We start from the raw sequence: 57671 nt of genomic DNA on the forward strand, positions 1-57671 counted from the left end.
GACTGGAAAAACCGCCACGCATCTGTTGCATAGCGATTTGATGCGAAGCCGCAGAGTTAGACGCAATCAAATCAGCTACCGCCTCGGCTTGGGAAAGATCTAAGCCACCGTTTAAGAACGCACGCAATGTAAACTCCCCCGCCTTTGCTGCACGCGCCCCCTTTTTTATCAACAGATTAATCACTCGTTCTATAATATACTTTGAATTGTGGGTGGAAATCTCCACTGAATTTTCTTTGGTATACGAATTAGGACCTACAAAAAGTGAAACCAATACCTCGTCAATAATATCGTCACCTTCTCGAATAGTTCCAAAATGAATGGTATGAGAAGCCTGTTGGGTTAAATTTTTACCTTTGAATATAGAATTAGTAATGCTTATTGCTTGAGATCCCGAAACACGTATCACGGCAATTGCCCCATTCGAACCAGAAGAAGTGGCTAATGCCACGATCGTATCTTGTGAAATTAATCCTGCTGTAGACATAATTGCAAAGGTACAGCTTTGCAGTGATTAGTATATTAGAATCGGAAAGATTATACCCAAAATTAACTTCAAGTTACACATACACGATAGAATTACGCCCGAAAAAATGAATTTCTTAATCTATGTTAAGTTTTATAGTGATTTTAATTTTGATCTTTGATTCTACCTTTAGCAAGGTAAGCTACTTAAGATAGTTAAATAAAAAATCACAAAAATAAAATTTACGACCATGACAACTTGGAATTTAGACAAAGCTCACAGTGAAATTGAATTTAAGGTAAGACACATGATGATATCAAGTGTTAAAGGACAATTTCATGATTTTGATATTACGGTAGACAGTGCTTCCGAAGATGTCGTGAATGCCGGAATTGAGGTAAACATTCAAACAGATTCTATCAATACTAAAAATGAACAACGCGATCAGCATTTGAAAAGTGCCGATTTTTTCGATGTTGAAACTTTTAAAACGATCACATTCAAATCTACTGATATTAAGAAAGTGGCTGATGATGAATTTAACTTAACGGGTAATCTTACGATTAGAAATGTTACGAAACCGGTAACATTCCAAGTTGAATTCGGTGGTACTGCAAAAGACCCTTGGGGAAACAAAAAGGTTGGTTATACCATAACAGGTAAAATAAACCGTGAAGAATTTGGATTAACATGGAATGCCGTATTGGAAACAGGCGGTGTAATGGTAAGTGAAGATGTGAAATTTCAGGCTGATATACAATTTGTAGTAAGCGAAGGATAATCCAAAAAAATATTCCAAACACAAGTATAAACTACTTCTTATAATTGAAACAAATAGAGCTTTCCCATTCGGAAGGCTCTATTTGTTTGCATTGAGATTGCCCCTATCTTATCCACTTAAACTGCTTATATGGAAAATTATTATATTTATCGTCACGCAACGTCTGCTCTCTATCACTTTTATATAGATTTATATAGAAAACAGGAGGAAGACAAAAAGCAATTTTGCTTTACACAAAAACTATTGGCTTACCCGATGCTTTCCAATCAGCAAAACTACCTAAATAGTTATAAACTTGTGTAAACCCATGGCTTTCCAAATACGAACTTGCGATAGTTGATCTATCACCTGACTGGCATTGAACAATGACCTTTCTATTCCGTAACTCGACTGGTAGAACTTTGGGTAAATGACCTATGAAATAATGTTGGGCGTTAGGAATATGACCTGCCTTATATTCTAACTTACGCCGTACATCTAACAGCGTCACGTCACTTTCGCCTTTCATCAACTCTACCTGGTCCGCATCTACCACTTTCGTAGATACCAATTCTGCATCATCGACATCAGTTAAGAACCCCACAATATTATCCATACCAATACGCATCAGCTTGCGTGTAATATCCTCTTGACTCCCCTCTTCGGCCACAATCAACAACTTTTCGTTATAATCCAGCATCCAACCCGCCCAATTAGGCAGTGTATTATTGTTCTGTATATTGATCGCACCCTTCAAATGCCCTTCTGCAAAATCACGTTTATGACGTGTATCTATTACTGTCCAACTTTCATCTTGATCTTTCAACGACAATGTAGGATGATTAGGTACCTCGGCCAGTAATTCGCGATCTATGCGGTTAAGTTTTTTCATCATCGCAAAATAAGTAGGCGCTTCCGGTTGATCACTCAGTAAATATGATTTGAACCCTTCAAAATCATTATTAAACTGGAATGCCCAATTTCGAATCTTCTCATATCCTACGGTACTACTGGGTATCGATCCCAACGCCTTTCCACAAGCCGAACCTGCACCATGACCAGGCCAGACCTGTACATAATCCGGTAATAATAGAAATTTTTTTAAAGATTCATACATCTGTCGAGCACCTATATCTTTGGTACCTACCATGCCGGCAGCTTCTTCCAACAGATCTGGCCGCCCAATGTCTCCCACAAAAACAAAGTCACCTGTAAATACCATTACCGGATCATCTGTAGCCGGATGATCGCGTAAGATAAAGCTTATACTTTCAGGTGTGTGCCCAGGTGTATGTATTACTTCCAATGACAGATTTCCAACAATAATTTTGTTCCCTTCCTTCAATCCTTCATGCGCAAACTCATATTGCCAATCTTCTCCGCCCTCGTTGGAGAGGTATATTTTGGCTCCCGTCACTTCAGCCAGTTCGCGAGATCCACACAAAAAATCCGCGTGAATATGTGTCTCTGTGATATGCGTAATCCGCATATTATTTTGTTTAGCAATAGCTAAATAAGTATCTATATCACGCTTAGCATCAATCACTATTGCCTCATTTTTTGCTTGACAACCAATGAAATAACTTGCCTGTGCAAGTGTCTTATCGTATACCTGCTGAAAAAACATATTTTTTATCCTTTATATTACAAAACCATTTATTCTACCTAACATTTTAGCACCTAAGTGACCGGGGTATTCTTTACGATCAATTTATTGTAAAAAAAATTCAACAATAAGTATATAGATACCGATAAACAAAACCAAATATCCAAAGATGACCTTTAATTTCGAACCATCCAACCCTTTTGATATAGAAAAGCCACCAAACATTCCTATAATAACGGCTGCAGTATAACTTAATAATACCCACCAGTCAAATCCGCGAAATTTCTCTATATCTCCAAGTAATCCAAAAAAGGAATTAACGGCGATAATAACCAAAGATGTACTTACGGCTCTTTTAATCGGCATTCGAAAAAAATGAACCAAGGCCGGAATAATTAAGAAACCTCCACCTGCACCTACTAACCCCGTTACCAACCCGATAGCGCCACCCTCTGCAATAATTTTACCAACAGGAACTTTCTTCTGCACATTATCGTATTCTAGACGTTCGTCACGTTTTTTTATCATCGCTATCGAAGACCCTAACATGACTAACGCAAATAACACCATCAAAGCATTGTTCTGATGTATCTTAAATGGTCCAATAATAAGCACATCTGGCACTAACGGTAAGATAAACATGCGTGTAATATAGACCATAAGCAAAGAAGGGATACCAAATGTCAATACCTTTTTGACATCAACTGTCCGTTTAATAAAACCACGCGCCCCACCTACAAAAGAAGTCACACCAATTGCAAATAAGGAATATGTAGTGGACAATACAGGATCTACTCCCATGATGTAGACAAAAATAGGTACAGTCAATATCGTTCCACCACTCCCCACTAATCCTAACGTAATACCTACCCCTATAGCCAACAATATCCCTAAGATAATCATCATCTACGGATATTAGTGAGGTAGTTTATCTTTCATTATCCCGTACAAATAAGTACCTAATAAAGAAAATACAATCACAATCAACATCGGCCACACCCCTGCTCCCAAAAGTACGAATATGGGGCCCGGACATGCACCTACTAAAGCCCACCCCAGACCAAATAATACACCTCCTATCAAATAACGTATTATTGATTTCTCTTTTGGTCTTACCTTAATTTTTTCACCTTTGATATCCTTCGCCTCGTATCTTTTAAGTAATTGCAAGCCTATTGCACCGATCAGTAAAGCTGTAGCAATAAAACCGTACATGTGAAAGGATTGAAAATTAAACATTTCATATATCCGAAACCAAGAAGCAGCTTCGGCTTTATACATCGCGATGCCAAATACTATACCTAAAAAAATATACACTAAATTTTTCATTTTTTTAAAATACTAAAGGAAATAATACATGAACCATGAATAAACCTCCAATAAAGAAGCCAAGTACTGCAATCAGGGAAGGCAACTGCAGATCACTCAATCCAGATATTGCATGTCCGGAAGTACATCCTCCTGCGTAACGTGTACCAAAACCAATCAACAAACCACCAATAGACAGGATCAGTATATTCTTCAAACTCAGTTCACCAAATATCTCCGAGGGTATATATTCTTTTCCCGCGCTTTCAAAACCCAGCTGATGCAATTGGGCTACAGTATTTTCGTTAATATCAGAAACCTGATTAACAGACAGATAGTTGACTGAAATAAAGCCCCCTATTATCGCCCCTACTAAAAACAGAAGATTCCACCGCTGTGCCTTCCAGTCAAATTTAAAAAAATCGCAACTATTGCCAGCGCCCAACGTCGAACAAAGGGTTCTGAAATTGGATGAGACCCCGAAGCTTTTACCTAAAATAATCAACATTAACATGATAATTGCAACCAAAGCACCTCCAACATACCACGGCCAAGGGCCTAATATTACATCCATAACATCTTCTCATTTTAATTTATACAAATGTAGGATTCTAAAGTTATAAGGTATTAATAAATTATAAATTGTAATAAAAAAAGGATTAGTTTTTATACAAACTAATCCTTTTTACGATAGAAGTGAAATAATTTATTCGCCACCCTCTTTTGCTGCCAAATAGCGCTCAGCTTCCAAAGCAGCCATACAACCCGTTCCGGCAGCGGTAATTGCTTGACGGTATACATGATCTTGCACATCCCCACAAGCAAATACACCTGGGATATTTGTCGCCGTAACGTTAGGTTTCGTAATCAAATATCCCGTTTCATCCATATCTAAGATACCTTTAAACAGATCGGTATTCGGTTTATGTCCAATAGCCACAAAGAATCCCGTAATATTCAGATCCTTTACTTCCTGGGTTTGATTATTCTTAACACGCAATCCAGTCACCACCTGTCCATCACCAAGTACTTCTTCTGTTTCGGTATTATAGTGAATTTCAATATTCGGTGTGTTCAATACGCGATGTACCATAGCCTTAGAGGCACGGAATTCGCCGCGACGTACTAACATGTGCACCTTATTACACAGCTTAGCTAAGTAGGTAGCTTCTTCTGCGGCAGTATCACCGGCACCTACAATGGCGACATCCTGTCCTTTAAAGAAAAAACCGTCACAAACAGCACAAGCTGAGACACCAAAACCATTGTACTTTTCTTCCGAGTCTAATCCCAGCCATTTTGCAGTTGCTCCTGTTGCAATAATCACCGTGTCTGCAGTTACCGTTTTAACATTATCAATCTCCACCTTGTGTACACCACCATTCATCGAAAAATCTACTTTCGTTGCATACCCAAAACGTACACTTGTACCGAACCGCTCGGCTTGAACACGTAAATCTTCCATCATTACTGGCCCGGTAATACCGTTTGGATATCCAGGAAAATTGTCCACTTCCGTTGTTTGCGTTAATTGCCCTCCCGGTACCAGACCGGTATAAATCACAGGTTTCATATCAGCTCGGGCAGCATAAATTGCAGCAGTATACCCTGCAGGACCTGAACCAATAATCAAACATTGTATGTGCTCTATTTGTTCTTGTGTATTCATTTTATAATTTACAATATACTTTATTTATTTAACTCTATTATTTACCAAATTTATTTTTTAGATCATCCAACATATCCAAGGTAATGGGTTTAGGCTTTTCCTTGCTTGACGCATGCTGAAAGTTCTTTTTAACGTCTTTCTTGTTGTCTTTCTCTACTTCTAGCTGCGCTACTTTTGCTTCACGTTTTACCTGTCTATGTGCATTCCAAAGATGTTCAAGAACTTTTTTAGTGTACAATGGAAAATCACCATTTTGCATCCATGCATAATAACTTGGCTCTATATCGAACACATCTGTGACCACCCGACCTTTATGCTTTCCAAAATTAATGATTACCTGATTATCATCATTGTACACCAATCTTCCGGCAAAATCAACAGGCTTAGACATATTGGTAAAGGCATGCAATGCATCCACATCATTAACGACAGGTACACTCACCTTACCATGCTTGTCTTCAAATTCGACACCTTCGTATTTGACCAACTGTGCTTGTAGTACTTCATAAGTGGCTCTCACATCCGCTTCTGCCTGATGCGCATTTTCCAAACTCTTACCACAATAGAATTTGTACGCTGCCTTTAATGTACGCTGCTCCATTTGATGGAATATATTTTGTACGTCAACAAATGACCTACCTTCCAATGTAAATTCAACGCGTGCACGTAAAAATTCTTCCATCAACATTGGTACATCAAATTTATTGGAGTTATAACCCGCTAAATCCGAATCGCCAATAAATTCAGCTACTTCTACCGCTAATTCTTTAAATGTAGGAAGATCTTTTACATCTTCGTCATAAATACCATGAAACATTGAGGAAGCTAACGGAATAGGCATCTCGGGATTCACCCGTCTGGTCAATACCTGCTCACTGCCATCGGTCATCACCTTTAATATAGCTATTTCAACGATTTTATCTGCTGAAACATTGACCCCAGTAGTCTCTAAATCGAAGAATGCCAATGGTCTTTTTAATTTCAATTCCATGCCCTAAAGATATAGCTAAATGCGAACAAACAAAAATACAATTAACATTTTACCCTTTCATCAAGAGAAAGTAATTTCATAAGTCTATAATCCGCTTTTTTATACCAGATAAATATTTCATATTTTTTCTTTTTTATAAAATCAATGCATTAATTTCGTAGCGATCATGAAAAGATGTCTGTTATATCTATTAATACCGATCATGTTATTACAAAGTAACATGACACTATTGATATGTACATCTTTTTATTACAATCAGAACTATATCGAAAAGTACCTATGTGTACAACGCAGCATAGTCAATAATACCTGTCACGGGCAGTGTTTCCTGATGAAAAAAATTAAGGCACAGCAGGAAAAAGAACAATCCAATTTTAAAGTGAATTTTAACGAATCCAACGCTATAGCCACTTTCGATTTCGATTTCACATCTCTGTGTCAACCCCTCTGCTCTGATATTATCTATTCCATCTATACGACCGATCTTCGTCCCAAAGACTATAATGCTTCGGTATTCCGACCTCCCGTATTAGGATAATTACCCTTTCATCTTATTTTATCGAGAAGCTATGGTATACAATAGCTTATTTGTTCATGTATTGATGAACATTTTCTGTATATGATATATCTACAGAGAGATTCTATGCAAATGCGGATTAGTTAAATCATCAAACCTATATGATAGACTATGCAACTGCCTTGCACCGTAAATAGATACAGATGAAATGTTCATCTCCTGTTAGGACAAAGACAATACATTAGCATAAACTAAACTCAGGCAAACTCATGAGCGTCTGTAAAAAAGACAAGGAACAGAACTAGTACCTTTAAAAGAACGTCATAAAGAAACAATTACTAAACGAATACCCCCCTGAGCCTTACGAGCTCAGGAATTAAATGCAAAACTATATACACATGAAATTTCAACATTTATTACTATGCATGCTATCTGCGTGTATATCATTTTCTTGTACAAAGGATGAGCCTACTCCCGATGTTACCAAAAACGGACAATTGAAAATTAAGTTCGATCAGATTGTAGGCAACAAAAAATTAGTCCTCAATGAAACGACTTACACCAACGACAGCGAAGAGCAGTTTACACTAAGTACCGCAAAATATTATGTCAGCAATATCATATTAACCAATCATAACGGTCAATCTTATACTGTTCCCAAATCCGAATCTTTTTTTCTCATCAATGCAGCTAACTCCGAATCCCTTACGCCATCCGTATTAGTACCGGAAGGCCAATACACTACGTTACAATTCAATTTAGGAGTAGATAGCATAACCAATACACTGCCCGTTTCAGAGCGAACAGGAGTATTGGACGTAGCTGGTAACGACATGTATTGGAGTTGGAACAGTGGATATATTTTCTTCAAACTGGAGGGTTCGTCTACTTCCGCTACAACAGCGGATCAGAAGTTTAGATACCATATTGGTCTCTTTGGCGGATACGACACGAAAACAGTTAACAACAATAAAACTGTTGTCCTCGATCTATCTAAAGCCGGAACTGCTATCGTACAGGAAAACCTAAGTTCTAGCATTCATCTTATGGTAGATCTGGGAAAAATATTTGACGGTAAAAATAAGATTAGCATAGCTACTTATCCAACGGTGATGACCAGTGGTCCACATCAATTGATAGCAGAAAACTACGCACAGATGTTTACCCATGATCATACGCACAATTATCAAAAGATAAGTAATGAGTAAACTTCAAATTTTGTTTTTTATTGGTATAATCGGTGTAGTGATAGCTTGTCAAAAAACAGATGATAAACTAGATACATTGCTATTTGAATTTGTACAACCGGAGCATTTCCCTGCTCCGGTATACAACCTGGCGAGCAATCCGATCAGTAAAGAAGGTTTCGAATTAGGCAGAAAATTATTCTACGATCCTATCCTATCCCGAAACAATACAATATCTTGTGGAAGCTGCCACATTAGTCAGCATGCCTTTACACATCACGGTCACGATGTGAGCCATGGCATAGATGATCGATTGGGTGTACGTAACAGCATGCCGTTGATGAATCTTGCCTGGTCGAAGGGCTTTTTTTGGGACGGTGGCGTATTTCATCTGGATCTTGCTCCAATAGCACCTATTGAAAATGAAGCAGAAATGGATGAACAATTTGTTACAGTCCTAGAGAAGTTAAGAAATTCTAAAGATTACCCCACTTTATTTCAAAAAGCATTCGGTTCGTCAGAAATAAATTCTGTAAACACACTTCAGGCACTCTCACAGTTTATGCTCTTACTAATATCCGACAACAGCAAGTACGACCAAGTAATTCGTAAGGAGACAAATTTTAGTGCAGCAGAGCAACGAGGATATACTCTCTATCAACAAAAATGTAGTACATGTCATCAAGAACCCCTATTTACCGACTATTCGTATAGAGACAATGGACTGGGTATCAATCCCACACAGGATCAGGGAAGGTATGAGATAACCGGATTAGAATCTGATAAACTAAAATTTAAAGTTCCTTCACTACGCAATCTTGCATATACATCTCCCTATATGCACGATGGTAGTTTTATCACTTTGGAAGCAGTCATTAATCATTATCGAAGGGAAATCAAACAGACCGACAACCTAGATCCGCTCCTGCGTGACGGTATCACTTTATCCAATATAGAAATCAGCGATCTAACTGCGTTTCTGAATACACTTAATGATGAAAAATTTATTAGAAACACGCTATTTTCTGAACAACCATGAGACTATCTAACAATCTAATGATGGGAACAGGATAGTTTCTTAGGTGATTAGATCGTATAAAAATAATTCAAACATGAAAAAAAAATTGATTCTTATCGTATTAAGCTCATTCCTCACCTATGCAAACGCCTGTGATATTTGTGGGTGTGGTGCTGGCAGCTATTACATTGGTATTCTTCCGGATTTTAACAAACGTTTTGTAGGTCTACGGTATCAATTCAACAAGTTAACCACCCAACTCGATGTCAATGGTAACCGGACCACCCTTACCTCTGATGAGCAGTATCAGAACGTAGAGCTTTGGGGCGCATGGAATTTTGGATCGCGCTGGCGTATAATGGCGATCGTGCCTTATAACCTGATCGAGAAATACAACAACGCATCCGAGACATTGCGTCGTAAAGATGGCTTAGGAGATGTAGTACTAAATGGTTATTTCAACATTCTGAACAAAACCGGTCAAAGTGACAATAAATTGATTGTCCACTCCTTGTGGGGTGGATTGGGATTAAAATTACCCACCGGAAATTACAGCGTTCAAGAAGTCAACAATAATCTTAATTCACCTAACATCTTCCAACTAGGAACCGGTAGCACTGATGTGTTGGCCAATATCATGTATGATATACGCATACATGATATCGGTATCAATACCAATTTCAGTTACAAACTAAACACCGAAAATGCGGATGATTACCGATACGGAGACAAAATATCGGCTAACGTATCAGCTTATTATAAAATCAATTTGGGGATAGATAAAAGGTTAGCACCAAATATTGGTGTAGCCTATGAACACCAACAAAAAGATCACACGTTGGGTTATCGCCTCACAGAAACTGGTGGAAGTCTCGTGAACAGTATCCTGGGACTAGAAACGAATTTCAAGCAACTATCTCTGGGAATTAATTACCAACTTCCGTTACAACAAGATCTGGGAAAAAGAAGAATTGAATCCGGAAATAAATTTTTAACACATATTTCCTACTCTTTTTAGTAAAAAAGACCAACAAAAAAAGCAATCCACATGTGGATTGCTTTTTTGTTGTTTTATAAATATTTTATCCCAACACCTCTTTAACTCGTCTTATTTGATGATCGACTAATTTCTGTAAGGGGCCGGAAGCCATCATCTTCATCATCATATTCAATTGCGCTTCAATCACAAAGGTAGCTTTGGTTTCCAATGGAGAGATTTCTTCTACTTGCCAAGATAATTTAACTTCAAAAGGCGCTTCTTCTAAAGGCACACAGATGATTTCTTTATTTTCGACACGCTGGTTGATCTTAAGCGACAACTTAGCCATATTTTTGATTGTAAATCGCGCTTCATCCGCAGTCGAAGTCCAGTCATATATATTATCTGGCATCAATTGCTCATGATTATTCAAATCTGCTAAAAAAGAATACACTTCAGAAACAGTTTTGTTAATTACAATATGATTTTGAATGACTGTCATGATTCTTTTATGTTATACGCTTGGCTCCCAATTCGCCGGATCCTTACGCCACTGCTCTAACATCTCCACATCACTTTCCAGCACATAGCTTTTATCTACAGCTACTTTGATTAATGAATCATAAGTACAAAGGCTGAATAAAGGACATTTTGCTTCTGCAAAATTTTCAGTAGCCTCATCAAACCCATAGGTAAAGATAGAAATCAGGCCAACGACATTGCAACCTGCTTCACGCAGTGCCTTCACAGCGATCAGAGAACTTTTACCCGTAGATACCAAATCCTCTATCACCACTACACGTTGTCCGCTTACCACCTCTCCTTCTATTAGGTTTTGGCGTCCATGACCTTTGGCGCTACTACGTACATAGGTAAACGGCAGACCTAAATCCTGAGCAACTAATACTCCTTGCGGTATACCAGCGGTAGCTACTCCAGAAATCATTTCTACGCTTCCAAATTCTTCCTGAATACGCTGAGATAGCTTTTGGCGGATGTAAGTACGAATGGCGGGATGCGATAGTGTGATGCGGTTATCACAGTAAATTGGAGACTGCCAACCCGAAGCCCATGTAAAAGGACTTTTAGGTTGCAATTTTATTGCTTTAATTTGCAATAAGGATTCAGCAACTTTTTGTTCAACCTCATTAAAATTATTCATGGCGCAAATTTATAAAATTTATATGAACCAAAGCCTGCTTATTTTAGCAGATTTTACACCTAAAATTAAGAACGACATCCAAACTATTGGATTACAAGAGATTGACTTGGAAAAACTTTTCAACAACAGTACAAAGAACAGTAGTGTCACTTATTTGTATATACATCCAGAAGTGGAAAAAGTTTTTAAAATGGTCTCTAGCAAGCTCAGAATCATTAAGGCTGCGGGTGGTATTGTAAAAAATGGTGACGGTCATTACCTGTTCATTCACCGTCTCGGAAAATGGGATTTACCTAAAGGAAAGGTAGAAGATAATGAAAAAATGCGTGATGCGGCCGTACGTGAAGTGGAGGAAGAGTGTGGGATTAAAATTCACTATCTTGGAAAAAAAAAGGTTACAACATACCATACCTATCTAATACGCGGCAAGCTGGTTTTAAAACAGACCAATTGGTATGAAATGGGGGTCAATAAAATTCCCAAATTAATCCCTCAACTTGAAGAAGACATTGATCGGGCGGAATGGTTATCAAAAAAAGATCTAACTCAAGTGAAAGAAAATACCTATCCACTCATTCTGGAAATAGTAAACGAAAAAATTCTAAAATAGAAAAAGCCCTGAATTAAACCTTCAGGGCTTTCATCTAAAACATATAACCACTAACTATTAGAACTTTCTCCTTTGAAACCTGAAGATTTTTCAATCTTTTTGCGCATAGGGCTCCCATCTTTACGACTCTTAAAATGTTGCCCACGTTTGTGTACACGATCACCGTCACGTTTCACTATGCGTTCTTTCATTATTTTTTGTTGATCTTCTGTCAATAAATTCTTAAATCTATCACGATCAACTTTCATTTCGTTTTGTATCGCTGCATGTTCTTTTTTTCGTATTTCCGAACGTTGTTTTAGTTTTTTTGCTTTATCGAGGTTATACGCATATACCTCCTCACGCTGCTTATCCGTAAATTTTAATTCCTTATCCAAACGCGCTGTGCGGATCTTTGCGATATCTTCAGGTGATTTATTCACCATATACTCTTTCTTGGGTGATTTACGATCTGGACGCTTGTTATCTGATTTATCCTGTGCAAAGGATACAACACTCAATCCTGTAAACAATACCACTAATGTGAATATCTTTTTCATAGTCATCTTAATTAAATTGTAAATAATATTTTAATACGCTTGTTCTATTTATAGATACAATTCGAACGAAACAGTTTAATATTGCTATTGTTAAATTTAGTTAAGGCTTTGGACAAGATATTTGACTTGGATGGAAATGACTATTTTAAGCTACTACAGGAGCTTAAAATACAAAAAATGCTTTAGTTTCAAAAAGCATATCTAAATGGTTTTAAATTTTCTGAGAAAGAGACCGTAGATATAAGTGAAACATCTAAACGGATTGGAGTATAAAGCAAAAGACCGAATTATAAAATCCGGTCTTTTGCTTATTTATGGGTGGGTTCGTATTACACGACAATATTAATAATCTTACCCTTCACGAAAATTAGCTTTTTCACAGCTTTGCCATCCAAATAACGTTGAACATCAGTGTTACCGATAACGATCTCTTCAACAGCTTTAGCATCTAAATCCAACGCCAAGGGTAGGTTCATTTTCATTTTACCATTTATCGACACAGGATATGCAAACTCAGATTCCACTAAATATTCGGGATTGAATATAGGATAGGTAGCATAAGAAATCGCTCCTGCTTCGTTACCTAGCAATGTCCAGAGTTCTTCCGTTATATGTGGTGCATAAGGTTCTAACACGATAATCAAATCTTGCAAGATCTGACGTTTATTGCATCTTAGCTCCGTAAGTTCATTTACGCAGATCATGAAGGCTGAGACAGAAGTATTGAAAGAGAATCGTTCGATATCATCTTCCACTTTTTTAATAATCTTGTGTAATGCCTTATATTCGGCCTTCGTAGGTTCTTCTTCTGAAACATTGAAATTACCTTCTGCATCATGAAACAACCGCCATACTTTACGCAAGAATTTATATACGCCTTCAATACCATTTGTATTCCAGGGCTTTGCCTGCTCTAAAGGACCTAAGAACATTTCGTACAAACGTAATGTATCCGCACCGTATGTCTCGATAATATCATCTGGATTAACGACGTTGAATTTAGATTTAGACATCTTCTCCACCTCGGTTCCACAGATATATTTGCCGTTCTCCAGAATAAATTCTGCATCCGCGAAATCAGGACGGAATGTTTTGAATTTTTCGGTATCCAACACATCATTGTAAACAATATTTACATCTACATGCAACGGAATGCAATTGTATTGGTCTTTCAATCCCAATGAAACAAATTGATTTGTTCCTTTTCCTTCGTCGTCCAAAACGCGGTATACAAAATTCGAACGACCTTGGATCATACCTTGGTTAATTAACTTTTTGAAGGGTTCCTCTTCTTGATGAAAACCTAAATCTTTCAAAACCTTGTTCCAAAAGCGCGAGTACAACAAATGCCCCGTAGCATGCTCAGAACCACCGATATATAAATCAACAGCCTTCCAATAATCAACGGCCTCTTTGGAAGCGAATATATCTTGATTTTGAGAATCCATATAGCGGAACCAATACCATGAAGAGCCTGCCCAACCCGGCATTGTACTCAACTCGTATTCATATTGATCCTGATATTTCCATCCTTCGGCACGTCCCAAAGGCGGTTCCCCTGTTTCTGTAGGTAAATATTTATCTACTTCCGGCAACAATAAAGGCAACTCTTCTTCCTTGATCAGATAAGGTATTCCACTCTTAAAGTAAACCGGAACAGGTTCTCCCCAATAACGCTGACGGCCGAAGATTGCATCGCGCATCCGAAAATTGACTTTTGCCTTTCCCAATTTCAGCTCCTCTAGTTTCGCAACTAATGCCGGAACGGCCTCTTTATAGGTCATCCCATTGATGAAATCAGAATTGATATATTTGCCATCCTTATTTGGATCGGCTTGTTCTTCAATATTTTGCGAATCAGATATTGGAATAATCGGCAAATTGAAATGTTTAGCAAAAACATAATCACGTTGATCTCCCGAGGGAACGGCCATCACAGCACCTGTTCCATATCCAGCCAAAACATAATCCGCTATCCAGATTTGAACGTCGTCACCGGTAATCGGATGTTTCGCATAGGAACCTGTAAATACCCCTGATACAGTTTTTGTATCTGCCATCCGGTCGAGTTCCGATTTTTTTGCCGTTTTTTCGATATAAGATTCCACAGCCGCACGTTGTTCATCTGTAGTTAACGCTTCGACCAACTCATGTTCTGGTGCCAAAACAACAAAAGAAACACCAAAGAGCGTATCTACCCGTGTCGTGAACACTTCAATCCCTCCTTTGGGGGTAAGGGGGAAAATCACAGATGCTCCTATAGATTTGCCAATCCAATTACGTTGCATCTCTACCAACGGTTCAGGCCAATCCACACTATCCAGACCACTCAACAAACGATCTGCGTATGCCGTAATACGCATAGACCATTGCATCATTTTCTTTTGCTCGACAGGATATCCACCCCGCTCGGAAACACCGTTTATAACCTCATCATTCGCCAATACTGTCCCTAGCGCAGCACACCAGTTTACCGTACTTTCGCGTAAGTAGGCCAAGCGATATTTCAGCAGTTCTCTCTGTTGCTCTTCTTCTGAAAATGCTTTCCAGTCCGCAGCAAAAAAAACTGAGACATCTTCATCTGACTCTGCATTAATACCTTGAGAACCAAAACTATTAAACTTATCAATTAATGTATCTATAGATTCCGCTTTGTCTGCATCCTTATTATACCAGGAATTAAACAATTGCATAAAAATCCATTGTGTCCACCGATAATAATCGGGATTGGATGTCCGTACTTCACGCGACCAATCGTAAGAAAAACCAATATTATCCAATTGTTCACGATAACGATTGATATTCACTTCCGTAGTAATGGCCGGATGTTGCCCCGTTTGTATCGCATACTGTTCTGCCGGCAAGCCAAAGGAATCGTAGCCCATTGGATGCAATACATTAAATCCTTTTAATCGCTTATATCTGGAAAAAATATCAGATGCTATATACCCTAGCGGATGACCGACATGTAAACCAGCTCCCGAAGGATAGGGAAACATATCCAACACGTAATATTTCGGCTTATCAGTCGATTCAGCTGTTTTAAATGTTTGATTTTCGGCCCAAAATTTCTGCCACTTCTGTTCAATTGATCTGTGATTGTAGTCCATCTTCCTAAGTAAGAATTGTATAAGAGTTGCGAAATTAGCGATTTTAAGACAAAAACAGTATAAAAGTTTTTTATTCTAGACAATAAATTCGGATATTCGTTGTTAAAACTTAAAGAGATATCAACCTTTCTGTTGTCGTCTATTGTAAGTTTCGATTTCAAGATATTACATTTAAATATTCAAAAAATCATCTTTATTAATTACTTTCGCATCAAATATATTTTAAAGCTTTATGTCAGTAATAGAACAAGGCTCACCACGTAAAAAAACAAAATCTGTATATATTTCCACTGTAATCAGTATTGCATTGGTTTTATTAATGACTGGTTTACTGGGACTTATACTTGTACACGCAAAGAACTTATCCAAATACGTAAAAGAAAATATTGTCTTAAATGTTATTGTAAACGATAATGTAAACGAAGGCGATGTACTTTCTCTACAAAAGGATTTTGAAAAGGACCCTTATGTATTACGTACCGAATACGTGAGTAAAGAACTAGCAGCTAAGAACCTCAAGGAGGATTTAGGTGAAGACTTTGTAGAATATCTTGGACACAACCCCCTATTGCCTTCAGTAGACATCTACATGAAAGAACAATATGCAAATACGGATAGCATCCAGCCCTTCATAGAGAAAATATCGAAAAGCAGCCGCGTAAAAGAAGTTGTGTATCAAGAATCCCTAATTGATATGGTCAATAAAAACATCCGAATAATCGGAATCGTGGTACTCGCTTTTACAGTTATATTATTGATTATCGCAATTGCTTTGATTAATAATACTATTCGATTAGCAATATATTCGCAGCGTTTCTTAATAAAAAGTATGCAGTTAATAGGTGCTACGAAAAATTTCATCCGCAAGCCCTATATCCTATATGGAATTATCCACGGCCTTATCGGAGCACTGATTTCGATCTTACTGTTGATTTTTACATTACAATTTGCGCAAAAACAGATTCCTGAACTTATTTTCCTACGCAATTGGTATGAGTTTGGCGCGATCTTTTTAATCGTCGTTATATTAGGAATATTAATTTCGGGCTTAAGCACTTATTTTGCAGTAACGAAATACTTACGTGCCAAATCACATAGCTTGTACCGTTAATCACTATAAAAATTGAAAATGGCTTTAAAAAACACGATACCTACTAATGAAAAGAAATACAGCGGATTTGTATTTCAAAAGATTAACTATATTTTATTTGTGAGCAGTATCCTAATCGTTGCGGTAGGTTTCCTGCTGATGATGGGAACAGAAGACATCTATAGCTTTACAAAAATCACTTTGGCTCCTTTAGTTGTTATTATCGGATTCGCAATTGGATTTGTTGCAATTTTATACAAACCTAAGAACAAAGATATCTAAGAAGAATGAGTTATCTAGAGGCTATTGTTTTAGCTATCATTGAAGGACTAACAGAATTTTTACCTGTATCCTCTACTGGACACATGATTATAGGTACAGCCCTAATGGGCTTGGAATCTTCAGATTTTGTAAAACTTTTCACCATATTCATCCAATTAGGCACTATACTTTCCGTACTGGTATTGTACTGGAAACGCTTTTTTAAATCATTAGATTTCTACTATAAATTGGCTGTGGCCGCTATTCCTGCTTCTATCTTGGGCTTTGTATTCAATGATGTGATCGATTCGTTATTGGAAAGCCCATTAATGGTAGCAGTTATGCTGGTTGTAGGTGGGGTTATTTTACTCTTCGTGGATAAATGGTTTAACAAACCAAAGATTGCCAATTCAGATGATATTTCATTCAAGCAAGCATTCATTATTGGTTGTTACCAATGTTTGGCATTGATACCAGGCACTTCGAGATCAGCAAGTACCATTATCGGTGGTATGACACAAAAATTGACACGTAAAGCGGCAGCCGAGTTTTCTTTCTTTTTAGCCATACCTATGATGCTTGGTGCGTCGCTTGTAAAGCTTTACAATTTTTTTAAAGAAGGTAATACGATAAGTAGTCAGGAAATCAACCTGCTTATTTTGGGGAATGTAGTAGGGTTTATTGTTGCTATTGTTGCCATCAAAACGTTTATCGATATCTTGACGAAATACGGTTTCAAGGCTTTTGGATGGTATAGAATTGTGTTGGGAATGGTTATTATAGTTATGCTGCTTGGCGGACATAGCTTACAAATGATTTAATGGAGAACATTCAAGAAGAAAAAAACGAACCTACTTTCTCTTTTACAGAGGGAGAGGTATTATTGGTCGATAAACCATTGACTTGGACCAGTTTTGATGTAGTAGGTAAACTAAGAAATACCATGAAGTCCCTTAAACTAAAAGTGGGACATGCCGGTACATTAGACCCTTTAGCAACAGGATTATTGATTATTTGCACGGGAAAGTTCACAAAAAAAATTGATTCATTTCAAGCGGAAAATAAAGAATATACTGGTACAATTACGTTAGGAGCTACTACTCCCTCCTATGATCTGGAAACCAAAATCGATCAAACATTTGATATCGGACACCTCACGGAAGATCAAATAAAAGAAGCCGCTCAATCTTTTATCGGAGAGCTGGATCAATTTCCTCCGGCTCATTCCGCAATTAAAATTAATGGTGAACGAGTCTACGAAAAAGCACGACGAGGAGAGGAAGTAGAACTAAAATCCCGAAAAGTAACCATACATGAGTTTGAGATAGAGAAAATAGAATTTCCGTTAATCTTCTTTAAGATTAGGTGTTCGAAAGGAACCTATATACGCTCTATCGCACATGATTTTGGAAAAGCGTTACATAACGGGGCGCATCTCTCCTCTTTGCGTCGCACCATGAGTGGCGATTTTCATGTAGACAATGCTTGGAACCTAGAAGATTTAATTCAGACTATAAGAGCACAAAAAAGTGCTGTAATTGAGAAAAGGCCTTTATAAATGAAGCCAGCATGAACTGCCACTCAAAAAAAGGTTTGAAAAGTAGCACATGTCCGCCCTTCGGGACCCGGGCGAGTTTCATCACCTTTAAAAGTAATTTATAGATGAAAATATATAGGAATCTTGAAGAATTCAATGCGCTAAAGAATGCGATCGTAACCATAGGTACCTTTGATGGCGTTCATATTGGGCACCAAAAGATTTTAAAACAATTAGTGGATTGCGCAAGAGAAAACAATGGAGAATCCGTTCTTTTAACCTTTTTTCCACATCCCAGATTAATCATTAACCCCGATGATGAAGCTTTAAAGCTCATTAACGATATCGAAGAAAAGACGCATCGACTCGCCCTTGCAGGATTAGATCATTTGATTATCACTCCTTTTACGCGAGATTTTTCCAATCAAAATCCAGAGGAATATATTCGAAATGTATTGGTTGGAAAATTAGGCACAAAAAAAATCATCATCGGCTATGACCACCATTTTGGAAAAAATAGAGTTGGCTCGATTAAAGACTTAGTCCATTTTTCCGAAATATTTGATTTCGGTGTAGAACAAATTCCCGAACAGGATATTGATGATGTCGCTGTATCTTCTACCCGTATCCGTGAAGCACTTATTAAAGGTGATGTTAACACCGCTAATAAATATTTGGGGTATCCGTTTGAATTGACCGGTACGATTATCAGAGGCGATCAAATTGGCCGACAGATTGGTTTTCCAACAGCTAATCTACATGTACATGAAAGTCATAAACTTATTCCCGCTTATGGCATTTACGCTGTAGAAGTAGAAATATACCCTAAAGTTCCGTCAATAGGCTCAGGTGATTATATACATCCTGAACCCATTACCCTGGCAAAAGGTATGTGTTATATAGGTACAAGACCCACGGTAGATGGCATGAACCGTAAAATTGAAGTGAATCTTTTGGATTTTAAAGGCGATCTCTATTCAAAAACACTACGCGTTAAATTCTTGCATTTTGTACGTCATGATGAACGATTTAACAATTTAGAAGATCTTCAGAATCAGATTAGAAAAGATGAACACGCGATTAGAAGTTACTTTGACACGAATTTCTAGAAGAAGATAGCCTTATCTTATAGTGGCTATCTTCTCATTTAATTATCATCACTAGATAAGATCAAACAAGTCTTTTACCCCTAACAATTTTCTCGATGTAAACCCTTCTCCATATTTGGCTTGTATATTTCGGCCTAATTCTCTAGCTCTCCCTCTTGTATATTCCATAAAGTCCGGATTAGAGATATATGTCTGCGGACCATCATCATCGGATGAGGCATTAAACTGCGTTTTATAAGCTAAAATTGATTGTTCTTTGATATCCCAATAATCAGATATATCTAAGATGACATGAGGCTGGATATATTTATCTTGAATAAGCTGTAGCTGTAATCTCGGTCGGAAAGCATCTTGAGTCACCCCCTGTAATTCGGTTTCTATGCGACGAAGACCTGATAAAAAAACAGCATCGTTAACCAATTTACTGGCTCTACCATGATCGGGATGACGGTCATCCAAAGCATTTGTGATAATCACTTCTGGACGATATTTACGTATTATACGAATAATAGATAACTGAGAAGTTTCTTCATTTAAGAAAAAACCGTCCCGAAAGCCCAAATTTTCCCGCACCTCAACACCCAAAATTGCAGCTGCCGCACTAGCCTCTTGCGCACGTGTCGCGGCTGTACCTCTTGTACCCAATTCTCCGCGAGTAAGGTCTATAATACCTACTTTCTTTCCTTCTGCAACATATTTAGCGATTGTACCTCCAGCACCCAATTCAGCATCGTCTGGATGTACTGTCATCACCATCAAGTCTAATATCATGTTATTATTATTTGTACAAAGGTACAGAATTCCGATAATTTACTGGGAAAGCAATTGCTCTATATGATTTTGTATGTTACTGGACAAGGGACTTGTAAAAGAATAGTAATAATCTACGACTTCTCCATTTTTATTAATTAGATACTTATGAAAGTTCCAACAAGGTTTCACATTAACATTTCCATTTAATTCTTTCGTCTGTAAGAATTTATATAAGGGGTGAACATAATCCCCTTTAACATGTATACGTTTAAAAACAGGAAAAGAGATTTGTTGATTTAGACGGCAATATGTTTCCAAGTTGAGTCCCGTTCGCGGTTCCTGATTCAGAAAGTCATTAGAGGGAAATGCCAATATCTCAAATCCCTGATCCTTGTACTTAAGATAAAGCTTTTCTAAAGTTTTAAATTGTTTTCTAAAATAACATCTGCTTGCCGTATTCACAATAAGTACCACCTTACCGGTATAATCAAGTAAAGATTTTTCATTACCAGAGAACTCAAGAACCTTATAATCGTAGATCGTCTTCATCTGTATGCTAATGATATGGATTGCTGATCGGTCTTACACGTTCATATTCACGGATTATGTTTTCTATTTCAAAATCTTCTTTTGGATCAAAAGTGGTTTTTAAATTATGACCAAACACACGAGCAACTCCTTGATAAACAAAAGCTTTCACTCCTCCCTTCATATCTTTTACCAGATCGTAACTGGTATTACCCGTCTGTCTTTCAATTAATTTAATTAAAATTTTACCCTGGGAAATAGATAAATTTTTAACTTCAGAATTTATTTTATGCTTTATTTCATTCTCGCATACATTTATTAATCTTCTTTCTTCTTTTTTGGAATTAGCCAGGGCGAGATCCCTATCCAGTTTCTCATATCTTTTTTGTGCATATATCGCATATGGAAGTACCCGTAAAACATTTCTTTTCAGTCTAAAATAGTTTTGACGCTGCTCTTCATTTTTCCAAATCCGGTTGGCTACGATTACCACTTCTTCAATCGGAAACCAAGGTACAATTTCGCCTGATTCCAATTTTGTGGTCGTGTAGAATTCTACTGTTTCAGGTGTTCCTGCTCCATAATGAGGCATGGTCAAAGCCTGCCCATAGCTATCTGAACAAAAAACCAAATAACCGATTACAAGCAGTGCGTATAAGCATTTTTTCATGAACAAAACAACAAAAACCCTTTTAAATGAAACTAAAATTTCTTAATTTTATTATGTTTAATAATAAGTCTCAAAAGCTTATCTTCAAACCATTAAATAAAATTAGTAAATTTCACTGGTATTACGAAAAAATAAAACAGTTTTTATGGAAGAATATGTGATTGATATTGAGGCGGAAAACAAAGAAATTCGTAAAAGATACAGAGCTTTATTAAGAGCGTGCAAACCTACTTTACAAAAAGGAGACAAGCAAGAGATCAGAAAGGCTTTCGACTTGGCGCTGGAGAGCCATAAAGAAATGCGCAGAAAGTCTGGCGAACCTTATATATACCACCCTATTGCCGTAGCTCAGATTGCGGCAGAAGAAATCGGTCTTGGAACTACTTCTATCGTGTGTTCATTATTGCATGACGTGGTTGAAGATACCAGTATGACGCTTCGCGACATAGAAGATCGATTTGGAAAAAAAGTAGCTCGAATTATCGATGGCTTAACAAAAATTGCGGGCGTATTTGACCCGAACAGCTCCATTCAGGCGGAGAATTTCAGAAAAATGCTTTTGACGCTTGCCGATGATGTACGCGTGATCCTCATCAAGCTTGCCGATCGTCTGCACAATATGCGCACGATGGAATTTATGGCTCGTCACAAACAATTAAAGATTGCTTCAGAGACAAGCTATCTCTATGCTCCTTTAGCCCACCGATTGGGGCTTTATGCGATTAAATCGGAGCTAGAAGACCTCTCCATGAAATATACGGATCCGGATACGTATAAGTTTATCGCGAAGAAATTAAATGAGAAAAAGGCCGAAAGAGAAAAATTTGTTACCGATTTTATTGCTCCGGTAAAAGAAATATTGGTAGAACAAGGCATCACTGCAGATGTATTCGGCAGGCCAAAATCTATTCATTCTATCTGGAACAAAATGCGAAAAAAATCGATACCCTTTGAAGAAGTATACGATTTATTTGCTATCCGTATTATCATAGATACCGATGTTGATAAGGAAAAAACAGAATGCTGGAAGGTTTATTCCATCGTTACAGATCTTTATCGCCCAAATCCTGACCGTTTACGTGATTGGGTATCTTCTCCTAAAGGAAATGGGTACGAATCTCTGCATACCACAGTAATGGGACCTCGAGGACAATGGGTGGAAGTACAAATACGCACCCGGAGGATGAATGAAATCGCCGAAAAAGGTTTTGCCGCACACTGGAAGTACAAAGAATCTAATTCAGACAATGGGTTGGATCAATGGATTCAAAAAGTAAGAGACGTGTTGGGTAATCCTGAACCAAATGCACTGGATTTTCTCGATGATTTCAAAATGAACCTCTTCTCTGATGAGATATTCATTTTTACCCCGAAAGGCACACTGATTCAATTGCCAAATGGAGCAACGGCCTTAGACTTTGCTTTTGAAATACACTCCGATATTGGGGCAACCTGTATTGGGGCAAAAGTGAACCACAAATTAGTTCCATTGAGCCACTCTTTACAAAATGGTGACCAAGTCGAAATTATCACTTCCAGCAAACAAACACCAAAAGAGGACTGGTTAAATTTCGTTATCACGGCAAAGGCAAAGGGCAAAATCAGATCCTCACTGAAGGAGGAAAAAAGACGTGTTGCGGAAGAGGGTAAAGAGATATTAGAACGTAAACTAAAGTCGTTAAAAATCACTTATAACACAGACAATATCAATAAAATTGCTAATTACTTCAAATTCCCAAGTTCCCAAGAATTATTCTATAACGTGGCGAAGGGAGTAATTGATATCAAAAACCTCAGAGAATATGTAGCGAGTGAGAAATTGCCTGAGGTAACAAATAACCAGTTTGCATCTCATATCTCTGGATTAGTTGAAAAGATCAACAAGAAAGAGGTCGACACCATCTTAATTGGAGATGATTACCAAAAAATAGACTATACACTAGCCCCATGTTGCAATCCCATCCCCGGTGATGATATTTTTGGTTTTTTAACAGTCAATGATGGCATAAAAATCCACCGTACATCATGCCCTAATGCATCCAAATTAATGGCTAACTATGGGTATCGGATATTGAAAGCAAAATGGATCTCTTCCCAACATGACACCGCATTTTTGACGGGAATACGGATCATTGGCATCGATGATGTAGGACTTGTTAATCAACTTACTACTGTCATTTCACAAGAATTTAAAGTTAATATTCGATCTTTATCCATATCCAGTAATGATGGTATTTTTGAAGGAAACATTATGGTACATGTCAATAACACCGAGCAATTAGACAATCTGATTAAACATTTAAAGCAGGTAACAGGGATCACGAGTGTAACACGTTATGAATCTGAAAATTAATCATTTAAATATCAGATTTTATATTAATGCAAAAAATAGATTAGAAATTGGTAAATTTGTTCGGGAGTAATAAAAACTATGAATCAAGCTGAAAATTACGGAACAGTCAAAAAAATTTTTGAAGCTTACTTAGAAAACAAAAATTTAAGAAAGACTCCAGAGCGTTATGCTATTTTGGAAGAGATTTACTCAAGAACAGACCATTTTGATGTGGAATCCTTGTATATCCACATGAAAAATAAAAAATATCGTGTAAGCCGAGCCACTGTTTACAACACATTGGAACTTTTAGTATCTTGTGACCTTGTCACCAAACATCAGTTTGGTCGAAATATGGCTCAATTTGAGAAGTCTTATGGCTACAAACAACACGACCATATTATCTGCATAGAATGCAATAAAGTGGTAGAATTCTGTGATCCGCGTATTCATCAAATCCAAAGTATGATGGGTGAACTATTAAAGTTTGACATCAAACATCACTCGCTAAACTTGTATGGTGTATGTGAAGATTGTAGAAATAAGGAGGTGCAGACCAATCCAAAAATCCATGCAGAAGTAATTTAAAATTAATTCCGAATCCAATATATAATATACTAAATTTGTTCAGAAATTGGAAATGCAATTTCTGAACATTTTATTTTTTAATAAAACGGAAACATACATTCAATATTAATCTCAATATAAAAAAGCTATGCAAGTTGATGTGCTATTGGGCCTACAATGGGGCGACGAGGGTAAAGGAAAAATCGTGGATGTTTTTTGTCCAAAATACGATTTAATCGCTCGCTTTCAAGGCGGTCCTAATGCCGGACACACATTGGAGTTTGACAACAAAAAATTTGTTTTGAACACGATCCCATCGGGAATTTTCAACGAGGGAACCCTGAATTTAATCGGTAATGGTGTCGTCATTGATCCTATTATTCTAAAAAGAGAATTAGACAATCTAAAAACTGCTGGTTTTGATCCGGTCGGTAAAGGTAATTTGGTACTTGCACGCAAAGCACATTTGATCTTACCTACCCATCAATTATTAGATGCGGCATCCGAATCCAAAATGGGCGCAGGCAAAATCGGTTCAACGTTAAAAGGCATTGGTCCGACCTATATGGATAAAACAGGTCGTAACGGTCTACGTATAGGTGACACCACGCTTCCAGATTTCCAAGAACGTTATGAAAAACTAAAAGAGAAACACCTTTCAATCCTTGCACATTACGGTGAAATACCTGATTTCTCTGAAAAAGAAGAAGCTTTCTTAAAGGCTATTGAATTCATTAAAACGATTCCACATGTAGATTCGGAGCATTTGGTGAATAAATATTTAAAAGACGGTAAAAAAGTGTTAGCAGAAGGTGCGCAAGGCACACTGTTAGATGTTGACTTTGGCTCCTACCCTTTTGTAACCTCATCTAATACCACTACTGCGGGAGCTTGTACAGGGTTAGGTATTGCTCCAAATAAAATTGGGGAGGTATATGGAATCTTCAAAGCCTACGCTACACGTGTTGGAGGTGGCCCCTTTCCAACCGAATTGGATGATGAAACCGGTGAAAGACTACGCCAATTAGGGCATGAATTTGGAGCAACTACCGGTCGTGCACGTCGTACGGGTTGGATTGACATCCCTGCTTTGAAATATGCGATCATGCTAAATGGTGTAACGGAGTTAATCATGATGAAAGCAGATGTATTGGATACATTTGATAAAATCTACGCATGTACACATTACAAATATAACGGTGAGGTAATTGATTATATGCCGTATGAGATTATCACGCATACAGCGGAACCAGTTCTCGAAGAAATCGAAGGATGGAATCAAGATTTAACAGGTATTCGTAGCAAAGATGAAATTCCAACAGCATTAGCAAATTACATCGCATACTTAGAAAAAGCGCTAGAAGTGCCTATCAAATATTTGTCTGTAGGTCCTGACCGCATTCAAACTATAGAACTCTAAATATACTATGGCTAAAGCCACTTATGAGGTAAACAGAAACATTTTTCAGGCTAAGGCGTTACAATGGGCGCAACAGTTTGAACAAGTATGTTTTCTTCAATCTAATGATTACAAGGATGATTATGCGTCAATAGATGCGATACTCGCTGTAGATGCATCCGAAATATTTGAAAGTGATAGCCATACTACTTTTGAGAAATTAACAATTTTTAAAGCCAAACATTCCAGCAATTGGATGTTTGGTTTTTTCAGTTATGATCTTAAGAATGAGATTGAATCACTAAAGACTTCCTTTCCCAATCCAGTAGGCTTTGCAGATGCCTATTTCTTTATTCCAAAAATCCTTATTAAATTTATCGGTACATCTATTGAAATAGAGGCTGAAACACCTTCTCAGATTTACGAAGCGATCAATCATTATTCACCCACTGAATCTATTGCTGACTTTAACAAGAAAATAAAAAGACGATATTCAAAAGAAGCTTATTTCAACGCTTTTCATCGGATGATGGATCACATCAAACGAGGGGATATTTACGAAGTAAACTTATGCCAGGAATTTTATGCCGAAAATATCGATTTAGATCCATTAGCCGTCTACACCAAACTCAACTCCATCTCTCCTACTCCATTTTCTACGTTTTTCAAGGCGAATGACAAATACATTTTATCGGCATCACCAGAGCGTTTCTTAGCTAAGCGAGGCGATATACTAATATCACAGCCCATCAAAGGTACAGCACCACGAGGGAATACGCCACAAGAAGATCAGGAAATCATCCATATACTAGAAAACAATCCGAAAGAAATTGCTGAAAATGTAATGATAGTGGATCTTGTACGCAATGATCTAACACGCAGCGCACTGCCCGGTACCGTAGCGGCAGAAAAGAGACCACGGGTACACACCTTTAAGCAGGTCCATCAATTGATTTCAACGATTACTTGTAAAATCGATCACTCAAAATCTGATATACAAGTAATTAAAGACACATTTCCTGCCGGATCGATGACAGGAGCTCCTAAAATTAGTGCCATGCGCTTGTGTGACCAATACGAAATAAGCCGTAGAGGTGTATATGCTGGTTCTGTTGGTTATTTTTCATCTAATGGCGATTTTGATTTTAATGTTATTATTCGCACTATTCTGTATAACAAAAGCTCCAAATATCTTTCCTTTCACACAGGAGGAGCTTTGACCATAGAAGCAGATCCTGAAAAGGAATACAATGAGTGTGAACTGAAAGCAAGCGCTATATTAAAAACACTGAATACCGCATTGGAATAATCCATAACTCATTTCCTTAATTTGAGTATATTCACTTTTGGAAGAATCCTTCTTAAATACTACATTTACGCAAACAAACAACTATATGGCATTAAATTACGTTTGGGTAGGCTTCTTTATTATATCTTTTGTTGTTGCATTTATAAAGCTCTTATTTTTTGGTGATACAGAAATTTTCTCAGCAGTTGTTAATGGTATTTTTGATAGTGCAAAAACGGGTGCCGAACTATCGATAGGACTCATTGGTATCATGACCTTTTGGCTGGGCATTATGAAGGTTGGAGAACAGGCCGGCATGATTACCTTATTTGCAAAAGGAGTAAGTCCGTTTTTCAGTAAATTATTTCCCGGAATTCCCAAAAACCATCCCGCAAACGGCTCTATTATAATGAACTTCTCGGCCAATATGCTAGGCTTAGACAATGCAGCAACACCCTTAGGCCTGAAAGCGATGAAGGAAATGCATGAAATTAATCCAAAAAAAAATACGGCTACCAATGCACAAATCATGTTTTTGGTATTGAATACAGCGGGCATCACCTTGATACCGACTTCTGTTATTGCCTTACGTATGGCCGCCGGTGCCGAAAATCCGGCAGATATATTCATCCCATCGCTCATCGGTACATTTATATCCTTCGTATCCGGAATGATTGCAGTAGCGGCTTACCAAAAGATAAATCTTTTGCAGCTTCCTATACTTATTTTTCTCGGGTTCTTCATTGGATTAATGTGCCTCCTCTACTTTGGACTTAATGGATTACCGCCCGAAGATATTCAAAAAATAACCGGCCTAATTGGAGGTCTTCTCATATTTTCCATCATCGTACTATTTATTGTTTACGCTGCTACGAAGAAAATAAATGTATACGATTCATTTATTGAGGGAGCTAAAGAAGGATTTAAAACATCTGTAATGATTATTCCTTTTCTAATAGCTATTCTCGTGGCCATTTCTGCTTTTAGAACAACCGGATGTATGGATTATATTGTAGATGGGATCGCTTCAATCGTTTCTTATTTCGGGTTGGATACGCGATTTGTCCCCACTTTACCCGTTGGATTCATGAAAACACTTAGCGGTGGTGGAGCCCGAGGGCTCATGATTGATGTTATGGACACCTATGGTGTAGACTCTTTTCAAGGAAGACTCGCTAGCATTATACAAGGATCTTCGGAAACTACTTTCTATGTATTGGCTGTCTATTTTGGTTCAGTAGGTATTAAGAATACCAAATATGCCCTGACATGTGGTTTAATAGCTGATCTGGTAGGATTAATAGCGGCAATTTTTTTAGGATATATATTCTTCGGTTAATCAACTTTTTCACAAAGAATGAACCTGAGGTATACATAATAATAGCTTAAACTTATCAAATAAATGAAAACAATTGCACTGATTGCTCACGACGGTAAAAAGGCCGAAATGGTGGGGTTTGTAAAAGATCATATTGAATATTTACGCAAAGCCAATCTCGTTGCTACGGGTACAACGGGATCTTATATCCAACAAACTGGCCTTGCAGTTGAACTTAAATTAAGTGGCCCTAAAGGTGGCGATGCACAAATAGCAGCATTAGCTGCTGAAGGAAAAATTAACGGGATAATATTTTTCAGGGATCCGTTGGGCAAACATCCTCACGAGCCTGATATCCAGATGTTGATGCGAATCTGCGATCTGTACAATGTCCCGCTAGCCACAAATCCGGGAACAGGATCCCTAATCATTGAAGGCCTTCTAGACGACAAATAAATCTCAAGACCATAGCAAGTAATATGAATCACCGAGCGTAGTGATTCATTCATATTACTTGCTATGGTATTCATGAAATACTCGGTTAAGTCTATACGATCGCTGCGGTGTGTTTGCGAATACAAAGCATTTTATCTAAGTTTGCCGAAATTTTAATATCAACGCATATTTTCATGACACCTATCAGCGAGCAAACTTTCAGTAACCCTTATCAAACCTTCGAAAGAGAAGAGTGGAAGAGTCTGAATGGACATTTTAATCATACCCTCATTGCTCGGGATATTGACCAATTACATGCGTTGAATGAGCCGCTGAATATGCAGGAAATTGAAGAAGTATATTTCCCTTTAGCTCACCTCTTGGAGCTACATATTAACAGCTATGCGACACTCCGTGACAACAACAATAGTTTCTTTCAACGAACACAACAAAAATTACCTTTCGTCATTGGTATAGCGGGTTCTGTAGCCGTAGGCAAAAGTACAACAGCCCGCGTATTAAAAAAAGTATTATCCCTATTACCTAGTAAACCTAAAGTTGAATTGGTAACTACTGACGGTTTTCTATACCCTAACAAAGTTCTTATTGAGCGTAACATATTGAATAGAAAAGGTTTTCCGGAAAGCTATGATGCAAAAAGCCTATTAAATTTCCTCTCGTCTATGAAATCAGGAAAAAAATCGGTTGCTGTGCCTGTATACTCCCACATGGAATACGATATACTAGAGTACGAAAAGCAAAAGATACAAAATCCTGATATTCTGATTGTAGAAGGAATAAATGTATTACAAGTCAATTCGCAACGTACACAAGGATCAGGTGTATTCGTGTCTGACTTTTTTGATTATGCCATTTATGTAGATGCTGCAGAAAAGGATATTGTGAATTGGTATATCAATCGGTTCGAATCCCTACGCGCGACAGCTTTTCAGGATCCTACCTCATATTTCCACAAGTATGCAAATTTATCTCAGGAGGAAAGTGTTCAAATGGCCAATCAAATATGGAACGAAATCAATCGTCCAAATCTTCAGGACAATATTTTGCCAACCAAATATCGAGCAGACCTAATTTTAGAAAAAGGTTCACAACACTTTGTAAAAACAATTAAGGTCAGAAAGATTTAATTAAAGTTCTTTCAAAAATGAGGATCTGCCTCAAAAGCTCATTTTCCAATTGTTTATGCAGGCGATTGCTACTACTTACGGCATGTAATTCAATTTTATAACGCACAAAATCCTTCCCAATTTCCTCGACATTCAATATCATATCGCTCTCTTGTGCTAAATTTGGATGATTCAATATCACTGCCTGTACTTCATTTTCCAATTTATCTATTTCGGTAGCAGCATATAATGGGAGTTCGAATTTGACCGTAAATAAATTAGACCGATGAGCAGACAAATTGACGGTAGGATTGGTAAAAACAAGGTTGTTCGGTATCATCACAATATCATCCTCTTCATTCTGCATGATGATATTTGCAAAGGTAATATCAACTATTCTACCCTTATGATCTCCCATTTTAATACGATCGCCTACAGAAAGCTGCTCCGAGAACATAATGAACAAACCACTTATCAGATTCGTAATATAATCACGAAATAAGACCGCAATAGCCATCGCAACAATGGTCAAACTTGTGACAAATTCAACAGGATTTATTCCCAAAGCAATCATGATAGCTATTATCGCAAATACAGCGTTGAGAATTGCAGTAAGACGGTTAATTCCTAAAACAAAATTACCCCTCACCGCTTTATTAGCACGTTGCGCATTATATAACGCGATCACAATAAAACGGGAAACAGAAAGCAATATACTGGGAATCAAAAAGGTGTTCAATCCTTTAATAACTTGAATAAACCACTTATTCTCATTAACGCTATCCTCAAACAGCAAATAGAAGCCTATTAGCAGAATAACAGCGACAATTTTCAAAATAAAATAAACAGGTACTTTATTCTTCTTTTCTTTCTCTATCATACAAAAAACATAACATGCTAAACTAGTAAATTTATTTAGAATTTCTGATTATCCATTCAAACTTAGATAAATTTGCTTTTGGCAAGTATGAATAAACGATTTACCTTCATAGAGCCTTTCGCCTTAGGTGAGACCCGCCTTCCTTTGGTATTTGGAGCTCTTTTTACAGTTGAAATGTTTTAAAATCGACAAAAATACACTAACTTAGCTCGCTTAAAGTGAAAGAGCTTTTATATGGAAACAACATTTGATTTTGAAAAACCAATTGCAGATTTGCAAACACAGATAGAAAAAGTACAGCAGGTAGCCGAGAAAACGAAAGTAGATATGAACGCGACTGTACGTGAGCTAGAAGAAAAATTGGAAATAACCAAGCAAGAGATCTACAATAATATGACCGGTTGGCAAAAGGTTCAGATGTCCCGCCACCCGGAGCGTCCTCAAACCTTCGATTACATCGAAATGATTTGTGATGAATTTATTGAATTACACGGTGACCGCACGGTTAAGGATGACAAGGCAATAGTAGGTGGTTTCGCATCCATAGGTGGCCAATCCGTCATGGTAATCGGGCATCAAAAAGGAAAAAACACCAAAGAAAGACAATACCGTAACTTCGGTATGGCCAATCCCGAAGGGTACCGTAAAGCTTTACGTTTGATGAAAATGGCGGAAAAGTTCAACAAACCCGTTATCACGTTAATAGACACAATGGGTGCTTATCCAGGCATAGAAGCAGAAGAAAGAGGTCAAGGAGAAGCTATTGCACGAAATCTGTTAGAAATGTCGATATTAAAAGTTCCCGTGATCTGTATCGTAATTGGTGAAGGCGCCTCAGGTGGTGCTTTAGGGATCGGTATTGGTGATCGTGTCTATATGATGGACAACACATGGTATTCCGTTATTTCTCCGGAATCCTGTTCTTCTATCTTATACCGCAGTTGGGATCAAAAGGAAAAAGCCGCTGAATCACTAAAACTTACCGCAAAAGACATGTTGGGCAATGGATTAATTGATGGTATCATTGCTGAACCATTAGGTGGTGCCCACCAAAACCCATCAATTGCTGCTCAAAACGTAAAAGATAAAATTTTAAGCGATTTAACTATTCTTCAAGCGAAAGATACAGACACGTTAATTGCCGAACGTATTGATAAGTTCAGCAAAATGGGTGTAGTAAACGAATAACAAGTAGGATATACGGATAAAAATTAAAGGCTAATCAAGTAAATTTGATTAGCCTTTAATTTTATAGCACCATTTAATTTATACGCTTAAGAATTGATAACCTTCCAAAGCATATCTTTTAATTCCTGAATATTTTTACCTGCTACAGATGAGATAAATATATATGGAATATGAGGAGGAAGTTGCAATTTCATTTCGTTTTCTAATTCTTCATCCAACATATCCGATTTAGTAACCGCTAATAAACGTGGCTTATCCAATAGTTCACGATTATAGCTAGTCAGCTCATTCAAAAGAATACTATATTCTTCTGCAATTGTACGATCTGTATCAGCCGGAACCATGAATAGAAGAACGGAATTTCGTTCAATATGTCTTAGGAAACGATACCCTAAACCCTTTCCTTGCGATGCTCCTTCGATAATTCCCGGAATATCTGCCATTACGAAAGATCTGTTATCCCTGTAACCAACAATACCGAGATTCGGCACCAAGGTTGTAAACGGATAATTTGCAATTTCAGGCTTTGCTGCCGATACAACCGACAGTAATGTCGATTTACCCGCATTAGGAAAACCGACAAGGCCTACATCGGCTAGCACTTTCAGTTCAAGAATAACCCATTGTTCCTTGCCCGGTATACCAGATTGTGCATGCCGAGGCGTTTGCTGTGTTGCTGATTTAAAATGCCAATTACCTAATCCACCTTTCCCTCCCGGTGTCAGGATCTTATTTTCACCATCTGCCGTAATCTCAAAAAGGACCTCACCGGTTTCAGCATCTTTAGCTACAGTACCTAACGGAACCTCTAAAATCTCATCAGCCCCGGTCGCTCCTGAGCGTAAGGCCGCGCCTCCACGTTCACCATCTGCAGCGATGATATGTTTTCTATATTTCAAGTGCAATAAGGTCCAATGTTGAGAGGAACCTTTAAGAATAATATGTCCACCACGACCACCATCCCCACCGTCAGGACCACCCTTAGCAGTATGCTTATCGCGATGCAAATGCGCAGAGCCGGCTCCTCCATGCCCCGAACGACAACACACTTTCACATAATCAACAAAATTCGAGCCTTGCGCCATACTAGTTAAAAATTAAGCACTATATATATCAATAACAGCTGACAATTCAGCAAAAATAGTTTCTATGTCACCAATCCCATTCACTTTGGATAATTTACCTTGCTCCTCATAATAAGGTAATACGTGAATAGTCTTACTAAAATATTCTTCAATACGTTTTTTAAGTTTATCAGCAGCATCATCTGCTCTTCCTGATATTTCCTGACGCTTCGCAATACGTTGCGTCAACTCTTCTTCAGTTACATCCAACGCGATAACCCCACTAATAGCTGTATTGTTATCCACCAGAAACTTGTCTAAAGCTTCTGCCTGAGCGACAGTACGAGGAAAGCCATCGAAAATAAATCCTTTAGCATCGGGATTTTTTTTAACCTCTTCTTCCAGCATAGCGATAGTTATAGAATCAGGAACTAAATTTCCCTCAGCTATAATTTGGCTTACCTGCTGTCCCAAACTTGTTTGATTCTTGATATGCGAACGAAAAATATCTCCGGTAGAAACATGGACTAATTGGTATTTGTCAATAAGTTTTTCCGATTGAGTACCCTTTCCTGCTCCTGGAGGCCCGAATAATACAAGGTTTAGCATAAGTCTTAGTTGTTATGTTATGACAAAATAAAAAGCCTAATCCGTTTTAAAGAATTAGGCTTTTCAGTTAATAAGTGCGCTCAAAGGGAGTCGAACCCCTAACCTCCTGATCCGTAGTCAGGTGCTCTATCCAATTAAGCTATGAGCGCGGCAACCATCACTTCATGACTAACAGCCTTTTCTGTTTTGGTGATGCAAATATAGGAAATTATCTAGTTTATCACAAAATTTTTTTAACATTTTAAAAACCACCGCAACACACTTAATGTCAGGTGAATACAATTTAAAAATAAGAAAAAGTTGGATTATTTAAGCATTTAAAAGAAATAATGTGCGCTCAAAGGGAGTCGAACCCCTAACCTCCTGATCCGTAGTCAGGTGCTCTATCCAATTAAGCTATGAGCGCAGCACTTTATTTCAAAACCAACACGATTTATTGGTTTTGGTGATGCAAATATCGGCACTTTTTTAAAATTTTCAAATTATTTTTTGCTTTTTTCATCGTTTAAAAACAATCTTTTCGTTATATTGTTGATATCAATATATTTATATTTTATTATTTTTTATGGCAGAACGTATAATTCGTACGAACAAGATCCGAATTGGTGATATCAGCATTTCTTACTATATAAAAAAGGCAACCGAGCAGGATGAAAAGACGGTTATTTTTCTTCATGGATTTCCTTTTAATAAAAATATGTGGAAAGATCAGTTGGAATCCTTGGAAGATAATATCACCGGTATTGCGGTAGATATTCGAGGACATGGGCTAACGACAAGCGGTCATGGATTTTTTAGTATTGACGTATTTGCCAAAGATCTCAAAGTATTTATAGAGAAACTAGACCTCCATAATGTGACATTATGTGGAATCTCAATGGGTGGCTACATTGTTCTTCGTGCTTACGAATTATTCCCTGAAAAAATCACAGGATTAATATTATGTGATACGCATCATCTAGCAGATGACAACATCGGAAAACAAAAACGCTTCGACACGATACAATCTGTCCTCCAACATGGGCGGAGGCCTTTTGCAATCGGCTTTATAGACAACCTCTTTGCTAGAGATAGTATTGAAAACCATCCCGAAGCCGTTGAAATGATTAAAAGTAGCATTCGACGCAATACCGTAAACAATATATGCGCTACCCTTCTAGCGCTCGCTGCGCGCACAGATACTTCGGAAGTATTGAAAAAAATAACTGTTCCGACTTTACTCTTACGCGGATCTCTTGATAAAATTACGCCCCGAGAGCCGATGGAAAAAATGCACGAAAAAATAGAGGGATCACAATTCACCGAGTTAGAGAATTGCGGACACCTTCCCAATGTCGAAGATCCCTTAGCTTTCAACCAGCAGATGAATGCCTTTTTACTGGAATATTAAATCATGATGCCATAAACACAACAGGGGTTATACAAATCCCATATTACATACAAAATAATTGGAATATGAGATTGTATAGCCCTATATATAGTATTTCTTTATTTCTTGGGTATATTTTTTAAGATTTCCAATACAAATATCCAAAATTTTCGGACAGAAGAAACCGAAACCCGCTCTTGAGGAGAGTGTGCTCCAAGAATAGTCGGTCCAAAAGAAATCATATCCATACCCGGATAATTTGTACCTAAGATACCACATTCCAATCCTGCATGGCAAGCGACTACATCTGGATTTTCGTTAAATAAATATGTATATGTCCGGGTAACGATCTGCAATATCTCAGATTTCGCATTCGGAGTCCACCCGGGATAATCTCCGTTAAAAGTAACCTCGGCACCCATCAATTCAAAAGCAGCCTTAAGTGCATTGGCTAAGTCATATTTGGAAGACTCTACTGAAGATCTCGTTAGACACTTTATCGTAATATTGCCATTATTTACATCTACTTTTGCAATATTATTAGACGTTTCTACCAGATCAACAAAATCAGAACTCATTTTATAAACGCCATTATGAGCTGCATAGATACTATTTATTAAACTTCTTTGTACCTCCACAGGTAAAACTGATTGAGATGCGGTTGTTGCATTCAATTCTATTACTAAATCCGAATCTACCGACTTATATTCCATTTTAATTTCAGAAGAAAGTTGGTAAAAAGCGGCTTGTGCTTCATCGATCTTATCATTCGCAAGTAATATAATAGCTTTGCTTTCTCGTGGAATAGCATTACGTAATCCTCCACCTGCTATCGAAGAGACCCGAACATCAAAGTCTTGTAATGAGAATAAAATGCGGTTCAGTATCTTGTTGGCATTACCTAATCCCTTGTGAATTTCCATACCTGAATGACCACCATTCAGTCCTTTTACAACGAGTTTAAAGGCCGTATAATGATTAGGGATTGCTTCCTCTATATATGATTTTGTAGCTGTTACATCTACTCCTCCGGCACATCCAATATCAATTTCGGTATCTTGTTCGGTATCTAAATTCAACAAAATATCCCCTTTTAGTATATTGCCTTGTAAACCTTTGGCTCCCGTCATTCCGGTCTCCTCATCAATCGTAAAAAGAGCTTCCAAAGCGGGGTGGGGAATATCTGTTGATGATAACAAAGCCATAATAGTAGCTACCCCGATACCATTATCTGCTCCTAGCGTGGTTCCTTCTGCTTTCACCCAATCACCATCGACAAACATCCTAATACCTTCACGATCAAAATCAAAGACAGTATCATTATTTTTCTGATGCACCATATCCAAATGCGACTGTAAAACAACCGTTTTACGATCTTCCATTCCTGCTGTCGCAGGTTTGCGGATAATAACGTTACCTACGTCATCTTTGTAAGATTCTAATCCCAGCCCCTTACCAAAATCCAATGCGAACTGTATTACACGTTCTTCTTTCTTAGAAGCACGCGGAACAGCATTCAATGCCACAAAGTGTTGCCAAATTTCCCTTGGCTCGATAGTAGAAATTTCAAAATTCATTCTTCTCTTTTTTGTTCCCGTCAAAATTAATGATTCTTCTTCGAAACAGATTATAAATTATAATTCAAACAATTTACGATCTTTTACCGTTATATAATAAAAGAAAAACCTATGGGCCTCAATATTGTAAGAAAAAATATCTTCTTCAAACCCGACCCTCGACGTGTCTTGGCTCGATATTTTAATTTAAGTGTGGAACGTTCGATAAAAGTAGTTAATCGTGTGTTAAGCATGAGTAAGCAACAACAGACCGACACATTAAATCAGGTCTTCCGTAATTTTTCGAAACGCCACCGCAGTGTTGTTTCTATCTTGGAAAAGAATTACAAACGCACACAATCTATTCTTCATGGAATGAAAATCCAGGACACCGACATATCATATAGACAAAAATTACTTATCGGTTCTTATTTTACGATGGAATATTCCATTGAAGCGGCCGCTTTTTTTAATCCTTCGGTAGTAGAAGATATCGATCAAACACAATTACGTGAAGGTGAAAAAAGAATAATTCTAAGTTTTAGAGCCACAGGAGAAGGCCATGTTTCATCTATTGTATTCCGGTCGGCTATTATTGACAAAGATTTAAATATACAGTTGGATATGTCGGGCGATTTATTGGAAAAACCTAAAGTAATAAAAAGCCATCGCTATCAAAAAGAAGATTTTGTTAACAAGCTTCTTCAGATGCACTATCCCGAAGCGTTTGTGTTAGAAATTATAAAAAACAAACTAACAGAATCTTTTACGTATGAAGAGTTGCGTCGATATGTCACGGAAATACAAACTGAAAATGTTCTAAGTGTGGACAGCGAAACATTAATGAATCAGATTATGTGGCTAGCCTCTTCGCATTATGAGATGACCTACTCCTTAGATACATCCATTTCAGAACGTGTCATTTTCCCGATTAGTGATACGGAGAAAAGAGGTATCGAAGATGCACGTTTCGTACGCTTTATCGATGAAAAAGGTCGAATCACCTATTATGCGACATACACTGCTTATGACGGTTTTACCATCTTACCAAAATTATTGTCTACAAAAGATTTTATACACTTTAAAGTACTCCCCATTAATGGCAAGATAGCAAATAAGGGTGCCGCACTCTTTCCTCGTAAAATTAATGGGAAATACGCTATGCTTTGTCGGGTAGATGGAGAGAATAATTACATCGCTTTCTCCGACAACATTAATAATTGGCGACAGGATATTACCCTTCTTACTGGTCCGGAATACCCCTGGGAGTTTATACAACTAGGCAACTGTGGATCACCAATAGAAACGGATAAGGGCTGGCTCTTACTTACCCACAGTGTAGGACCAATGCGGGAATACACAATAAGCGCGACCTTACTTGATCTCCAAGACCCCACAAAAATCATTGGTAAACTCAAGGAACCTTTACTATATCCTAATACGGAGGAACGCGAAGGTTACGTACCGAACGTCGTATATTCATGTGGACAGATTGTACATAATGGTCATTTAATCATCCCCTATGCTATGTCTGATTACGCATCCACGTACGCAACTATTGAATTAGATGAGCTTCTAACCGCATTGATTGAATCTTAGGTCAATGCCCTAAGTACCCGCTTTACATTTAAGTATGAAATCCAGAAACAGATCGTACTTTCGGCTCCCTGATTTCGGTTTACCCCATGGCTTTCCAATCCGTCGCAGCAACCTTTCGTTTCCGTATCATACAAACTGAGATGAAGCTCATTTTTACCTAGAAACCATTGAAACGAACTTACCATCCTTGTTAGGTATTTTTCATCTCGTGTCATTTCGTAAACTTGATGATAAAGTAATACGACTGTAGATACCTCAATGGGTTGCTGTCCAAATTTGCTTCTTTCAGCACCCTCCACATACCATTTGGTATTTCCGATGATCGATAAATATTCCTTTTCGAAAATCAATTGATCCAGAAACGCAAAGCTCTCCATTCCCACGTCTATTAAAGCATTATCCTTCAAAATTTCCCCTGCCCTTAAAATACTTAGTGGCAAAAGTGCATTATCATAAGAAATTATCTTTTAAGGTTTCCAATACTCCGGAAACGACTCAAAGAATGTATAGATATTGGATACCCCGACGTAGTCTACCCCAGCTTTGTACAAATCCGGTGTTTTAATCAATCCCATCAATGTAGCATAACCGCCGTGACTTGCACCGTAAATAGCAACATTATCTTTATCTGCCCAACCTTGTTCAATAGCATACTTTACTCCGTCTTCTACATCATCCATTGCTTTACGGCCGATCTATAAATCTTCTTAAATGCAGCACTTACCGGTTCAATAACTAATTTCTCCCCCTCGTATCCTAAATAATCAATTTCCCAATTACGCATACTGCAACTAAAATAGATTTCTTCATCCGCATTAAATTTTTTAAACTACTTTTTAAACTATTAGTGTCATAAACATCAACTTTGTTACAAACAAATTTAATCTTATAATAGTTCCTTTTTCATATTTTGGCTTTGGCACCAATAAAAAACAGCTAACTATGCTTCTGAAAATACCGGATGGGGTAAAATTGTGCCAAAATTGAGCATACCCCCAAAAACTTTTTGGCACAATTTTACCCCATAAAAAGACAGGTGAAAATTATTTTTTAACGCTAAAAACACACTCTAAACGCTTTAAACGTCATTTTTATTCTTCAACGGAGTCTAGCACAACAAAACAAAAAACGGACTCTTTTTTACAAAAAGCAGTCAACAACGCAAAAAAAGACGCTGAATATTTTCCAATGTTGTTCAAGGTCACAAAAAAGGACGGCTAGTATTTTGCGATGTAGTCCAAGTCCAGAAGAAAAGACAACGAATATTTTCCAATGTTGTTCAAGGTCACAAAAAAGGACGGCTAGTATTTTGCGATGTAGTCCAAGTCTAGAAGAAAAGACAACGAATATTTTCCAATGTTGTGCAAGTCCGCAAAAAAGGACGGCTAGTATTTTGCGATGTAGTCCAAGTTTAGAAGAAAAGACGCCGAATATTTTGGGATGTTGTGCGAGTCCGCAAAAAAGGACGGCTAGTATTTTGAAATGTAGTCCAAGTCTAGAAGAAAAGAGAGGATGTTTTTAGCAGTATTAACCAAAATATTGCAAATATCAGCAGGTTACTAAAAAACTACGCCAGTTTTATATAAAAAAACAAAAATGAAAAAACTGAAAGTGCCTTTAAACGAAAGAAAGCGACTTTTTCAAGTCGCTTTACTCAAAGCGGAGAGTGAGGGATTCGAACCCCCGAACCTGTGACAGTTAACGGTTTTCAAGACCGCCGCATTCGACCACTCTGCCAACTCTCCGCGACAAAAGTAGAAATTCTACCGTTATTTGCAAAATTTATTTTGAAAAATATCACTCTCAAATGCACACTAAGATCAATTCTGTTGATTGTTAGGTTTTTGCGAAAAAATGATTTTTTTATTTTGCAAATAACCTGCAAATAGCTACTTTTGCTTCACCGAAAGGAGGCGCCCATAGCTCAGCTGGATAGAGCAACGGTTTTCTAAACCGTCGGTCACAGGTTCGAATCCTGTTGGGCGTACAAAAAAGCTGTTCTACAATATGTAGAACAGCTTTTTTGTTTTTATCCCCTTAACAACTTTTGTACTTGATCCTTTATTACACCTTTTTCATTCTAAACAAATTCGAGTTCGTGATCACCCATTGGTCTTCTTGGCCTTCGGATGATTTAATATCCTCAATACCATTCTCCTCAGTTTTACTTTCTTTTAAAAGCCCCGTTGCTTGATCTATCAATGTTGTTCCTTTAGTGGTAAAATGAGCAGAAAAACTAAGGTCAGTACCATCCAGTACCCCATTGGCCAACCGCTTTGAATCTACATCGATAAAAACTATACCCCCTTCAATGCGGTTAATGGTATAAACAGCATCCACTTTCTGGTCAATCCCTTTGGTATTCACAGAAGTAGACGAATCCCATTTTAAACCCTTTACCAATTGTGCATCCGGGATACCCGCCCCAAATATTTTTTTAATCAGCCTGTGCAAATCATCATCGGTTTTGGGAAATAAATCAAAATTTGGTTCCGGGCCACTAGGCGGTGCTAGCTCCTCTTGTATCGGCCGTTCTTTGATCGCCGTAACTTTACGGGTGTTGCCGTCAATGGTAAATACAAAGCTCTTGCCCAAAACTTTTTTTACATTTACGCCTATCCCACCATCCATGTCTTCTTTCTCTTCCGAATCAAATAAAACTTCGCCTTCTTCCATGTTTGATTGTGCATGAAACTTTATATTACTAAATGTAAGTTTAATATCGTAGCTCCCCTTGTCTTCACGCAATACTTCATACGTACTGCCAGCCGTATTTTCACTGACAATCACAATGCTGTCACCCTCCATTTCGAATTTCCGAATATTGCTGTTCTTATGTTCGCAATACCACTTACTACCAACCTGTAGTTTTAATTGTACTCCCTTTTGCGCCATGCCCGAAAAAGCAATGGACACAAAAAATAGGGTCATGATTATTTTGTTATATTTCATTTTGTTTGATTTTAATATTTGTTATAAACCTAATAATTCTTTCAATTTTTTATCCAGCATTTCGCCACGTAGGTCTTTCCCTACAATAATTCCCTTTTCGTCAATTAAAAAGTTACGGGGAATTGTAGTTACATTATACATTTCACATACCGTCCCCTCTTTATCCCACACATTTGTCCAGGTCATTTTATCGTCTTCAATTGCTTTTAACCAGTTTTCCCTACCCGACTCTCTGGGCGAAGCAATACTTAAAACAGTAAAATTTTTAGCGCCATATTTCGCTAGTGCCGCCCGTATATATGGATTTTCGGCACGGCAAGGCGTACACCAGCTTGCCCAAAAATCAATCAGTACATATTTACCTTTAAACGAAGCGAGCTCAACTAATTTTCCGGCTGTATCTGCTAAGCTAAACAGCGGTGCCGGTTTTCCAATTTCGGTGGTTGCGGTAAACTTGATATAGTGTTCCAAATCCTTTGCAGCAGGTAAAGCTTTGATGCTGGGTGTTAGCGCATTAAATGCCTCCATAATTTCTTTGCCGCTAATGGTAATCCCATCGGTGCAGCATACCCTAAGGGCCCAAATAGACAAAGGGGAAGATGGATGCGCTTTAGCATAAGGATAATATACGTCCTTCATGATTGCAACAGTATTTTGGTTTCCCTCGTTCATAATCCTGCTCATACTCTCTTCATCACCTTTATCTTTATACTTATACCATTCTTCTCGTTGCGCTCCGATAGTTTTCCTATGTTTATCTTCAGCATTTCTGATATACTCAAAATCTTTTTGCCAGGTAGCCCCGGTTACGGCAATATTTGAAAAGGTATTGGTTGAATTGATAGCAATGGTGCCTGCATTGATAAATAGTTTGGCTATATTTTCCGGGGAAATAAAAGGGTTTCCCTTAGGCTCTTCCCCTTTAGGGTATTGATGGATTACTTTTAAAGTAACATCGTGAGGCTGCAATATTTTTGCAACAAAAACATATTCGCCATTTTCAACATTTGCGGTATCGACAACAGATTTCCCTTGCACGTTTACATAATAGAAAATAATTCTTTTTGCCGAAGGAATGTTCGTCAGTTTTCCGCTCAATTGTACTAAAGCCGGATACTGGGCTTTTACTTTCAACTGCAAAGAAAATAAAATGATAATTAATATAATTCTGGCTGTCATCAAAATATAATTAGTGATGGGAGATTACTTTGTTACAGTATTTAATAATTGTTATAAACCCATTAATTCTTTCAACTTTTTATCCAGTATTTCGCCACGTAGGTCTTTCCCTACAATAATTCCCTTTTCGTCAATTAAAAAATTACGGGGAATTCCAGTTACATTATACATTTCACATACCGTCCCCTCTTTATCCCACACATTTGTCCAGGTCATTTTATCGTCTTCAATTGCTTTTAACCAGTTTTCCCTACCCGACTCTCTGGGCGAAGTAATACTTAAAACAGTAAAATTTTTAGCGCCATATTTCGCTAGTGCCGCCCGTATATATGGATTTTCGGCACGGCAAGGTGTACACCAGCTTGCCCAAAAATCAATCAGTACATATTTACCTTTAAACGAAGCGAGCTCAACTAATTTTCCGGCTGTATCTGCTAAGCTAAACAGCGGTGCCGGTTTTCCAATTTCGGTGGTCGCGGTAAACTTGATATAGTGTTCCAAATCCTTTGCAGCAGGTAAAGCTTTGATGCTGGGTGTTAGCGCATTAAATGCCTCCATAATTTCTTTGCCGCTAATGGTGGTCCTATCGTTGCAGCATACCCTAAGGGCCCAAATAGACAAAGGGGAAGATGGATGCGCTTTAGCATAAGGATAATATACGTTCTTCAAGCTTGCTACAACATTTTGGTTTCCCTCTTTGATGATTCTGTCCATGCCTTCTGCATCACCTTTATCTTTATACTTATACCATTCTTCCTGTTGTGCTCCGGCAGTTTTCCTAAGTTTATCTTCGGCATTTCTGATATACTCAAAATCTTTTTGCCAGGTAGCCCCGGTTACGGCAATATTTGAAAAGGTATTGGTTGAATTGATAGCAATGGTGCCTGCATTGATAAATAGTTTGGCTATATTTTCAGGGGAAATAAAAGGGTTTCCCTTAGGCTCTTCCCCTTTAGGGTATTGATGGATTACTTTTAAAGTAACATCGTGAGGCTGCAATATTTTTGCAACAAAAACATATTCGCCATTTTCAACGTTTGCGGTATCGACAACAGATTTCCCTTGCACGTTTACATAATAGAAAATAATTCTTTTTGCCGAAGGAATGTTCGTCAGTTTTCCGCTCAATTGTACTAAAGCCGGATACTGGGCCTTTACTTTCAACTGCAAAGAAAATAAAATGATAATTAATATAATTCTGGCTTTCATCAAAATATAATTAGTGATTAGAGATTACTCTCCGAATATTTCTTTTAATTTTTCTTCTAATTTTTCGCCCATTAAATCGTTGGCAATAATTTTACCTTCGGGATCGATTAAAAAGTTTCTAGGAATACTTGTTACATTATAAAGCTTAGATACGTTCCCTTTTTCTTGAATAAGCTGCGTCCAAAACAATTGATGGCTACGAATGGCGTTCAACCATTTTTCCGGATTATCTGGATTATCAGAAGAGATGCCCACCACGGTAAAATTATTATTTTTATACCGATGATAAGCCTTTGCTATACCAGGCATTTCTGCCATACAAGGCCCACACCAACTTGCCCAAAAATCAAGAAAGACATATTTACCTTTAAAAGAAGAGAGACTCACTTTTTTACCTGCCGTATCTAACAAGGTAAAATCCGCAGCCATAGCACCTGACCTGGCTTGTGCTATTTTTTTAAGATAAGCCTCATATTTTTGGCCGGAAGGCATTTGCCGTACCTCTGGCGAAAGTGATTGAAATAACCTTTCTACTTCCTGATAATTTTTAACATCATCGCCTGCATATACTTTTAGCGCATATAAGGCCAATGGCGATTGTGGTTTTGCTTTGAGGTAAGGTAGCATTACTTGCATATTCCTTTGTTCAAAAGCTCCCATGTAGTCCTTATCTATTCGGCGCATATTTACAGAATCTCCTTTTGCTTGATAGTCTCTGAAACTCCCTAGCACCCGCCTCGCCGAATCCTCCCAAAATTTTTGCCCCCTCATTAACTCGGTATAATCTTGCTGCCACTTGCTACCCTCTACCGTAATTTTTTTAAATTCATTCTGTGAGTTTACCGTAATTACTGCAGGATCAACATATACATACGCAAAATCTTTCCCTGTCCTATCCGGGCGCCGCTTCGATTCTTTATCTGCAAAATATTCTACTTTTAAAACAACAACCTGAGGTTCATAGATCCTGCCCGCAAAGGCATACTGCCCGTCGGTTACCAGCACCGTATCGTTGATTTGACCTTTTGGTGTTGCATATTCCAGAATTACTTTTTCTACGTTGGGAATATTACTGAATGTGCCTACGATTTGAAACAAACCTGATTGCTGGGCATACATTGGCACTGCAAAAAAAGCAGTGATGATGACCACCATGATTAAACCTTTATTCTTCATAACCATTTAATTTTCCACACCTTCAACGGTATATCCGTTTTTTCTAAATAAATTAATCAACCCTTCGGGACCAAATAAGTGTGCAAAACCAACCCCAATAAATAGCGATTGTGTTTGCAATTTTTGTTTAAAACGAGCCATCCATAAATTATTACGTTCGTGACCTAAAATTTTAGCATACCTGTCGGAAGTTCCGGCGTTGATTATACTATCTAGTTTAACCACATCTTGTGCTATATATAGTTTTAGGGTTTTTAAATAGCTGTTATTTTCTTCCGTAAGGTTATTAAGCAGCCTTATTTTTGCCATTAATCCCTTTGCCTGCTCCTTATAAGCTATGCTATCCATAAACCCGGTTTGCTCTTTGTAACTGGAAATGCCGCTTATTTTTTTTTCATACTCCTGGCCCAATGCTAAAATAATATCTTCCATACTGCTTATCTCATTGGCGGGACAGGTTAATAAAGCCCTGCTGATCATCGAATTAAAAAGCGCGGGCTTCAACGTGTTGATCACGTCTTTGGGAACTCCAAGCTCCGGGTGTTTTTGATAATAATTGTTCACTGTATCCATTTCCTCTGCGGTGAGTAATTGATCGAGCGTTGTATCATTAAGCATGATGTTATACTTTGCCTGCGCAATAATTATTTGTGCGGTATTGCTATTGTAAATCTCAAAACAAACTTCATCTACACTTTTAACAGCCTGCTTTACCGAATTGCCGATTAAGCCTTCTGCATCTTTTTTGCAAATGAGATGGTTGGTACCAAACAAATAGGATGGTTGTGTTAAACCATTGCCCGAAATTTTATATAATATCGTATTTTTAACCTGTGCATTAACCTGCAAGGGTAATGCGGTTGCAACAGACAATATTACTCCAACTATGACAGCGTATATTTTTATTTTGTACATGGTTATTGCATTAGTTTGATGGCCTTTACGGCAAGGTTTAGCTGTGTATCTTTTGATAAATACTCCTGCCACCTTTGATTTAATTTAGCTTTTTCTTCCTCGTCTTCCTCTTCGCCCGGCATCCTAAATCCCTGTTGAGCATTGGTCGGTATCTCTACTATTAATTTATTTTTTAAAATAGAAATACGTTCAGCTTCGCTGGTAAGATTAGCTGTTTCCTTTTCATAAGCTAAAAACTTTTTCCAGCTTAGGGGTATGGGCTTTGCCTGCTGTTTTTGCAGCCTGATTTTTGCTTTCTGTATCGCTACAAATTGTGGGTCTTTTTTAACCTGCGCATTCAGTATTTCTTTTGCCTTTGGAATGTCGTACCCAAAATTATAATAGGAAAAATTGGCAGCAGTTACGGTATCAGCTTGTAGGGCACAAGGCCTTTGCCGCTCCCTTATCTGAGGCATTTCCCTATAGTCGGGTACTATTACATCGGGTATTACACCCGTTAACTGCACCGAAGCACCTGTAATTCGATAATATTTGGAACCCGTAATATTTAACCGGCCGTATTTATTATTTCTTATCTCCTCATCCGAGGCACCTTCAACCGAAACCGGATAAGACATATAACTTGTCCCTTTGCCCAATGTAGGCAAACCGATGATAATAGCCCGGTTATAATCTTGCAGGCAAGAAGAAAATAATTCTGAAGCAGAGGCACTACGTTCGCTTACTAAAATGGCTAAAGGCCCTTTATAATACATAGTTGGGTCCTGATCATCCATTACCTCGGGCTTTGGTACACCCTTGTAAACGTTCTGTGCAATCGGGCCTTTGGGGATAAAAAGGCCGGCACACCTCACTACTTCATCTTGCCGACCACCTGGGTTCGACCGCAGGTCGATCACGACACCATCTACCCCATTCTTCATCAGGGTTAATAATTCCCCCTGTAGATCAGAGGTTACCTGAACGTCGAATTGAGGGATCACAATATAACCTGTTTTATAATCCTCTTTTTCAATGATAAAGCTCCGTACAGCAACGGCACTGTTTTTTATTTCTTTTCTCTTTAATGTGACCGGAAATTTTTCGCCTTTCGCATCGTTGAAAAACAAAATCACCTCGCTATCTTCTTCCCCTGTGATATGCTTAATAACATCCCATAATTCCCATCCTCCAATATTTTCCACTGCTGCACCCGGCTCTTGGATAGCAACCAATACATCGCCATTTTTTATTTTGCCGGATAGCAATGCCGTGCCGTCCTTAATTAGGGAAGCCACACTGAAATAGCCATTTTTCTCTTCGAGTTGCATGCCTACCCCACATAGTTTTCCCCTTACTCTGGCATTCGCCACAGCCACTTCTTTACTGCTGTTGTAATTGGTATGGGGATCAACCGTGAGGCATACTTGTTTTAAATAAGCACTTAAGAAATCATCTGTTGAAAGGCCCCTTTTTATTTTAGCACAGCTATTTGCATACTTCTCGCTCACTAATGTCCTTGCCTGTTTTTGTAGTTGGACAATATCGGTGTTGGCGTCTTTCTGCAACATCTTCATGGTTTTCAGCACCTCGTACTTCAAATATTTTCCGAGTTTGCTTTTTTGTGCTGCACCATTAGTTGGGTAATTTTGCGACAGGGTTTTTAAATCAATCGTTTCAACATTCGTGAGGTTAAAGGGTTCCTTTAAAATAACCTGGCAGTTGTGTTCAAATTCATCTACCCTTGTTTTATATCGTTTGAGCACCTCTGTATAAAACTGCGGAGTACCCTCATTTAACTCATCATCTAAGCTAAGCGCATATTTCTTTAGGTAATCGATGTCGGTTTGCAAAAAGATCAGGTGCTCTTTATCCAGCGAGTTAAGGTACAGTTGAAACAATTTGCCCGAAAAAGCATCATTGAACAGGGTGTTGCCAATAAACGAATTCTTCTTAAGCGTTTGGCTTACACTCTGAAAAATTTGATTAGCACGATCATTACCTCCCTGTTGTGCATAGAGCCGATCAGGTGTAACAAACAGCCAAACGAGGCTTAACAACAAAAGAAATCGTTGAATCATATTTTTATTTTTACACATTATTTAAAATAAGAATGCCTGATAATTCCTTCCCCATCAGGCATTCTTATTATATTATTTTTTTAGGGCCTCTTCAATTTTTGCTTTCAAATTCGCCTCTATATCCTCCACATAGCCTCCTTCTAAAAAGGTTACCTTTCCTTTTTTATCAATTACGATATTGGTAGGAAAACCTCCCACGTTCCAGGTGTTAGCGATAGAGAGACCATTAGGGATAATGCGGTACTTAAATTCTGTCGTTTTTAAAAACTTCATTAAAGCCTCCTTGTTGTTATTGGCAATACCTATAAATTCTACATCCTGTCCTTTGTAGGTATCTACCAACTTATTGAGTGCAGGCATTTCTATTTTACAGGGTACACATTCGATAAACCAAAAGTTTAGCACCACTACTTTCCCTTTGGTATTGGCTAGATTAAATTCTTTGCCGTTAATATCTGTTGCATTGATTGCAGGAGCCTTTGATCCAACTAACTTTTTCTCCAAACTTTCGTCTCCAAAAGAAAGATCTAGTTTTGCAGAACTAGACATTGCTGAACCAGCGTCATCCATGTTAACTGCTGATCCAGTTACAGTTCCTGCATTTTTTCTTTCTTCCATTGTTGATTTTCTAAACTTAATGGCTTTTATCGTGTTATTTTCGTCAACAAAAGTTTCTCCTCTTACCCATTCTTTAGTATTATATAAATATTCGTTCAATTCTTTACTCAATCCATTGTTTTTAGCAGCTTCAGCATCGTCTTTAGGCTGCCATGAAACAAATTTCCCTTCGGGATCGAAAAAAGCTACTCGTGTAGGGTTTAAGAATGAACTTCCCATTTTTTGTAGGTCACCCGGCTTTTTCACTATTTTCCTCAAGCCTTTTGTAAATTCTTCATACTTGGTATTAGGGTCAAATTCAATAGGTTTCATAAACTCCGGATTATGTTGATCCGCCTGATCGCCTAGATTTTGGACTTCCATGGCACCTGCTTGTTTCCGCATGATCTCTAGGGCTTCTTTTTCGTCGGCAGAGGCCTTACGTACCAGCATGGCCACTACGATATTGGGATCTTCTTTTTTTACATAAGGTACCGGAATATAATTTGGATCTTGAACTTTTTGAATGAACTGCTCGCCGGTTAAGGTGGTACCGTCTTCAAAATAAACGTTTACGCCCAAAGTAGGGTTAAAACTTTGGCCTTGCTGTTGTGTAATTTTAAACGGATCAAGCGGCACCAACTCTTTTAAGGCTGGTATATTGATAACCCGTATTGCAGTTTCCTGGGCATAGGTAGAAACCGTACTACCAGCCCATAATAAAATGACCATTGTCATTATAAATCTGATCTTTTTCATGTTCATGTTTATGTATTTAAATATTGTTTTTAAAAATTATCTGTATTCTACATTTTGTATAATATTTCGATTTTGTTGGAGTTCCACAGCAGGAATGGGAAATACATTATACTTAGGTGTATAAGAACGCGGCGCAACTACTGCGTTAGAACCAACCTGTAAGCTAAGCTCCCCATTTTCTCTGTTCACAGTACCTTCTGGACAAGCCATTACCGGTGCATTCATTACGGTAGAGCCTATACCCCATCGAACAATATCGAACCAGCGCAAACCCTCTCCCGCCAATTCCACACGGCGTTCGCGACGTACCAATTCGCGCATAGCGGCCTGACTTCCACTGGTCACATTTGGCAAACCTGCTCTGCTTCGTAGCTGATTGATGGCATCGTACACGCTTGCATCAATCGTTCCTCCTTCTATTTGAGCCTCTGCATAGGTAAGTAATACTTCGGCATAGCGGATCACCATTACATTGCCCCCGGTTTTATCTAAACTCTGCATGCCATAAGCACTATTATAATAATCGTTTAAAACACTCAGGTATTTTTTAGGATTATAGCCTGTGGGCGAGTTTTGAAAATTCGCTTTATCATTACTTGGAAAAAGTGTGTACCCGGTAGTAGCAGGTGGTGGTCCCATTGGTGGGGGATCAAGTATTGGCGGTCCCATTGGAGGTCCCATTGGTGGGCCCATTGGCGGTCCCATTGGTGGGCCGAGTGGAGGTGGACCAAAAGCAGGCGTTATCGGATCAAAATAAATACCATTGTACTGTAATCCAGGTCTGATAATACTTGCATCCAATCGTTTATCTCGGTTCTCATAAGGCTGTGCAGGGTCGTAATCGCTATCGTTGTTAATCGTTAAACCATTTACGGTTTCGTAGGCATCTACCAAACTTTGTGGTACACACACCCAACTTAATCCAACAGGAAAAATAGCCATTGTTTGTAAAATGTTTTTATCATTTTGGTTCAGTTTATATTGGATATCCAATATATTTTCCCTGTTCAGCTGTTGGTTTACATTTCCCGGGCGGAATAGTTCTTCGTACGCATTCGCATCAGGATCGAATGAAGTAAATAAACTGTAATTGAATGGCGCAGCCATTAATTGTTTACAGGTGGCGATACAATCGGTATATTTCTTATTGAACAATTCTACCCTTGCTTTTAAAGCCAGTGCCGCCCCCCTCGTTACACGACCAATATCGGCACCATTGGTATAGGCTACAGGCAAATCGGGTGCAATAGCCGCGAGTTCGCTTAAAATAAAATCGGTAATTTCGGCTTTAGGGGCTTGTTTATTAACCCTTGCCTGCGCCACCGTTTGCGTAGCCGTTATCAAGGGCACATCACGATAAAACTGACTTAAAATAAAGTAACGGTAGGCACGGATAAAACGGGCTTCGCCTTTTAATCCAGCTTTTAAACTGTTATCTACGATATCACTATTTACCTTATCCACATTTTCTAAAAACCAATTGCAGGTATAAATCGTATTGTATTCATAAAAAACAGGAGTAAAATTTACTGAAGCCGAAGTGTTGCCCGAAGCAAATACTTCATACATTCCACCGAAACCGGTGTAATACCCATTGTCTGTAAAACAGTCGTTCAACAAGATATTATTTGCATTTTCCCAATTGTAATAGCAACCGGTGATGGCCGCCATTACATCTTTTTTAGTGGTCCAAAAGGTTTTATCGGAATAAACATCCTGTGGTGCATTATCCAATATATTTTTCTTGCAACCAATTATTAATACCATGATCGCCATAGCGACGCTGAGGCTATATCGTAATTTGTTCATTGTTTAAGTTTTTAAGTCCTCAATCTTTTTAAAACTGTATGTTTAAACCAACAGAATGTATAGTTGGTGTCGTGAAAGTCATGACCGATGCGTACGGTACCGATGTTTCAGGGTCAAGACCTTTCCAGAAATTACTGAAGGTGAACAAGTTTGCGCCACTGTAGTAAATCTGAAGGTGCTTAGCTCCAATTTTTTGACATGTGGATGTTGGTAAGTTATAGCTAAAGCTCAGTGACTTTACCCGCAGATAAGAAACACTTTTGAGCCAAAAGGAAGAAAATACTTGATTTGGATTGTTTTGCCAGTATGAATAAAATGCCCTTGGCATCTCATTGGTTTTATTTTCCGGTGTCCATCTATCCCAATAATAAGTCGAAGCCTTGTTCCCACCGTTTCCAATTGTACCCAAAGCACCACCAATATAGGCTTTGTTGCCTGCCGATCCTTCCAGGAAAAGCGACATATTGAATTGTTTCCAGGAACCCTGCATATTAACACCATACTTAATTGGAGCAGTGGCAACGCCCAATTTTATCCTGTCTTTATAATCAATAATCCCATCGTTGTTCTGATCTACATACTTAATATCGCCCGGTCCGTAATTTGCCGGGTTTATACCCAGTATTTTAGGTGCTGCATCTACTTCTTCCTGAGTTTGCATAATTCCTGCCGATTGTAAACCGTACATGCTACCATATTCATCGCCCACTACTACTTCCTGCCCAACACTTAATAAGGTAGTTCGCTCTAGCGGTGCATATTTTGTAATCTTATTTTTGTTGTACGCAAAATGACCTCTTAGCGACCATAAAAAATCACCTTTGCCCCCTCTTAAGCTCAATTGCGCTTCAACACCTTTATTAAGCATGGCTCCCACGTTTTCGTAGGGCACGGAGCCAAGTCCATAACTAAGGGGGGCACCCAAACCCATTAAAATACCCTGTGTTTCTTTATGATACCAATCGAAAGAAAAGTTCATTTTACTTTTCAAAAAGTTCATATCAAGGCCAATGTCCGACGTTTTCGTTACTTCCCATTGAAGATCCGGGTCGTAGCCCTGAGTAGGGAATACTGCCCCTACATTTTGCTGGTTAAATGAATAGTTATACTGGTCTAAAGTTCTTAAAAAAGAGAAATATCCTACAGATGCATTACCCAGGGAGCCCCATGTCCCCCGTAATTTCAGGTAACTGATGGCATCCGCTAATTTTTGGTTTTTAGCCCAAAAAGAATGATTTGAAATCACCCAGGCAGTCCCAACAGCGGGAAATACGCCCCAATAGTGCTGTGGCGAAAATACCGATGTGGCGTCGCTGCGCAAGGTATAATCTGCAAAGAAAATGTCGTTGTAGTTATAGGATGCTTTACCGAATACCGATTTTTGCCCCGTTTCTAAATCACTTCCTAACAACAGCTGACCGTCATTAGGTGCTATGTTAAAATTCAAGATGTTATCATTAAATAAACCTTGCTTGCGCCCATACATGCTCGTTAGGTGTGTATAAATGGCCTGATAACCGGCTAAAGCTGTAATTTTATGATTGCCAAAATATTTATCGTAGCTAGCTGTAGTAGCCATCTGCAAGCCTAAGGACTGACTTTTCGATCCGCTTAATTTGCTCACATAATTTGATAATCCGGGAATCTCAACAAGTGGTGTGCCGGCAGCCCCCCCGGTATAAGCATATAACTCGCTAAGGTAGGTTTGCCGATCGGCACCACCAAAACCAAAGCCTCCCGTTTGCTTAAGCGTTAATCCTTTGATGGGCATCCAAACTATATTTAAATTTCCATTGGTACCCCATGTCGTATTTTTCATGAAAGAAGGGGAGTTTGCCCAAGCAAGCGGATTAATGCCGCCCCAATTATAGCCGGGTGCCCCATTTTCAAATGCAGCCGGCACCATTGGAGAGAATTTGGAAATCAAGCCCCTTAATTCGCCAACACCCGATGACATTGGGCCACTTGGTTCCATTACCGGGTTATACTTCAAATCAAACCCTCCACCTATATTAAATTTATCACTAAAATTAGTTTTAAAATTTAGCCTTGAGGTATAATTTTTACTGGAGACATTTTTCACATTGGCATCTTCCTGTGCATACCCTAATGAGAATATAAACTTCGTTTTGCCATCACCACCCGAGATGCCAAGGTTATGTTTTTGTGTATAGCTAAGGGGTAAATAAAAAAGATCCTCCCAATTGGTATTATAAAAGCCTGGTGCCCCTGCTTTGTATTTAGCAATAGAATCCTGGGAAATGGGTGCAAGTTGGTCGCCAAAAAGGCCGCCACCTACAGCACCACCACCTACACCAATAAGACCACCACTGGTTCCGCCACCGCCAACAACACCACCGCCACCACCGGCCTCATTCTCCAATACTTCGTTAATAAGCACGGCCTGCTGCCAGGAAGGCAAAAATTTAACCTGATTTTCAGACCGTTGCACTCCTCCGAACCCATTATAGGTTAATCTTAGTCCATTGCCCATTCCTTTTTTAGTTGTCACCAATATTACACCATTAGCTGCCTTAACACCGTATATGGCTGCTGAGGCATCTTTTAACACCGTGACAGATTCTATATCGTTGATGTTGATCAAATCCATACTCCCTTCTATACCATCTACGATTACTAAAGGACTGGAATTACCAACACCATAATTATTCATCCCGATATTGGCATATCCTCCTACGCCGATGTTGCCCCCAAGTGACAACCCGGTTGTTTTGCCCCTTATTTCTATATTGTAGTCGCCCTTGCCCGGCTGGTAATTGCTATTCCTAATGGCAAGTCCGGGTACCATTCCCTGAAGTGCTGCATATATATTTGTAACAGGCATATTCTCCAGGTCTTTTGCCGAAACGGTTGACACTGCACCTGTAATTGATTGTTTCGTTTGTTCGGTATAGCCCGTTACCACCAATTCATCCATTGCTTTTATAGCTTTCTTCAATACAATAGCAAGGGTTTCGGATGTTTTTGCCTCATACTCCTGTGGCACATACCCTATATAAGAAAAGATCAAAACACGCGAAGAATTATCAGGGATAGCCATTTTAAAGTTTCCAAGCTTGTCGGTGGTGGTCACCAGGTTCAGTCCTTTTAAAGTTACGGTAGCCCCCTCCATCGCTGTTCCTTCTTCGGTTATCACTTTTCCTGTAATAATTATCGGATCGACCTTTTTACCGGTAGTTTGGGCTTCATTACTTTTCATTGATTTTAATTGTTCCCTGATAACAATTAATTTGTCTTTGATCAAATAATCTAAAGACTGGTTTTCAAGGCATTTTTTTAGCACGCTTTCCAATGGCTCATTGCGTACAACAATACTGATTGTCTTTTTTTGATCTAAAAGCTCTTTATCATAAATGAAATCGTAGCCAGTTTGATTATGTATATCTCTAAAGATTTTTTCAAGTGTGGCGTTCTTTTGACTTAAAGTAACACTTTGTGCGATGCTTGAAGCACTTACCTGCATCAGAGTGGCTATTAATAACATGGTGGTTAAACGCATAATAAGCCCTATTTTACGGATATACCTTTTGGGCATACCTGTTACATTAATAAATATTTTATACATTTGTTTGTCTGGTTAAGCAGAAGCCTGTTGCTTCGAATCTTTGGGCTTGCTGCGGTAAAACAGTTGATTTAATAATTAACGATGCCAAACATCGACCATCTCCCGATCATCTTCGGGATTTGGTTTTTTTATAGCCTTAGCTGTTCTGTCAAATTTTTCATCATCTTTTAGCGTTTTTGGTTAATAGTTTAAACGATTCTTATCTTATTTACTTACGTACACTTTATTTCCTTCAATCCTAAAATGAACTTTACCTGTTTCCTCCAGTAATTTTAAAATTGTTGTAAGATTTCTTTCCCTTGAAGAAAATCCACCTAATTTAAAATGAATAGGTGCATCATCTTCATAAATCATTTCTACGTTGTACCATCTGGCAATTTTTCGCATATTGGTTTTGAAATCATCATTTTTAAAAAGAAATTCATTGTTTTTCCAAGCCATAATTTCTTCAATATCCACCTCTTTCACCGTTATTTTATTACCTATCAATATCGCTTGCTGATTGGGCTGCAGTATCTCCGAATCTGGGCCACTATTTATTTTTACACTACCTTCTAATAGCGTTGTTTTAACCGAAGGTTCATCACCGTAGGCATTCACATTAAAATGAGTACCCAATACCTCTATTTCCTGACTGACAGTTTTTACCACAAAAGGATGCTTGCGGTCTTTGAAAACTTCAAAATAGCCTTCGCCTGAAATAGAAACTTCTCTTTTCTTCATTTTCGCAAAACTGACAGGATATTTCAAGGTGGTAGCCGCATTTAGAAATACGAGTGTACCATCAGGTAAACGAACGCTGATCTGTTCGCCGTTAGCAGTTGAAAGAGTATTGTAGCCTCCCTCTCCATCCTTTTGATCTACTACTTCATATACGATTTGACCATCTTTGGTTTTAGACACCTTTACACCAGATTGATTGGCAATACTTCCTGATAAAGCCTCATGAATTAGAATTTTCTTTCCGTCTGCAAGTGTAAGCGTAGCACCCTCTTTGCCTGGAGCCACATCGTTAACATACGCGGTAGCTTGTATTTTAGCTTTTTGATGGTTCACATAACGTAACCCGACGCTAAAAATAATTGCACAAACTGCAGCTGCAACAGCAATACGCGGCCAAAGTGTTTTTACCTTACTGAGGTCAGAAGTTTTTAAGAGATGAGCTTGAATAGTCTCGTACATTTCTGCCTGATCTGCTTCCATTCTTAACCAGTCAGGTATTTCCTTACTATTCTCTAAATACGTTAAAAAATACTTTTCCACCAATTGCTTTTCCTCAGGAGTACAATTACCTTCATTGTATTTATGTATCAATATTTCTGTTTCTTTTTTGGTCATGATATCGATGGGATTTTGCCCCATTTAAATATATGTCCGCTCAGAGAAAAGAAAATCCCGAATTAATTGAAAAAAGTTTTAAGGTCTATAAATTCAGTAAGAAAAGTAGCAGTTTGAGTTTGTCAATTTTTGGTTTCAAATGTTTATTGGCTTGACTTACCAAGTTTTTCACGGTCTTTTCCGAAACCTCTAATTCTTCTGCTATATCCTGATTAGACTTATGTTTTAACCTACTTAACCTAAAAGCCTGAGCCATCTTGGGCGGAAGATCTTCAATCAGTTTTTCAACCTGCATTATTAAATCCTTTTCACTGATATAAGCATCTGTGCTGTTAGTACCCTCCTCAAATAGATTTAAAAATTGTTCTGCATATACAGTTCTCACTTTCTGATGGCTTACAAGTTTCAAAAACTTATAGCGTACCGCAGTATATAGGTAAGAGGAGACAGACTTGTTAAAATCGATGGTTGTCCTCTTATCCCAAAGATTAATAAATAATTCTTGTGTCAGATCTTTGGCTGCATCAGTATCGCCTAATAGTTTATAGGCATAAACATATAACAGGCTACTGTACCGATGATAAATTTCGGTGAAGGCAAGCTGATCTCCTGACTTTAACAAGTCTGTTAATTCAATATCCGTAAGAGTGCTAATCAAGGCCACAATATTACCCAGTTAATACATTAAAGTTATAGAAAATTTCCGTCAATGACAAATAATTTCTTTCTGAACAGGGCAAAAAAAATGCTAACATATTGATTAATTAATAAGAATCAGTTAGATAAATGTAACCTATATTAAAAATAGAAAGGTCTATATTGAAATAAATCATTAAATTGCTTAATTATAAATGACGTACTTCGTCATTCACCTAAAATTAAGAAGATGTGGGCATTTGCGATTAAACAAAAAATGACGGTAGCAATACTACTATGTACGGTACTTTGCTTGGTAATGCTAACCAATATACGTGAGCGACGAAATGTAGCAAGAATAAGCACGACAGTGACTTCCATATACGAAGACCGACTTGTGGTTGGTCTTTATATACTTAAGTTGTCAAAACATATTGAAGGCATTCTTGCCGTACTTGAAAAGGGAGGAACAAGTACCACACCACTAATAGGTAGTCATCTTTCCGATATACACGAACTGAATACCTTATATGAAAAAACATTACTAACGGAAGCTGAAAAAAATAATTTTGAGCGTTTTAAGCAACTTTGTCAAACCATCTCCATAAACAACAGACCAGAAGAATACGATACCGTAAAAATAGCAGCCTCGCAGGCAGAAGGTGTCTTGCAAACCCTTTCGTCGATACAAATAGAGGAAGGCAAAAATCAGCTGGACAATGTTTTAAGCATGACAAATTTATCAAGCATAATTTCATACATCGAAATGGCCATTTTGATTATTATTGCCGTTATTATACAAGTGCTGGTGCTTTCTTCGAAAACTTTGTTATCGGCCACAAGGCCGCCTAATC

General features: G+C 38.1%; 53 protein-coding genes and 4 tRNA genes (2 of these 57 only partly in view). 23 read left to right on the forward strand and 34 right to left on the reverse strand.

All coding sequences use genetic code 11. The features are described 5' to 3' along the window. Window positions 1-487 carry the 5' end (the start) of a tRNA uridine-5-carboxymethylaminomethyl(34) synthesis GTPase MnmE gene (mnmE, locus tag E4F24_RS08995; RefSeq protein ID WP_140938361.1) on the reverse strand. The gene continues 893 nt to the left of window position 1, outside the view, so 487 of the gene's 1380 nt are visible here — the first part of the coding sequence; it begins with the start codon at window positions 485-487; its stop codon lies beyond the left edge, outside the window. 229 nt (window positions 488-716) lie between these two features. On the opposite strand from mnmE, the gene E4F24_RS09000 reads away from it, so the two are divergent. Then, complete coding sequence (locus tag E4F24_RS09000) at window positions 717-1247, forward strand: YceI family protein (RefSeq protein ID WP_140938362.1); 531 nt, start codon at window positions 717-719, stop codon at window positions 1245-1247. Between the two features lie 229 nt (window positions 1248-1476). On the opposite strand, the gene E4F24_RS09005 is transcribed toward E4F24_RS09000, so the two are convergent. From E4F24_RS09005 to E4F24_RS09030, 6 genes are all read right to left on the reverse strand, one after another. Next, entirely contained in the window at window positions 1477-2853 is a 1377-nt protein-coding gene (locus tag E4F24_RS09005) for an MBL fold metallo-hydrolase (protein WP_140938363.1), read from the reverse strand. An 84-nt stretch (window positions 2854-2937) separates the two neighbouring features. Next, window positions 2938-3738, reverse strand: coding sequence for a sulfite exporter TauE/SafE family protein (locus E4F24_RS09010; protein ID WP_216629152.1), 801 nt, complete (start codon window positions 3736-3738; stop codon window positions 2938-2940). Between the two features lie 9 nt (window positions 3739-3747). Next, window positions 3748-4161, reverse strand: a complete 414-nt coding sequence (locus tag E4F24_RS09015) for a DUF6691 family protein (protein ID WP_140938364.1) — start codon at window positions 4159-4161, stop codon at window positions 3748-3750. Window positions 4162-4165: 4 nt separating this feature from the next. After that, on the reverse strand, window positions 4166-4714 hold the full coding sequence (locus E4F24_RS09020) for a YeeE/YedE family protein (protein ID WP_140938365.1): 549 nt from the start codon (window positions 4712-4714) through the stop codon (window positions 4166-4168). 132 nt (window positions 4715-4846) lie between these two features. Next, window positions 4847-5809 carry a thioredoxin-disulfide reductase gene (gene trxB, locus E4F24_RS09025; protein WP_140938366.1) on the reverse strand — a complete coding sequence of 321 codons (963 nt, stop codon included), beginning with the start codon at window positions 5807-5809 and terminating at the stop codon, window positions 4847-4849. Between the two features lie 37 nt (window positions 5810-5846). Further along, the gene (locus E4F24_RS09030; RefSeq protein WP_140938367.1) at window positions 5847-6800 is read right to left on the reverse strand and encodes a 3'-5' exonuclease; all 954 of its coding nucleotides are present in this window, start codon (window positions 6798-6800) and stop codon (window positions 5847-5849) included. A 202-nt stretch (window positions 6801-7002) separates the two neighbouring features. Here E4F24_RS09030 and E4F24_RS09035 point away from each other — a divergent pair, with 202 nt between their 5' ends. From E4F24_RS09035 to E4F24_RS09050, 4 genes are all read left to right on the forward strand, one after another. After that, window positions 7003-7338, forward strand: a complete 336-nt coding sequence (locus tag E4F24_RS09035) for a hypothetical protein (RefSeq protein WP_181182418.1) — start codon at window positions 7003-7005, stop codon at window positions 7336-7338. 377 nt (window positions 7339-7715) lie between these two features. Continuing rightward, complete coding sequence (locus E4F24_RS09040) at window positions 7716-8525, forward strand: MbnP family protein (RefSeq protein ID WP_140938369.1); 810 nt, start codon at window positions 7716-7718, stop codon at window positions 8523-8525. Continuing rightward, a complete protein-coding gene (locus E4F24_RS09045) occupies window positions 8518-9543 on the forward strand; it encodes a cytochrome-c peroxidase (protein WP_140938370.1) in 1026 nt (341 codons plus the stop codon). The genes E4F24_RS09040 and E4F24_RS09045 overlap by 8 nt, the downstream gene beginning before the upstream one ends. Window positions 9544-9616: 73 nt before the next feature. After that, complete coding sequence (locus tag E4F24_RS09050; RefSeq protein WP_140938371.1) at window positions 9617-10540, forward strand: transporter family protein; 924 nt, start codon at window positions 9617-9619, stop codon at window positions 10538-10540. A 64-nt stretch (window positions 10541-10604) separates the two neighbouring features. Here E4F24_RS09050 and E4F24_RS09055 read toward each other — a convergent pair whose 3' ends face one another. Together E4F24_RS09055 and pyrE are read right to left on the reverse strand one after the other, a co-directional pair. Further along, window positions 10605-11003: an SRPBCC family protein gene (locus E4F24_RS09055; protein ID WP_140938372.1), complete on the reverse strand. Its 399-nt coding sequence runs from the start codon at window positions 11001-11003 to the stop codon at window positions 10605-10607. A gap of 12 nt (window positions 11004-11015) precedes the next feature. Then, complete coding sequence (gene pyrE / locus E4F24_RS09060; protein ID WP_140938373.1) at window positions 11016-11663, reverse strand: orotate phosphoribosyltransferase; 648 nt, start codon at window positions 11661-11663, stop codon at window positions 11016-11018. Between pyrE and E4F24_RS09065 the strand changes: the two genes are divergently transcribed. After that, window positions 11662-12273 carry an NUDIX hydrolase gene (locus E4F24_RS09065; protein WP_140938374.1) on the forward strand — a complete coding sequence of 204 codons (612 nt, stop codon included), beginning with the start codon at window positions 11662-11664 and terminating at the stop codon, window positions 12271-12273. The genes pyrE and E4F24_RS09065 overlap by 2 nt on opposite strands. Window positions 12274-12323: 50 nt before the next feature. Here the strand turns inward: E4F24_RS09065 and E4F24_RS09070 are convergent, their stop codons facing one another. Next, window positions 12324-12812, reverse strand: a complete 489-nt coding sequence (locus tag E4F24_RS09070; RefSeq protein WP_140938375.1) for a hypothetical protein — start codon at window positions 12810-12812, stop codon at window positions 12324-12326. A 329-nt stretch (window positions 12813-13141) separates the two neighbouring features. Then, window positions 13142-15922 (reverse strand): leucine--tRNA ligase, encoded by a 2781-nt coding sequence (gene leuS, locus E4F24_RS09075; RefSeq protein ID WP_140938376.1) that lies wholly within the window; start codon window positions 15920-15922, stop codon window positions 13142-13144. A 232-nt stretch (window positions 15923-16154) separates the two neighbouring features. Between leuS and E4F24_RS09080 the strand changes: the two genes are divergently transcribed. From E4F24_RS09080 to E4F24_RS09100, 5 genes are all read left to right on the forward strand, one after another. Beyond that, window positions 16155-17033 (forward strand): cell division protein FtsX, encoded by an 879-nt coding sequence (locus tag E4F24_RS09080; RefSeq protein ID WP_140938377.1) that lies wholly within the window; start codon window positions 16155-16157, stop codon window positions 17031-17033. A gap of 18 nt (window positions 17034-17051) precedes the next feature. Beyond that, window positions 17052-17294 (forward strand): DUF3098 domain-containing protein, encoded by a 243-nt coding sequence (locus tag E4F24_RS09085; protein ID WP_140938378.1) that lies wholly within the window; start codon window positions 17052-17054, stop codon window positions 17292-17294. Between the two features lie 5 nt (window positions 17295-17299). Next, window positions 17300-18094, forward strand: a complete 795-nt coding sequence (locus E4F24_RS09090) for an undecaprenyl-diphosphate phosphatase (RefSeq protein WP_140938379.1) — start codon at window positions 17300-17302, stop codon at window positions 18092-18094. Beyond that, window positions 18094-18831 (forward strand): tRNA pseudouridine(55) synthase TruB, encoded by a 738-nt coding sequence (gene truB / locus E4F24_RS09095; protein WP_140938380.1) that lies wholly within the window; start codon window positions 18094-18096, stop codon window positions 18829-18831. Before E4F24_RS09090 ends, truB begins: the two co-directional genes overlap by 1 nt. A gap of 104 nt (window positions 18832-18935) precedes the next feature. Next, the gene (locus E4F24_RS09100; RefSeq protein WP_140938381.1) at window positions 18936-19919 is read left to right on the forward strand and encodes a bifunctional riboflavin kinase/FAD synthetase; all 984 of its coding nucleotides are present in this window, start codon (window positions 18936-18938) and stop codon (window positions 19917-19919) included. 51 nt (window positions 19920-19970) lie between these two features. Here E4F24_RS09100 and bshB1 read toward each other — a convergent pair whose 3' ends face one another. From bshB1 to E4F24_RS09115, 3 genes are read right to left on the reverse strand one after another with little or no spacing between them, the layout of a single operon-like run. Further along, window positions 19971-20690, reverse strand: a complete 720-nt coding sequence (gene bshB1 / locus E4F24_RS09105) for a bacillithiol biosynthesis deacetylase BshB1 (RefSeq protein ID WP_140938382.1) — start codon at window positions 20688-20690, stop codon at window positions 19971-19973. 39 nt (window positions 20691-20729) lie between these two features. Beyond that, a complete protein-coding gene (locus E4F24_RS09110; protein ID WP_140938383.1) occupies window positions 20730-21221 on the reverse strand; it encodes a glutathione peroxidase in 492 nt (163 codons plus the stop codon). A 7-nt stretch (window positions 21222-21228) separates the two neighbouring features. Further along, window positions 21229-21870, reverse strand: coding sequence for a DUF4294 domain-containing protein (locus E4F24_RS09115; RefSeq protein ID WP_140938384.1), 642 nt, complete (start codon window positions 21868-21870; stop codon window positions 21229-21231). A 145-nt stretch (window positions 21871-22015) separates the two neighbouring features. On the opposite strand from E4F24_RS09115, the gene E4F24_RS09120 reads away from it, so the two are divergent. From E4F24_RS09120 to coaA, 7 genes are all read left to right on the forward strand, one after another. Then, window positions 22016-24223, forward strand: a complete 2208-nt coding sequence (locus E4F24_RS09120; protein ID WP_140938385.1) for a RelA/SpoT family protein — start codon at window positions 22016-22018, stop codon at window positions 24221-24223. A 78-nt stretch (window positions 24224-24301) separates the two neighbouring features. Further along, the gene (locus E4F24_RS09125; protein ID WP_140938386.1) at window positions 24302-24790 is read left to right on the forward strand and encodes a Fur family transcriptional regulator; all 489 of its coding nucleotides are present in this window, start codon (window positions 24302-24304) and stop codon (window positions 24788-24790) included. A gap of 127 nt (window positions 24791-24917) precedes the next feature. Continuing rightward, the gene (locus tag E4F24_RS09130) at window positions 24918-26189 is read left to right on the forward strand and encodes an adenylosuccinate synthase (RefSeq protein ID WP_140938387.1); all 1272 of its coding nucleotides are present in this window, start codon (window positions 24918-24920) and stop codon (window positions 26187-26189) included. Window positions 26190-26196: 7 nt separating this feature from the next. Further along, the gene (locus E4F24_RS09135; protein ID WP_140938388.1) at window positions 26197-27477 is read left to right on the forward strand and encodes an anthranilate synthase component I family protein; all 1281 of its coding nucleotides are present in this window, start codon (window positions 26197-26199) and stop codon (window positions 27475-27477) included. A gap of 85 nt (window positions 27478-27562) precedes the next feature. Next, window positions 27563-28795: a nucleoside recognition domain-containing protein gene (locus E4F24_RS09140; protein ID WP_140938389.1), complete on the forward strand. Its 1233-nt coding sequence runs from the start codon at window positions 27563-27565 to the stop codon at window positions 28793-28795. A 63-nt stretch (window positions 28796-28858) separates the two neighbouring features. Beyond that, on the forward strand, window positions 28859-29230 hold the full coding sequence (locus E4F24_RS09145) for a methylglyoxal synthase (RefSeq protein ID WP_140938390.1): 372 nt from the start codon (window positions 28859-28861) through the stop codon (window positions 29228-29230). A gap of 173 nt (window positions 29231-29403) precedes the next feature. Continuing rightward, the gene (gene coaA / locus E4F24_RS09150; protein ID WP_140938391.1) at window positions 29404-30357 is read left to right on the forward strand and encodes a type I pantothenate kinase; all 954 of its coding nucleotides are present in this window, start codon (window positions 29404-29406) and stop codon (window positions 30355-30357) included. Here coaA and E4F24_RS09155 read toward each other — a convergent pair. After that, window positions 30344-31216, reverse strand: a complete 873-nt coding sequence (locus E4F24_RS09155; RefSeq protein ID WP_140938392.1) for a mechanosensitive ion channel family protein — start codon at window positions 31214-31216, stop codon at window positions 30344-30346. The two genes, coaA and E4F24_RS09155, sit on opposite strands and share 14 nt — an antisense overlap. A gap of 234 nt (window positions 31217-31450) precedes the next feature. Here E4F24_RS09155 and E4F24_RS09160 point away from each other — a divergent pair, with 234 nt between their 5' ends. Further along, window positions 31451-32404: an acetyl-CoA carboxylase carboxyltransferase subunit alpha gene (locus E4F24_RS09160; protein ID WP_140938393.1), complete on the forward strand. Its 954-nt coding sequence runs from the start codon at window positions 31451-31453 to the stop codon at window positions 32402-32404. 86 nt (window positions 32405-32490) lie between these two features. Here E4F24_RS09160 and obgE read toward each other — a convergent pair whose 3' ends face one another. The 4 genes from obgE to E4F24_RS09180 all read right to left on the reverse strand — a co-directional run bounded on the left by obgE (window position 32491) and on the right by E4F24_RS09180 (window position 34483). Then, the gene (gene obgE / locus E4F24_RS09165) at window positions 32491-33489 is read right to left on the reverse strand and encodes a GTPase ObgE (protein ID WP_140938394.1); all 999 of its coding nucleotides are present in this window, start codon (window positions 33487-33489) and stop codon (window positions 32491-32493) included. Between the two features lie 12 nt (window positions 33490-33501). Continuing rightward, window positions 33502-34077 carry an adenylate kinase gene (locus E4F24_RS09170; RefSeq protein ID WP_140938395.1) on the reverse strand — a complete coding sequence of 192 codons (576 nt, stop codon included), beginning with the start codon at window positions 34075-34077 and terminating at the stop codon, window positions 33502-33504. Between the two features lie 75 nt (window positions 34078-34152). Next, a tRNA-Arg gene (locus E4F24_RS09175) sits at window positions 34153-34226 on the reverse strand. 183 nt (window positions 34227-34409) lie between these two features. After that, window positions 34410-34483: transfer RNA gene (locus E4F24_RS09180), tRNA-Arg, on the reverse strand. Between the two features lie 159 nt (window positions 34484-34642). Here E4F24_RS09180 and E4F24_RS09185 point away from each other — a divergent pair. Then, a complete protein-coding gene (locus E4F24_RS09185) occupies window positions 34643-35467 on the forward strand; it encodes an alpha/beta fold hydrolase (protein WP_140938396.1) in 825 nt (274 codons plus the stop codon). Window positions 35468-35565: 98 nt separating this feature from the next. Here the strand turns inward: E4F24_RS09185 and E4F24_RS09190 are convergent, their stop codons facing one another. Further along, the gene (locus E4F24_RS09190) at window positions 35566-37023 is read right to left on the reverse strand and encodes an aminoacyl-histidine dipeptidase (RefSeq protein ID WP_140938397.1); all 1458 of its coding nucleotides are present in this window, start codon (window positions 37021-37023) and stop codon (window positions 35566-35568) included. A gap of 111 nt (window positions 37024-37134) precedes the next feature. Between E4F24_RS09190 and E4F24_RS09195 the strand changes: the two genes are divergently transcribed. Beyond that, window positions 37135-38601, forward strand: coding sequence for a glycoside hydrolase family 130 protein (locus tag E4F24_RS09195; RefSeq protein WP_140938398.1), 1467 nt, complete (start codon window positions 37135-37137; stop codon window positions 38599-38601). On the opposite strand, the gene E4F24_RS09200 is transcribed toward E4F24_RS09195, so the two are convergent. The 3 genes from E4F24_RS09200 to E4F24_RS09210 form a co-directional block, all read right to left on the reverse strand. After that, window positions 38598-39041, reverse strand: coding sequence for a hypothetical protein (locus tag E4F24_RS09200; RefSeq protein ID WP_216629153.1), 444 nt, complete (start codon window positions 39039-39041; stop codon window positions 38598-38600). The two genes, E4F24_RS09195 and E4F24_RS09200, sit on opposite strands and share 4 nt — an antisense overlap. A gap of 27 nt (window positions 39042-39068) precedes the next feature. After that, window positions 39069-39281, reverse strand: a complete 213-nt coding sequence (locus E4F24_RS09205) for an alpha/beta hydrolase family protein (RefSeq protein WP_216629154.1) — start codon at window positions 39279-39281, stop codon at window positions 39069-39071. Window positions 39282-40261: 980 nt separating this feature from the next. Continuing rightward, window positions 40262-40346, reverse strand: a tRNA-Ser gene (locus tag E4F24_RS09210). Window positions 40347-40514: 168 nt separating this feature from the next. Here E4F24_RS09210 and E4F24_RS09215 point away from each other — a divergent pair. Then, a tRNA-Arg gene (locus E4F24_RS09215) sits at window positions 40515-40588 on the forward strand. A 77-nt stretch (window positions 40589-40665) separates the two neighbouring features. Here E4F24_RS09215 and E4F24_RS09220 read toward each other — a convergent pair. The 11 genes from E4F24_RS09220 to E4F24_RS09270 form a co-directional block, all read right to left on the reverse strand. Then, window positions 40666-41553, reverse strand: coding sequence for a hypothetical protein (locus E4F24_RS09220; RefSeq protein ID WP_140938400.1), 888 nt, complete (start codon window positions 41551-41553; stop codon window positions 40666-40668). Between the two features lie 21 nt (window positions 41554-41574). Beyond that, window positions 41575-42732, reverse strand: coding sequence for a TlpA disulfide reductase family protein (locus tag E4F24_RS09225; RefSeq protein WP_140938401.1), 1158 nt, complete (start codon window positions 42730-42732; stop codon window positions 41575-41577). A gap of 51 nt (window positions 42733-42783) precedes the next feature. Then, on the reverse strand, window positions 42784-43941 hold the full coding sequence (locus E4F24_RS09230; RefSeq protein WP_140938402.1) for a TlpA disulfide reductase family protein: 1158 nt from the start codon (window positions 43939-43941) through the stop codon (window positions 42784-42786). Window positions 43942-43965: 24 nt separating this feature from the next. Then, entirely contained in the window at window positions 43966-45117 is a 1152-nt protein-coding gene (locus E4F24_RS09235; protein WP_181182419.1) for a TlpA disulfide reductase family protein, read from the reverse strand. A gap of 6 nt (window positions 45118-45123) precedes the next feature. Beyond that, window positions 45124-46032, reverse strand: coding sequence for a TraB/GumN family protein (locus E4F24_RS09240; RefSeq protein ID WP_140938404.1), 909 nt, complete (start codon window positions 46030-46032; stop codon window positions 45124-45126). Between the two features lie 2 nt (window positions 46033-46034). Further along, complete coding sequence (locus E4F24_RS09245) at window positions 46035-48092, reverse strand: carboxy terminal-processing peptidase (RefSeq protein ID WP_181182420.1); 2058 nt, start codon at window positions 48090-48092, stop codon at window positions 46035-46037. Between the two features lie 72 nt (window positions 48093-48164). Beyond that, window positions 48165-49448, reverse strand: coding sequence for a TlpA family protein disulfide reductase (locus tag E4F24_RS09250; protein WP_181182421.1), 1284 nt, complete (start codon window positions 49446-49448; stop codon window positions 48165-48167). Between the two features lie 36 nt (window positions 49449-49484). Further along, window positions 49485-51257, reverse strand: coding sequence for a RagB/SusD family nutrient uptake outer membrane protein (locus E4F24_RS09255; RefSeq protein WP_140938407.1), 1773 nt, complete (start codon window positions 51255-51257; stop codon window positions 49485-49487). Between the two features lie 28 nt (window positions 51258-51285). Beyond that, window positions 51286-54843, reverse strand: a complete 3558-nt coding sequence (locus E4F24_RS09260) for a SusC/RagA family TonB-linked outer membrane protein (protein ID WP_140938408.1) — start codon at window positions 54841-54843, stop codon at window positions 51286-51288. Between the two features lie 204 nt (window positions 54844-55047). Beyond that, entirely contained in the window at window positions 55048-56205 is a 1158-nt protein-coding gene (locus tag E4F24_RS09265; protein ID WP_140938409.1) for a FecR family protein, read from the reverse strand. Between the two features lie 61 nt (window positions 56206-56266). Next, window positions 56267-56839, reverse strand: coding sequence for an RNA polymerase sigma-70 factor (locus E4F24_RS09270; RefSeq protein ID WP_235891189.1), 573 nt, complete (start codon window positions 56837-56839; stop codon window positions 56267-56269). Between the two features lie 255 nt (window positions 56840-57094). On the opposite strand from E4F24_RS09270, the gene E4F24_RS09275 reads away from it, so the two are divergent. After that, window positions 57095-57671, forward strand: the 5' portion of a protein-coding gene (locus E4F24_RS09275; protein WP_140938411.1) for a hypothetical protein. 14 nt of this gene lie beyond the right edge of the window; the window shows 577 of its 591 coding nt (coding positions 1-577); it begins with the start codon at window positions 57095-57097; the stop codon falls past the right edge of the window.

It is taken from the genome of Sphingobacterium lumbrici, assembly GCF_006476045.1.
In the GTDB taxonomy this organism is placed as follows: Bacteria; Bacteroidota; Bacteroidia; order Sphingobacteriales; family Sphingobacteriaceae; genus Sphingobacterium; species Sphingobacterium lumbrici.

What these genes read in the sequence shown, in the direction of transcription:
- E4F24_RS09120 (WP_140938385.1), top strand. Translation starts at nt 22,016, where the DNA reads ATGGAAGAATATGTGATTGATATTGAGGCGGAAAACAAAGAAATTCGT.
- E4F24_RS09125 (WP_140938386.1), top strand. Translation starts at nt 24,302, where the DNA reads ATGAATCAAGCTGAAAATTACGGAACAGTCAAAAAAATTTTTGAAGCT.
- leuS (WP_140938376.1), bottom strand. Translation starts at nt 15,922, where the DNA reads ATGGACTACAATCACAGATCAATTGAACAGAAGTGGCAGAAATTTTGG.
- E4F24_RS09220 (WP_140938400.1), bottom strand. Translation starts at nt 41,553, where the DNA reads ATGAAATATAACAAAATAATCATGACCCTATTTTTTGTGTCCATTGCT.
- E4F24_RS09160 (WP_140938393.1), top strand. Translation starts at nt 31,451, where the DNA reads ATGGAAACAACATTTGATTTTGAAAAACCAATTGCAGATTTGCAAACA.
- E4F24_RS09065 (WP_140938374.1), top strand. Translation starts at nt 11,662, where the DNA reads ATGGCGCAAATTTATAAAATTTATATGAACCAAAGCCTGCTTATTTTA.
- E4F24_RS09265 (WP_140938409.1), bottom strand. Translation starts at nt 56,205, where the DNA reads ATGGGGCAAAATCCCATCGATATCATGACCAAAAAAGAAACAGAAATA.
- E4F24_RS09015 (WP_140938364.1), bottom strand. Translation starts at nt 4,161, where the DNA reads ATGAAAAATTTAGTGTATATTTTTTTAGGTATAGTATTTGGCATCGCG.
- E4F24_RS09030 (WP_140938367.1), bottom strand. Translation starts at nt 6,800, where the DNA reads ATGGAATTGAAATTAAAAAGACCATTGGCATTCTTCGATTTAGAGACT.
- E4F24_RS09245 (WP_181182420.1), bottom strand. Translation starts at nt 48,092, where the DNA reads ATGATTCAACGATTTCTTTTGTTGTTAAGCCTCGTTTGGCTGTTTGTT.
- E4F24_RS09140 (WP_140938389.1), top strand. Translation starts at nt 27,563, where the DNA reads ATGGCATTAAATTACGTTTGGGTAGGCTTCTTTATTATATCTTTTGTT.
- E4F24_RS09055 (WP_140938372.1), bottom strand. Translation starts at nt 11,003, where the DNA reads ATGACAGTCATTCAAAATCATATTGTAATTAACAAAACTGTTTCTGAA.
- E4F24_RS09010 (WP_216629152.1), bottom strand. Translation starts at nt 3,738, where the DNA reads ATGATGATTATCTTAGGGATATTGTTGGCTATAGGGGTAGGTATTACG.
- E4F24_RS09020 (WP_140938365.1), bottom strand. Translation starts at nt 4,714, where the DNA reads ATGGATGTAATATTAGGCCCTTGGCCGTGGTATGTTGGAGGTGCTTTG.
- E4F24_RS09040 (WP_140938369.1), top strand. Translation starts at nt 7,716, where the DNA reads ATGAAATTTCAACATTTATTACTATGCATGCTATCTGCGTGTATATCA.
- E4F24_RS09090 (WP_140938379.1), top strand. Translation starts at nt 17,300, where the DNA reads ATGAGTTATCTAGAGGCTATTGTTTTAGCTATCATTGAAGGACTAACA.
- E4F24_RS09035 (WP_181182418.1), top strand. Translation starts at nt 7,003, where the DNA reads ATGTTATTACAAAGTAACATGACACTATTGATATGTACATCTTTTTAT.
- coaA (WP_140938391.1), top strand. Translation starts at nt 29,404, where the DNA reads ATGACACCTATCAGCGAGCAAACTTTCAGTAACCCTTATCAAACCTTC.
- E4F24_RS09260 (WP_140938408.1), bottom strand. Translation starts at nt 54,843, where the DNA reads ATGTATAAAATATTTATTAATGTAACAGGTATGCCCAAAAGGTATATC.
- pyrE (WP_140938373.1), bottom strand. Translation starts at nt 11,663, where the DNA reads ATGAATAATTTTAATGAGGTTGAACAAAAAGTTGCTGAATCCTTATTG.
- E4F24_RS09000 (WP_140938362.1), top strand. Translation starts at nt 717, where the DNA reads ATGACAACTTGGAATTTAGACAAAGCTCACAGTGAAATTGAATTTAAG.
- E4F24_RS09230 (WP_140938402.1), bottom strand. Translation starts at nt 43,941, where the DNA reads ATGAAAGCCAGAATTATATTAATTATCATTTTATTTTCTTTGCAGTTG.
- obgE (WP_140938394.1), bottom strand. Translation starts at nt 33,489, where the DNA reads ATGGCGCAAGGCTCGAATTTTGTTGATTATGTGAAAGTGTGTTGTCGT.
- E4F24_RS09190 (WP_140938397.1), bottom strand. Translation starts at nt 37,023, where the DNA reads ATGAATTTTGAAATTTCTACTATCGAGCCAAGGGAAATTTGGCAACAC.
- E4F24_RS09145 (WP_140938390.1), top strand. Translation starts at nt 28,859, where the DNA reads ATGAAAACAATTGCACTGATTGCTCACGACGGTAAAAAGGCCGAAATG.
- E4F24_RS09080 (WP_140938377.1), top strand. Translation starts at nt 16,155, where the DNA reads ATGTCAGTAATAGAACAAGGCTCACCACGTAAAAAAACAAAATCTGTA.
- E4F24_RS09170 (WP_140938395.1), bottom strand. Translation starts at nt 34,077, where the DNA reads ATGCTAAACCTTGTATTATTCGGGCCTCCAGGAGCAGGAAAGGGTACT.
- E4F24_RS09250 (WP_181182421.1), bottom strand. Translation starts at nt 49,448, where the DNA reads ATGAAAAAGATCAGATTTATAATGACAATGGTCATTTTATTATGGGCT.
- E4F24_RS09130 (WP_140938387.1), top strand. Translation starts at nt 24,918, where the DNA reads ATGCAAGTTGATGTGCTATTGGGCCTACAATGGGGCGACGAGGGTAAA.
- E4F24_RS09225 (WP_140938401.1), bottom strand. Translation starts at nt 42,732, where the DNA reads ATGACAGCCAGAATTATATTAATTATCATTTTATTTTCTTTGCAGTTG.
- E4F24_RS09050 (WP_140938371.1), top strand. Translation starts at nt 9,617, where the DNA reads ATGAAAAAAAAATTGATTCTTATCGTATTAAGCTCATTCCTCACCTAT.
- E4F24_RS09005 (WP_140938363.1), bottom strand. Translation starts at nt 2,853, where the DNA reads ATGTTTTTTCAGCAGGTATACGATAAGACACTTGCACAGGCAAGTTAT.
- E4F24_RS09195 (WP_140938398.1), top strand. Translation starts at nt 37,135, where the DNA reads ATGGGCCTCAATATTGTAAGAAAAAATATCTTCTTCAAACCCGACCCT.
- E4F24_RS09100 (WP_140938381.1), top strand. Translation starts at nt 18,936, where the DNA reads ATGAAAATATATAGGAATCTTGAAGAATTCAATGCGCTAAAGAATGCG.
- E4F24_RS09110 (WP_140938383.1), bottom strand. Translation starts at nt 21,221, where the DNA reads ATGAAGACGATCTACGATTATAAGGTTCTTGAGTTCTCTGGTAATGAA.
- bshB1 (WP_140938382.1), bottom strand. Translation starts at nt 20,690, where the DNA reads ATGATATTAGACTTGATGGTGATGACAGTACATCCAGACGATGCTGAA.
- E4F24_RS09235 (WP_181182419.1), bottom strand. Translation starts at nt 45,117, where the DNA reads ATGAAGAATAAAGGTTTAATCATGGTGGTCATCATCACTGCTTTTTTT.
- E4F24_RS09070 (WP_140938375.1), bottom strand. Translation starts at nt 12,812, where the DNA reads ATGAAAAAGATATTCACATTAGTGGTATTGTTTACAGGATTGAGTGTT.
- E4F24_RS09085 (WP_140938378.1), top strand. Translation starts at nt 17,052, where the DNA reads ATGGCTTTAAAAAACACGATACCTACTAATGAAAAGAAATACAGCGGA.
- trxB (WP_140938366.1), bottom strand. Translation starts at nt 5,809, where the DNA reads ATGAATACACAAGAACAAATAGAGCACATACAATGTTTGATTATTGGT.
- E4F24_RS09045 (WP_140938370.1), top strand. Translation starts at nt 8,518, where the DNA reads ATGAGTAAACTTCAAATTTTGTTTTTTATTGGTATAATCGGTGTAGTG.
- E4F24_RS09155 (WP_140938392.1), bottom strand. Translation starts at nt 31,216, where the DNA reads ATGATAGAGAAAGAAAAGAAGAATAAAGTACCTGTTTATTTTATTTTG.
- E4F24_RS09255 (WP_140938407.1), bottom strand. Translation starts at nt 51,257, where the DNA reads ATGAACAAATTACGATATAGCCTCAGCGTCGCTATGGCGATCATGGTA.
- E4F24_RS09240 (WP_140938404.1), bottom strand. Translation starts at nt 46,032, where the DNA reads ATGTACAAAATAAAAATATACGCTGTCATAGTTGGAGTAATATTGTCT.
- E4F24_RS09185 (WP_140938396.1), top strand. Translation starts at nt 34,643, where the DNA reads ATGGCAGAACGTATAATTCGTACGAACAAGATCCGAATTGGTGATATC.
- E4F24_RS09135 (WP_140938388.1), top strand. Translation starts at nt 26,197, where the DNA reads ATGGCTAAAGCCACTTATGAGGTAAACAGAAACATTTTTCAGGCTAAG.
- E4F24_RS09205 (WP_216629154.1), bottom strand. Translation starts at nt 39,281, where the DNA reads ATGGATGATGTAGAAGACGGAGTAAAGTATGCTATTGAACAAGGTTGG.
- E4F24_RS09115 (WP_140938384.1), bottom strand. Translation starts at nt 21,870, where the DNA reads ATGAAAAAATGCTTATACGCACTGCTTGTAATCGGTTATTTGGTTTTT.
- truB (WP_140938380.1), top strand. Translation starts at nt 18,094, where the DNA reads ATGGAGAACATTCAAGAAGAAAAAAACGAACCTACTTTCTCTTTTACA.